This window comes from Cytobacillus sp. T106 (assembly GCF_040492155.1).
GTDB classification, from domain to species: domain Bacteria; phylum Bacillota; class Bacilli; order Bacillales; family Cytobacillaceae; genus Bacillus_AB; species Bacillus_AB infantis.
Genome location: NZ_JBEUMK010000007.1, coordinates 111,214 through 168,657 on the forward strand (window position 1 = coordinate 111,214; position 57,444 = coordinate 168,657).

57 protein-coding genes, 2 pseudogenes and 1 riboswitch (2 of these 60 cut by a window edge) are annotated in these 57,444 nt (G+C 45.1%); of the genes and pseudogenes, 31 read left to right on the top strand and 28 right to left on the bottom strand.

Features of this window, described 5'->3' with window-relative positions; all coding sequences use genetic code 11:
- The 9 genes from ABU165_RS14390 to ABU165_RS14430 form a co-directional block, all read right to left on the bottom strand.
- On the bottom strand, positions 1–44 hold the start of the coding sequence (locus ABU165_RS14390; protein WP_009793767.1) for a LamB/YcsF family protein. The gene continues 715 nt to the left of window position 1, outside the view; only the first 44 of its 759 coding nucleotides appear in the window; its start codon is at positions 42–44; its stop codon lies off the left edge, out of view.
- The gene (locus ABU165_RS14395; RefSeq protein ID WP_318060698.1) at positions 31–1,008 is read right to left on the bottom strand and encodes a 5-oxoprolinase subunit C family protein; all 978 of its coding nucleotides are present in this window, start codon (positions 1,006–1,008) and stop codon (positions 31–33) included. The genes ABU165_RS14390 and ABU165_RS14395 overlap by 14 nt, the downstream gene beginning before the upstream one ends.
- The gene (pxpB, locus tag ABU165_RS14400) at positions 999–1,700 is read right to left on the bottom strand and encodes a 5-oxoprolinase subunit PxpB (RefSeq protein ID WP_009793769.1); all 702 of its coding nucleotides are present in this window, start codon (positions 1,698–1,700) and stop codon (positions 999–1,001) included. The genes ABU165_RS14395 and pxpB overlap by 10 nt, the downstream gene beginning before the upstream one ends.
- Before the next feature lie 73 nt (positions 1,701–1,773).
- Complete coding sequence (locus ABU165_RS14405) at positions 1,774–2,277, bottom strand: CBO0543 family protein (RefSeq protein ID WP_129612176.1); 504 nt, start codon at positions 2,275–2,277, stop codon at positions 1,774–1,776.
- Positions 2,278–2,773: 496 nt separating this feature from the next.
- Positions 2,774–6,223 (bottom strand): methionine synthase, encoded by a 3,450-nt coding sequence (gene metH, locus ABU165_RS14410; protein WP_094768992.1) that lies wholly within the window; start codon positions 6,221–6,223, stop codon positions 2,774–2,776.
- Positions 6,201–8,066 carry a bifunctional homocysteine S-methyltransferase/methylenetetrahydrofolate reductase gene (locus ABU165_RS14415; RefSeq protein ID WP_009793772.1) on the bottom strand — a complete coding sequence of 622 codons (1,866 nt, stop codon included), beginning with the start codon at positions 8,064–8,066 and terminating at the stop codon, positions 6,201–6,203. The genes metH and ABU165_RS14415 overlap by 23 nt, the downstream gene beginning before the upstream one ends.
- Positions 8,063–9,250 carry a cystathionine beta-lyase gene (gene metC / locus ABU165_RS14420; protein ID WP_318060699.1) on the bottom strand — a complete coding sequence of 396 codons (1,188 nt, stop codon included), beginning with the start codon at positions 9,248–9,250 and terminating at the stop codon, positions 8,063–8,065. Before metC ends, ABU165_RS14415 begins: the two co-directional genes overlap by 4 nt.
- Positions 9,247–10,395: a methionine biosynthesis PLP-dependent protein gene (locus tag ABU165_RS14425; protein WP_050767301.1), complete on the bottom strand. Its 1,149-nt coding sequence runs from the start codon at positions 10,393–10,395 to the stop codon at positions 9,247–9,249. Before ABU165_RS14425 ends, metC begins: the two co-directional genes overlap by 4 nt.
- Before the next feature lie 66 nt (positions 10,396–10,461).
- Positions 10,462–10,575, bottom strand: a riboswitch (SAM riboswitch).
- A gap of 83 nt (positions 10,576–10,658) precedes the next feature.
- Entirely contained in the window at positions 10,659–10,838 is a 180-nt protein-coding gene (locus tag ABU165_RS14430; RefSeq protein WP_035402568.1) for an H-type small acid-soluble spore protein, read from the bottom strand.
- An 833-nt stretch (positions 10,839–11,671) separates the two neighbouring features.
- Here ABU165_RS14430 and sucA point away from each other — a divergent pair.
- From sucA to ABU165_RS14445, 3 genes are all read left to right on the top strand, one after another.
- Complete coding sequence (gene sucA, locus ABU165_RS14435) at positions 11,672–14,512, top strand: 2-oxoglutarate dehydrogenase E1 component (RefSeq protein ID WP_009793777.1); 2,841 nt, start codon at positions 11,672–11,674, stop codon at positions 14,510–14,512.
- 1 nt (position 14,513) lies between these two features.
- The gene (gene odhB, locus ABU165_RS14440) at positions 14,514–15,782 is read left to right on the top strand and encodes a 2-oxoglutarate dehydrogenase complex dihydrolipoyllysine-residue succinyltransferase (protein ID WP_094768995.1); all 1,269 of its coding nucleotides are present in this window, start codon (positions 14,514–14,516) and stop codon (positions 15,780–15,782) included.
- A 115-nt stretch (positions 15,783–15,897) separates the two neighbouring features.
- Positions 15,898–16,023 (top strand): hypothetical protein, encoded by a 126-nt coding sequence (locus tag ABU165_RS14445; protein ID WP_022543869.1) that lies wholly within the window; start codon positions 15,898–15,900, stop codon positions 16,021–16,023.
- An 87-nt stretch (positions 16,024–16,110) separates the two neighbouring features.
- Here the strand turns inward: ABU165_RS14445 and sda are convergent, their stop codons facing one another.
- Positions 16,111–16,242 carry a sporulation histidine kinase inhibitor Sda gene (sda, locus tag ABU165_RS14450; protein ID WP_022543868.1) on the bottom strand — a complete coding sequence of 44 codons (132 nt, stop codon included), beginning with the start codon at positions 16,240–16,242 and terminating at the stop codon, positions 16,111–16,113.
- A 267-nt stretch (positions 16,243–16,509) separates the two neighbouring features.
- On the opposite strand from sda, the gene ABU165_RS14455 reads away from it, so the two are divergent.
- The 9 genes from ABU165_RS14455 (at position 16,510) to ABU165_RS14495 (ending at position 23,689) form a co-directional block, all read left to right on the top strand.
- Positions 16,510–17,340 carry an AAC(3) family N-acetyltransferase gene (locus ABU165_RS14455; protein WP_009793781.1) on the top strand — a complete coding sequence of 277 codons (831 nt, stop codon included), beginning with the start codon at positions 16,510–16,512 and terminating at the stop codon, positions 17,338–17,340.
- Positions 17,324–18,103, top strand: coding sequence for a VOC family protein (locus ABU165_RS14460; RefSeq protein ID WP_009793782.1), 780 nt, complete (start codon positions 17,324–17,326; stop codon positions 18,101–18,103). The genes ABU165_RS14455 and ABU165_RS14460 overlap by 17 nt, the downstream gene beginning before the upstream one ends.
- Positions 18,104–18,121: 18 nt before the next feature.
- Positions 18,122–18,535 (top strand): secondary thiamine-phosphate synthase enzyme YjbQ, encoded by a 414-nt coding sequence (locus ABU165_RS14465; RefSeq protein ID WP_022543867.1) that lies wholly within the window; start codon positions 18,122–18,124, stop codon positions 18,533–18,535.
- 83 nt (positions 18,536–18,618) lie between these two features.
- Entirely contained in the window at positions 18,619–19,353 is a 735-nt protein-coding gene (locus ABU165_RS14470) for a class I SAM-dependent methyltransferase (RefSeq protein ID WP_022543866.1), read from the top strand.
- 127 nt (positions 19,354–19,480) lie between these two features.
- Positions 19,481–21,136 carry an AMP-binding protein gene (locus tag ABU165_RS14475; protein WP_035402570.1) on the top strand — a complete coding sequence of 552 codons (1,656 nt, stop codon included), beginning with the start codon at positions 19,481–19,483 and terminating at the stop codon, positions 21,134–21,136.
- A gap of 392 nt (positions 21,137–21,528) precedes the next feature.
- A complete protein-coding gene (locus ABU165_RS14480; protein WP_094768999.1) occupies positions 21,529–22,407 on the top strand; it encodes a gamma-glutamylcyclotransferase in 879 nt (292 codons plus the stop codon).
- Positions 22,408–22,467: 60 nt separating this feature from the next.
- Positions 22,468–22,725 carry a hypothetical protein gene (locus tag ABU165_RS14485; RefSeq protein ID WP_129612184.1) on the top strand — a complete coding sequence of 86 codons (258 nt, stop codon included), beginning with the start codon at positions 22,468–22,470 and terminating at the stop codon, positions 22,723–22,725.
- Between the two features lie 51 nt (positions 22,726–22,776).
- Complete coding sequence (locus tag ABU165_RS14490) at positions 22,777–22,980, top strand: DUF6501 family protein (RefSeq protein ID WP_009793789.1); 204 nt, start codon at positions 22,777–22,779, stop codon at positions 22,978–22,980.
- Between the two features lie 106 nt (positions 22,981–23,086).
- Positions 23,087–23,689, top strand: coding sequence for a GNAT family N-acetyltransferase (locus tag ABU165_RS14495; protein WP_009793790.1), 603 nt, complete (start codon positions 23,087–23,089; stop codon positions 23,687–23,689).
- Here the strand turns inward: ABU165_RS14495 and ABU165_RS14500 are convergent.
- The 3 genes from ABU165_RS14500 to ABU165_RS14510 all read right to left on the bottom strand — a co-directional run bounded on the left by ABU165_RS14500 (position 23,682) and on the right by ABU165_RS14510 (position 25,435).
- A complete protein-coding gene (locus tag ABU165_RS14500) occupies positions 23,682–24,224 on the bottom strand; it encodes a YhcN/YlaJ family sporulation lipoprotein (RefSeq protein WP_009793791.1) in 543 nt (180 codons plus the stop codon). The two genes, ABU165_RS14495 and ABU165_RS14500, sit on opposite strands and share 8 nt — an antisense overlap.
- Before the next feature lie 94 nt (positions 24,225–24,318).
- Entirely contained in the window at positions 24,319–25,107 is a 789-nt protein-coding gene (gene yidC, locus ABU165_RS14505; RefSeq protein WP_318060700.1) for a membrane protein insertase YidC, read from the bottom strand.
- Between the two features lie 25 nt (positions 25,108–25,132).
- Complete coding sequence (locus ABU165_RS14510) at positions 25,133–25,435, bottom strand: hypothetical protein (RefSeq protein WP_148949459.1); 303 nt, start codon at positions 25,433–25,435, stop codon at positions 25,133–25,135.
- A gap of 168 nt (positions 25,436–25,603) precedes the next feature.
- Here ABU165_RS14510 and ABU165_RS14515 point away from each other — a divergent pair, with 168 nt between their 5' ends.
- Positions 25,604–26,500 carry a lysylphosphatidylglycerol synthase domain-containing protein gene (locus tag ABU165_RS14515; RefSeq protein WP_022543862.1) on the top strand — a complete coding sequence of 299 codons (897 nt, stop codon included), beginning with the start codon at positions 25,604–25,606 and terminating at the stop codon, positions 26,498–26,500.
- A gap of 42 nt (positions 26,501–26,542) precedes the next feature.
- Here ABU165_RS14515 and ABU165_RS14520 read toward each other — a convergent pair whose 3' ends face one another.
- Together ABU165_RS14520 and ABU165_RS14525 are read right to left on the bottom strand one after the other, a co-directional pair.
- On the bottom strand, positions 26,543–27,121 hold the full coding sequence (locus tag ABU165_RS14520; protein ID WP_022543861.1) for a biotin transporter BioY: 579 nt from the start codon (positions 27,119–27,121) through the stop codon (positions 26,543–26,545).
- 141 nt (positions 27,122–27,262) lie between these two features.
- Positions 27,263–28,039: a glycoside hydrolase domain-containing protein gene (locus ABU165_RS14525; RefSeq protein WP_009793796.1), complete on the bottom strand. Its 777-nt coding sequence runs from the start codon at positions 28,037–28,039 to the stop codon at positions 27,263–27,265.
- A 221-nt stretch (positions 28,040–28,260) separates the two neighbouring features.
- Here ABU165_RS14525 and ABU165_RS14530 point away from each other — a divergent pair, with 221 nt between their 5' ends.
- From ABU165_RS14530 to nadE, 3 genes are read left to right on the top strand one after another with little or no spacing between them, the layout of a single operon-like run.
- Positions 28,261–28,806 (top strand): cysteine hydrolase family protein, encoded by a 546-nt coding sequence (locus ABU165_RS14530; RefSeq protein WP_318060701.1) that lies wholly within the window; start codon positions 28,261–28,263, stop codon positions 28,804–28,806.
- 16 nt (positions 28,807–28,822) lie between these two features.
- Positions 28,823–30,286, top strand: a complete 1,464-nt coding sequence (locus ABU165_RS14535; protein ID WP_009793799.1) for a nicotinate phosphoribosyltransferase — start codon at positions 28,823–28,825, stop codon at positions 30,284–30,286.
- A gap of 15 nt (positions 30,287–30,301) precedes the next feature.
- Complete coding sequence (gene nadE / locus ABU165_RS14540) at positions 30,302–31,126, top strand: ammonia-dependent NAD(+) synthetase (RefSeq protein WP_318060702.1); 825 nt, start codon at positions 30,302–30,304, stop codon at positions 31,124–31,126.
- 78 nt (positions 31,127–31,204) lie between these two features.
- On the opposite strand, the gene ABU165_RS14545 is transcribed toward nadE, so the two are convergent.
- A complete protein-coding gene (locus ABU165_RS14545; RefSeq protein WP_248137534.1) occupies positions 31,205–32,254 on the bottom strand; it encodes a hypothetical protein in 1,050 nt (349 codons plus the stop codon).
- Between the two features lie 184 nt (positions 32,255–32,438).
- Between ABU165_RS14545 and safA the strand changes: the two genes are divergently transcribed.
- Entirely contained in the window at positions 32,439–33,062 is a 624-nt protein-coding gene (safA, locus tag ABU165_RS14550; protein ID WP_009793802.1) for a SafA/ExsA family spore coat assembly protein, read from the top strand.
- A gap of 815 nt (positions 33,063–33,877) precedes the next feature.
- On the opposite strand, the gene ABU165_RS14555 is transcribed toward safA, so the two are convergent.
- Positions 33,878–34,333, bottom strand: a complete 456-nt coding sequence (locus ABU165_RS14555) for a cupredoxin domain-containing protein (RefSeq protein ID WP_318060703.1) — start codon at positions 34,331–34,333, stop codon at positions 33,878–33,880.
- Between the two features lie 167 nt (positions 34,334–34,500).
- On the opposite strand from ABU165_RS14555, the gene ABU165_RS14560 reads away from it, so the two are divergent.
- The 3 genes from ABU165_RS14560 to ABU165_RS14570 all read left to right on the top strand — a co-directional run bounded on the left by ABU165_RS14560 (position 34,501) and on the right by ABU165_RS14570 (position 38,197).
- Positions 34,501–35,718, top strand: a complete 1,218-nt coding sequence (locus ABU165_RS14560) for a DHH family phosphoesterase (protein WP_318060704.1) — start codon at positions 34,501–34,503, stop codon at positions 35,716–35,718.
- Between the two features lie 76 nt (positions 35,719–35,794).
- Positions 35,795–36,781 carry a glycine-rich domain-containing protein gene (locus ABU165_RS14565; RefSeq protein ID WP_318060705.1) on the top strand — a complete coding sequence of 329 codons (987 nt, stop codon included), beginning with the start codon at positions 35,795–35,797 and terminating at the stop codon, positions 36,779–36,781.
- Positions 36,782–37,033: 252 nt separating this feature from the next.
- Positions 37,034–38,197, top strand: coding sequence for a D-alanyl-D-alanine carboxypeptidase family protein (locus ABU165_RS14570; RefSeq protein ID WP_009793807.1), 1,164 nt, complete (start codon positions 37,034–37,036; stop codon positions 38,195–38,197).
- A gap of 67 nt (positions 38,198–38,264) precedes the next feature.
- On the opposite strand, the pseudogene ABU165_RS14575 reads toward ABU165_RS14570, so the two are convergent.
- Positions 38,265–38,510 (bottom strand): annotated as a pseudogene (locus tag ABU165_RS14575) (YkuS family protein).
- A 104-nt stretch (positions 38,511–38,614) separates the two neighbouring features.
- Here ABU165_RS14575 and ABU165_RS14580 point away from each other — a divergent pair.
- Positions 38,615–38,752: a YuzL family protein gene (locus ABU165_RS14580; protein ID WP_009793809.1), complete on the top strand. Its 138-nt coding sequence runs from the start codon at positions 38,615–38,617 to the stop codon at positions 38,750–38,752.
- An 85-nt stretch (positions 38,753–38,837) separates the two neighbouring features.
- Here ABU165_RS14580 and ABU165_RS14585 read toward each other — a convergent pair whose 3' ends face one another.
- Entirely contained in the window at positions 38,838–40,457 is a 1,620-nt protein-coding gene (locus ABU165_RS14585) for an ABC-F family ATP-binding cassette domain-containing protein (protein ID WP_318060706.1), read from the bottom strand.
- A gap of 309 nt (positions 40,458–40,766) precedes the next feature.
- Here ABU165_RS14585 and ABU165_RS14590 point away from each other — a divergent pair, with 309 nt between their 5' ends.
- Positions 40,767–40,901: a hypothetical protein gene (locus tag ABU165_RS14590; protein ID WP_009793811.1), complete on the top strand. Its 135-nt coding sequence runs from the start codon at positions 40,767–40,769 to the stop codon at positions 40,899–40,901.
- Between the two features lie 168 nt (positions 40,902–41,069).
- Here ABU165_RS14590 and ABU165_RS14595 read toward each other — a convergent pair whose 3' ends face one another.
- Both ABU165_RS14595 and ABU165_RS14600 read right to left on the bottom strand, forming a co-directional pair.
- Positions 41,070–41,669 carry an SCO family protein gene (locus ABU165_RS14595; RefSeq protein ID WP_009793812.1) on the bottom strand — a complete coding sequence of 200 codons (600 nt, stop codon included), beginning with the start codon at positions 41,667–41,669 and terminating at the stop codon, positions 41,070–41,072.
- Positions 41,670–41,869: 200 nt separating this feature from the next.
- Positions 41,870–43,354: an aldehyde dehydrogenase family protein gene (locus ABU165_RS14600; RefSeq protein ID WP_009793813.1), complete on the bottom strand. Its 1,485-nt coding sequence runs from the start codon at positions 43,352–43,354 to the stop codon at positions 41,870–41,872.
- Positions 43,355–43,888: 534 nt separating this feature from the next.
- Between ABU165_RS14600 and ABU165_RS14605 the strand changes: the two are divergent.
- Positions 43,889–45,816: pseudogene (locus ABU165_RS14605) on the top strand (endonuclease MutS2).
- A gap of 50 nt (positions 45,817–45,866) precedes the next feature.
- On the opposite strand, the gene ABU165_RS14610 reads toward ABU165_RS14605, so the two are convergent.
- Complete coding sequence (locus ABU165_RS14610) at positions 45,867–47,084, bottom strand: NupC/NupG family nucleoside CNT transporter (protein WP_009793816.1); 1,218 nt, start codon at positions 47,082–47,084, stop codon at positions 45,867–45,869.
- 276 nt (positions 47,085–47,360) lie between these two features.
- Between ABU165_RS14610 and ABU165_RS14615 the strand changes: the two genes are divergently transcribed.
- The 4 genes from ABU165_RS14615 (at position 47,361) to ABU165_RS14630 (ending at position 48,959) form a co-directional block, all read left to right on the top strand.
- Positions 47,361–48,014, top strand: a complete 654-nt coding sequence (locus ABU165_RS14615) for a hypothetical protein (protein WP_094769012.1) — start codon at positions 47,361–47,363, stop codon at positions 48,012–48,014.
- Between the two features lie 152 nt (positions 48,015–48,166).
- Positions 48,167–48,445, top strand: a complete 279-nt coding sequence (locus ABU165_RS14620; RefSeq protein ID WP_094769013.1) for a hypothetical protein — start codon at positions 48,167–48,169, stop codon at positions 48,443–48,445.
- A gap of 94 nt (positions 48,446–48,539) precedes the next feature.
- Positions 48,540–48,647 (top strand): YjcZ family sporulation protein, encoded by a 108-nt coding sequence (locus ABU165_RS14625; RefSeq protein ID WP_009793819.1) that lies wholly within the window; start codon positions 48,540–48,542, stop codon positions 48,645–48,647.
- Between the two features lie 153 nt (positions 48,648–48,800).
- On the top strand, positions 48,801–48,959 hold the full coding sequence (locus ABU165_RS14630; protein WP_009793820.1) for a hypothetical protein: 159 nt from the start codon (positions 48,801–48,803) through the stop codon (positions 48,957–48,959).
- A gap of 39 nt (positions 48,960–48,998) precedes the next feature.
- On the opposite strand, the gene ABU165_RS14635 is transcribed toward ABU165_RS14630, so the two are convergent.
- Together ABU165_RS14635 and ABU165_RS14640 are read right to left on the bottom strand one after the other, a co-directional pair.
- Entirely contained in the window at positions 48,999–50,030 is a 1,032-nt protein-coding gene (locus ABU165_RS14635; protein WP_009793821.1) for a class I SAM-dependent methyltransferase, read from the bottom strand.
- A gap of 257 nt (positions 50,031–50,287) precedes the next feature.
- Positions 50,288–51,514 (bottom strand): MFS transporter, encoded by a 1,227-nt coding sequence (locus ABU165_RS14640; protein ID WP_224950311.1) that lies wholly within the window; start codon positions 51,512–51,514, stop codon positions 50,288–50,290.
- A 295-nt stretch (positions 51,515–51,809) separates the two neighbouring features.
- Here ABU165_RS14640 and ABU165_RS14645 point away from each other — a divergent pair, with 295 nt between their 5' ends.
- On the top strand, positions 51,810–52,643 hold the full coding sequence (locus ABU165_RS14645; protein WP_129612199.1) for a manganese catalase: 834 nt from the start codon (positions 51,810–51,812) through the stop codon (positions 52,641–52,643).
- A gap of 84 nt (positions 52,644–52,727) precedes the next feature.
- Positions 52,728–53,456 carry a YqjF family protein gene (locus tag ABU165_RS14650; protein WP_022543858.1) on the top strand — a complete coding sequence of 243 codons (729 nt, stop codon included), beginning with the start codon at positions 52,728–52,730 and terminating at the stop codon, positions 53,454–53,456.
- Positions 53,457–53,482: 26 nt separating this feature from the next.
- Here ABU165_RS14650 and ABU165_RS14655 read toward each other — a convergent pair whose 3' ends face one another.
- Entirely contained in the window at positions 53,483–53,617 is a 135-nt protein-coding gene (locus ABU165_RS14655) for a hypothetical protein (protein WP_022543857.1), read from the bottom strand.
- Positions 53,618–53,698: 81 nt separating this feature from the next.
- Between ABU165_RS14655 and ABU165_RS14660 the strand changes: the two genes are divergently transcribed.
- Positions 53,699–53,884, top strand: coding sequence for a cold-inducible protein YdjO-related protein (locus ABU165_RS14660; RefSeq protein ID WP_083783107.1), 186 nt, complete (start codon positions 53,699–53,701; stop codon positions 53,882–53,884).
- 476 nt (positions 53,885–54,360) lie between these two features.
- On the opposite strand, the gene ABU165_RS14665 is transcribed toward ABU165_RS14660, so the two are convergent.
- Both ABU165_RS14665 and ABU165_RS14670 read right to left on the bottom strand, forming a co-directional pair.
- Entirely contained in the window at positions 54,361–54,597 is a 237-nt protein-coding gene (locus tag ABU165_RS14665; protein ID WP_009793826.1) for a transcriptional regulator SplA domain-containing protein, read from the bottom strand.
- A gap of 14 nt (positions 54,598–54,611) precedes the next feature.
- Positions 54,612–54,803, bottom strand: coding sequence for a hypothetical protein (locus ABU165_RS14670; protein WP_022543856.1), 192 nt, complete (start codon positions 54,801–54,803; stop codon positions 54,612–54,614).
- A gap of 146 nt (positions 54,804–54,949) precedes the next feature.
- Between ABU165_RS14670 and ABU165_RS14675 the strand changes: the two genes are divergently transcribed.
- The gene (locus tag ABU165_RS14675) at positions 54,950–56,200 is read left to right on the top strand and encodes an erythromycin esterase family protein (RefSeq protein WP_148949470.1); all 1,251 of its coding nucleotides are present in this window, start codon (positions 54,950–54,952) and stop codon (positions 56,198–56,200) included.
- A 37-nt stretch (positions 56,201–56,237) separates the two neighbouring features.
- On the opposite strand, the gene pepF is transcribed toward ABU165_RS14675, so the two are convergent.
- Positions 56,238–57,444 carry the 3' portion of an oligoendopeptidase F gene (gene pepF / locus ABU165_RS14680; protein WP_311224379.1) on the bottom strand. It continues 611 nt past the right edge of the window, so the window shows 1,207 of its 1,818 coding nt (coding positions 612–1,818); the start codon falls outside the window, past its right edge — the gene reads right to left on this strand; the stop codon is at positions 56,238–56,240.

Below are 57,444 nucleotides of genomic sequence, written 5' to 3' on the forward strand. Positions count from 1 at the left end.
CCAAAGCTTTCGCCAAGATCACAGTTCAAGTCAATTTTCTTCAACAATGTGCACCTCTTTCTGCCATTTTTCATTGACGGTTTTTGTAAGGGATCCTATTGTTTTTACCTGTTCCAAATATGCCAGTTGTGCCTCAGCCAAGGAGGCAGGCGCAAACCTGATCTTATCTCCCGGTTTTTTCTGTGCCAGGATAGGAAGGTCTGCCGACAGGACTTGAGCGATTTTCGGGTACCCGCCTGTTGTCTGCCTTTCAGCCATCAGAATGATCGGATTGCCGTCAGCAGGCACCTGAACTGTTCCAAATGATACTGGTTCAGTTATCATTTCAATTTCCCTTGCCTTTGCTAGTGAAGGTCCCTTCAGCCTGTATCCCATCCTGTCAGAATCTGGAGAAATCGTAAATTCCTGTTCTGAAAATTGGTTTATAGCATCAGAAGAAAACCATTCAGACTGCCTGCCGGGCATCACCCTGATCTGATCCTGATGAAGATAAGAGGCGAGCGAGGGGGAGAAGCTCCAGCTTCTGCTGAATCTGCAGGAGGTTTGTCTGATGGGGAGGACATCGTTCTTTTCTAATATCCTGCCATCCAGGCCGCCGAATCCTGCTTTCAGATATGTGCTCCTGCTTCCCATCTGGCGAGGCACCAAGATGCCGCCATGGAAGGCCAGATATGTACGGCACCCTGCCTTCATCCTGCCAAAAGAAAGAACATCTCCTTTTTTCGCGGCGATCGGCTTTCCGCCTTGAATATTGCTGCCGCTCAGCTTTGCTTCTGTTTCAGCGCCAAAGAAGCTGAAGATGATATCCTTTTCGAAAAGCAGCCGGGGGCCAATCAAGGTAATTTCAAGAGCTGCTTCATCATTGAAATTGCCTGCTGCCAGATTGGCAAGCGTGTAAGAGAAAAGATCCATCGCACCTGAAGGCGATACGCCGAGATTTTGGTATCCTTTCCTCCCTGCATCCTGGATAGTTGTCATCAGTCCCGGCTTCAGAACTTTTATTCCCATAGGCTGCCGCCCCCTGACTGAAATTCTGCTTCTTTGATCGGAATGAAACGCAAACGGTCTCCGGGCTTTAGATAGCTGGGTTCTTCCCTATTTGGATCGAATAACGCTATCGGTGTTCTTCCGATAATCTGCCAGCCTCCAGGGGTCTCCGAAGGATATATCCCTGTCTGCCCGCCGGCAATGCCCACCGAGCCGGAGGGAATCTTCAATCTTGGGGAAGTTTTGCGCGGAGCCGCTATGCGCGGATCCATCCCGCCCAGGAAAGGGAAGCCGGGTGAGAAGCCAAGAAAGTAAATCTCATAGTCTCTTTTACTATGTATCTCTATAACTTCTTTCTCTGATAATCCATTTGAACGGGCTACAAAAGCCAGGTCCGGGGCGTGGGCTCCTTCATAGCAGACGGGGATATCCAAGAGCCGCGGAGATTGGACATCCAATTGTATTTTCTCTGCAAGCATTTCAGCAATCAAGGATGAGGCTGCTTCAAAGGGAGATAAGGTTCCGACGGCATACGGATCATAATGAACAGCCAGTGTATGAAAGGCAGGAACGCATTCAATCATGCCCCTGAAAGGTTTTTTGGATAAAAGGGAAGCCGCTTTCCTGACCTTTTGATTGCTTCCCGGGTCGATGCTGCTGCCAAATTCAAGGATGATGCAGCTGTCGCCTGCAGCATATGTATGATAATGCATATTTGCACCAGCTTTCTCTAAGTAGTCAGAAACAAATGAGTATACTGACTATTGTACAAGATAGCCACCTGATTTAAAAGGCAAGCTGGACCGGCACTTTAAAAAGCCAGACCATCAAAAGGATGATCACAGCTGACAGGCCGTAGGACACTAATGGCCGAATATGATGAAGCCTGATCATGATGTACATCACCGGGTAAAAAAGAAGCTCCATCCAATATTGATAGCCATTCTCAAAAACAATCATCCCTGTTGCAGCAAAGGGGAATTCAGCTGCAAAGGAAAGAACACTCCAAAGGATAATATACCGAAGCCGGCCATGCTTCTCCGGATAGAATGTCAAGTATAATACTGTTATGGTCGGAAGTATGGCGAATGCATGAAACAGCTCGCCAGCAAAATGCGATTCTAATGGAATGCTTCTGTGCTTCCACAAAAGATGATCTTTGCAGATAAAATTATACAATAACACCAATACAGAGGTATAAAGCATGGTAGGGTGGAAGACACGCCAGTTTTTCCATGCTTTCAAATAGCCGGCGCAAACAGCCAGGATAATGGATAAAGTAATATTCATTTTCTGCACCTCAATAGAAGAAGTCATTATATAATTTACTTTTTTTGTAAAAAATACACCCCCGTTAGAGCTCTTTTCGTAAAGATTGTCTATTTTAATGATTGAGGGAACAGCAAACCATGAAATAAGCGGAGAAATTCCGTTCAAGAAGAGCAAAGTAGCCCATTTTCCTGTTTTTGGAGTCGTTAGTCGGAATTTCTCCCTCTTTTTAAACTGTTTTTAAAGGCTTTTCAAGCTCAGAGGGAATTTCTCCGCTTATATTTCAGCCTGTCACTCAATCTACCATTCAGGTCCGGGAAGGCTCCGTTCTTTAATGGATGGGCGGGGATTGATCTTAAATAACGATTGCGAAAAAGCAACAATCAATGCGAATAGAGCCTTACAAAAAATACAGCATCGCAGCTCCTGTATGTCAATCAAACATTAATTACACAAGATTAAAAATTTTAAATGCCTGCACAGCGAAAAAGCCTGCCGTTACTGGCAGGCCTCCATATCAGTTTTTCAATACATTAAAATAGCGTGCTTCCGGATGGGCAAAAACCATGGCTGAAACCGAAGCTTCCGGCTCCATCATAAATCCTTCTGTCAGGTCTATGCCAATTTCCTCCGGCTTGATCAGATCAAAAAGCTTCCGCTGATCTTCAAGCTCCGGGCAGGCGGGATAGCCGAATGAAAAGCGCTGTCCCTGATATTTTGCTGAAAACCTCTCTTTCATAGTAAAGTCTACAGGATCAGGGAAGCCCCAGCGGTCACGTATTTGCCTGTGGACAAGTTCAGCAAAACCTTCTGCCGTTTCAAGCGCCAAAGCCTGCAGGGCATGATTTTCAAGAAAGCGGCCTTCCTTTTTAAGTATTTCGGCAGTCTCCCTTACAGCATTGCCTGCAGTAACAGAGAAAAAGGCGACATAATCCATTTCCCCGCCACCAGCAGGCTTCAAATAATCGGCAAGGCACAAAAATGGCTCAGTCTGCTGTCTTGGAAAATCAAATACCTCTAATATCCTGCTGTGGTCGTCCTTATCATAGATGATGACCTTGTTCCCGTCAGATTGAGCAGGAAAAAATTGATAGACAGCACTAGGTATGATCCAGCCCTCAGTTTTCGCCTGCACGATAAGGGAATCTACAGTATCATTCAATTTCAATGCCTTCTCATCACCTGACTCAATGAGACGGCTGATATTGCCCTTAAGCCCCAAATGATGCCCTAAAAGCATCTGCCGGTTAATATAAGGCTCAATATGCCCAAGTGTATAGGATCTTAGGACATGCCGCTCCAAATCCTGCGGAACAAAAACCGGTACATCAGACCGGACTGAAGGCCTCACCTTAAGTGCAGCAAGAGCTCCTGTTTTTCTTTCTGTTAAAGCAGAAGGGAGGGGGAGGGACCGCTTTGCCTCTTGCTCGGCAAGGAGCCTGTTGTATTCCGGCTCATCACGGAGCTGATCGGCTATTGATAATCCATTCATCGCATCTTTGGCATACATCACGAGGCCATTGTATTCTCTCGATATTTTCGTATCTGTGAATTTCCTTGATAGTGCCGCACCGCCGACGAGAATAGGGATATCAATGCCTGCCTGTTTCATATCAGAAGCGGTGATGACCATCTGCTGTGCGGATTTAACAAGCAGGCCAGAGAGTCCGACCATATTGGGCTTTTCCTTTTTTACTGCTTCAACTAGCTCAGAAGGTGATACTTTGATGCCAAGGTCGATTACTTCGTACCCATTATTACTGAGAATGATATCAACAAGGTTTTTGCCTATATCATGAACATCTCCTTTTACAGTGGCAAGAATGATTTTCCCTTTGCCTGATGAAGTTCCTTTCTCCATAAATGGCTCAAGATAGGAAACCGAGGCCTTCATCACTTCTGCACTCTGCAGCACTTCGGCGACAATCAGCTGGTTGTCGTTGAACAGTCGGCCGACCTCTTTCATCCCATCCATCAAGGGTCCATTTATGATTTCAAGAGGGGAACTGTACTCCAGTAAGGCTGCTTTAAGGTCTTCCAAGAGGCCTTCTTTTGTACCTTCTTTTATATAATAGGCAAGGCGTTCAGCCAGGCTCATATCAGGAAGAAGGCTTTTTTCTTCCTTTTTCTTGCCCCGGTAAAATTCTGTGAACTGTGCGAGTGTTTCATCCGTAGTTTCAAATAACAGCTTTTCTGCCAAAGCAATTTCTTCACTTGCTATACTGGCAAACCGCTCAAGTTTTTCTGTATTCACAATTGCATAGTCCAATCCCGCCTGGGTACAGTGATAGAGGAAGACGGAATTAAGAATCTCCCTTCCAACCGGAGGCAGGCCAAAAGAAACATTGCTGATGCCAAGAATCGTTTGTGTCTTTGGAAAGCGTTCTTTTATCAGGCGGATACCCTCAACAGTCGCTTCTGCCGAACCGATGTATTGTTCATCACCTGTCCCAACCGGGAAGACGAGCGGGTCAAAAATGATGTCCTCAGGAGGAATCCCATATTTTTCAACCAGAAGGGTATAGGAGCGGGAAGCAATTTCAAGCTTTCTATCTGCACTCACTCCCATGCCTTTCTCATCTATGGTTCCGACTACCACTGCTGCCCCGTACAGGCGTATAAGAGGGGCAATAGCCTCAAATCTTTCTTCGCCATCCTCCAGATTGATAGAGTTGATCACGGATTTTCCCTGCAGGTAAATAAGGGCTTTTTCTATAACTTTCTCATCTGTAGAATCTATTACAATCGGTGCTTTTACTTTTTTAGTTACTTCTTTAATGAAATTTTCCATATCTTCCAGTTCATCCCGATCAGGGTCAGCAAGGCATATATCAATAACATGGGCGCCATTCTTGACCTGTGCCCTCGCGACTTCTGACGCTTCTTCAAACTTTCCCTCGGCAATCAGTCTTCTGAACTTCCTGGATCCTATGACATTTGTCCGCTCGCCGACCATGATGGGGCGGAGGGTTGGGTCATCATAGATGAGCGGCTCAATGCCTGATACTTTATGGGCAGATGCTGCAGAGATTTTCCGCGGTGCAAAATGTTCCATTTTATCTGCAATTGCCTTGATATGCTCCGGTGTAGTTCCGCAGCACCCGCCGACGATGTTCAGCCAGCCCTGTGAGGCAAACCCTGCAAGCTTTTCTGCGAGCGATTCAGGTGTTTCGTGGTAGCGCCCTTCTTCATCAGGCAGCCCGGCGTTTGGATAACAGCTGACAGCAGCATCTGCAAGCGAAGATAATGACCTGATATGCTCCTGCATAAATTCAGGTCCTGTAGCGCAATTAAGGCCGACAGCCAGCGGTTTCATATGCTCTAGGGAAATATAAAAAGCTTCAATTGACTGGCCCGCGAGTGTCGTCCCCATAGGTTCAATTGTACCTGAAACAATAAGGGGGAGAGTGATGCCGGTTTTTTTGAAGGCATTTTGTATCCCGATATATCCTGCTTTCACGTTGAGCATATCCTGGCTGGTCTCAAGAAGGAGGAGGTCCGCTTTGCCATCAATTAATCCGCAGGCTTGTTCCTCATATGACAATGCCAGCTCTTCAAATGTCGTTCCTCCTGTGACACTAAGTGTTTTTGTAGTAGGTCCCATAGATCCGGCAACAAAACGCGGCCATGAAGGAGTGCTGATCTGATCAGCCGCTTTCCTTGCAATCAAAGAAGCAGTTCTGTTGATTTCATAGGCTTTTTCTTTAAGGCTGTATTCATCAAGGACAATGCTTGTGGCCCCGAAAGTATTGGTTTCAATTATATCGGCACCGGCCTTAAGATAGGCAAGGTGGATTTCTTTAATAACCCCCGGTGCTGTAAGATTCAAGTATTCATTGCAGCCATCATACTGTTCGCCGCCAAAATCTTCAGCAGAAAGATCAGCTCTCTGCAGCATCGTTCCCATGGCGCCATCCATGATCAGGATTTTATTATTCATTCTTTCAGATAGAGAAATCTTTGGCATTCCTGCTCCTCCTGGCTGTCTTCAGCTTCTCGCTGCGCGCATATGCGGCAAGCTCCGCTGTCAGTTCATACTTCATAAACGGGGTGATTAAATAGATGCCATTGAACAGCTCTGCTGCTGCATCAATCAGCTCTTTGCTTATGCTGATCCCTTCGCGGACTGACTGGAGGGGGTCATCTTTCAGGCTGTTCATACGTTCCCTGATTTTGTCGGATATTTTGATGCCCGGCACCTCATTATGAAGGAAATCAGCATTCCTGCTGCTCGTCAGAGGCATGAGGCCGATATAGATCGGCTGTTCCATATGTTTGGTAGCCTCATATATTTCCATAAGCTTCTCTTCCGAAAATACAGGCTGGGTAATAAAATAATCCGCTCCGCACTCCGCCTTTTTTTCGAGCCTCTGAACTGCCTTCTCAAGAGAACGGACATTTGGGTTAAAGGCAGCAGCAACAGAAAATGCAGCTTTTTGTCCAAGATCCTTGCCTGAAATCGAGCGGCCTTCATTCAGCTGCTTGATCATCTGAATCAGCTCGAAGGAGGACATATCATATACGGAAGATGCGCCGGGAAAATCGCCGACCCTTGCAGGATCTCCGGTAATGGCAAGAATATCATGGAGTCCCAGTGTATGAAGGCCCATTAAATGGGATTGCAGCCCAATGATATTCCTGTCCCTGCACGTCAGGTGAATGAGCGGACGAAGCCCCAGCCTGTTCTTTGCCAAATAGCCGAGTGCTTCATTTGAGATCCGGGGGGATGCAAGCGAATTATCGGCAAGTGTAATTGCGTCAATGCCTGCGTCTTGAAGAGCCTTGGCCCCGGCAAAAAATTTATCCGTTTCCAATTTCCTTGGAGGATCCAATTCAACGATGACTGACTGTCTCTTTTTCACAAGATCCTGGAGCGGGGGAAGATCCCTTTGGGCCTCTTTTGGCATAATCCGAATTTTAGCCTTTGGTTCCCTGACTTCCTTTTTCTCTAAAGGAGGAGATCCTTTTAATTCATCTGAAAATGCACGGATGTGAGCAGGAGTGGTGCCGCAGCATCCTCCAAGCAGCCTTACCCCCTGGTTCCTGAAAGCTTTGGCAGACTGCCTGAAATATTCTGCATCGCCTTCGTAATGGAATTTTCCATCCGTGTATGCAGGCAGGCTGGCATTCGGATATGCGGACAGGTAAGCCTTCTGTGGCAGGGGCACCTCCTCAAGCGTCAGCAGCATATGATGGGGGCCAAGCCGGCAATTGAGCCCGACGATATCCGCGCCGAGCGCATCCAGCCTGGACAGCGCTTCGCTTATGGGAGTGTGATCCTGCATAATACCCGTCTCCTGCAGTGACACCTGGGCAATGAGAGGGAGGGCTGTTTCTTTCCTCGCGATCGAAAGGACAGTTTCCAGTTCTTTGAGATCATAATAGGTCTCAAGAAGGATCGCATCCACCCCTTCCATCAGCAAGCAGTAGAGCTGCTCCCTGAAGCTCCTTTTTATTTCTTCTATAGATATTGAGTGGGGTTTGATCCCGCGGTTTCCGCCAATCGTTCCGGCCACAAAGGCATGATTTCCCGCAGCCTTCCTCGCAACAGTGACAGCGGCACTGTTTATTTCCTTTACATGGTCCTCCAGTCCGTAGCGCTGCAGCTTGAGATAATTGGCTGCATAGGTGTTGGTCTGGATCAAAGTTGCACCTGCATCTATATAAGCTTGGTGGATATTTTGAATATGGCCTGGCTGTGATACATTAAGTTCTTCAAAGCAGAAATCTGTACCATAGGAATAGAGGAGAGTGCCCATCGCTCCATCTGCTATGATGATCTCTTTTTCCATTTTATCCAGCAGACTCATAGTTTTACCCTCGCTGTATGGCATGTTCTTTCTGCGGCAGAAAGTGCTCTGCTGAAATCGTGTATTAAATCATCCGGATTTTCGAGGCCTGCAGAAAGGCGGAGAAGGGAGTCAGATATTCCGCGCCTGCTTCTTTCGGGTGCAGGCATGGAGGCATGAGACATCCGGGCTGGCCAGGAGAGTATCGACTCGACAGCGCCCAGGCTTACTGCAAAAACCGGGATTTCCAGAGCATCAGAGAATTTCCGCAGCGCATCTTCGTCTTCAAGCTCAAAAGACAGCACAGCTCCCGGCCCGGCAGCCTGTTCTCTCTGCAGCTTAAACTGCGGATGGCTCTCAAGCCCAGGGTAATGCACTTTTTTCACAAGTGGGTGATTCTCAAGGAAAAGAGCAATTTTCTCTGCTGTTATCATGGACTGCTGCAGTCTGACATGAAGGGTTTTCAAACCCCTCAGCACCAGCCAGCAATCCTGCACACCAAGGACAGCACCAAAGGAATTCTGCAGAAAGGCCACTTTCTCAGCCAGCACTGGATCTTTTACTGCACAAAGGCCGGCAACGACATCACTGTGTCCGGAGATAAATTTCGTCGCACTGTGAAGGACAATATCTGCCCCAAGGTCCAGCGGCTTTTGCAGTTGGGGGGTCATGAAAGTATTGTCAACGAACGTATAAGCATCTTTTTCCCTGGCAATCTCAGCAATGCTTTTAATATCGGCAACCTTCAAGAGGGGATTGGAAGGTGTTTCAACATAGAATAGTTTTGTATGTAGAAGGGCAGCCTCTTTTACTTCTTCTAAATTAGTCATATCTGCGAAGGTGTAATCAATTCCGTAGCGCGAGAGGACCTCTGTGACCATCCTGTAGGTGCCTCCGTATACATCCTCTGAAATGACGACATGGTCTCCCTGGGAAAGAAGAAGAAAGCAAGTGGAGATGGCCGCCATACCGGAAGAAAACGCAAATCCTCTGGTTCCGCCTTCAAGTCCTGCAATTACTTCTTCAAGCGCCTCTCTTGTCGGGTTTAGGCTTCTTGAGTAGTCATATTTGCCAAAAGACTCAAGATCCTTTTGATGAAAGGTGGAGGCATGATGAATCGGGACGCTTACAGCCCCTGTAACCGGGTCTGTTTTATGTTTATTGTGCAATAGCTTTGTTTCGAATCTATAACAGTCTTCGTTCATTTTGCATTCTCCCCTTCCACACAGCCACTGAAGGCCTGTTCCAAATCTTTCATCAAATCTTCCGGATCTTCGATGCCAACAGAAAATCTAAGGAGCTTGCCGCAGATTCCATTGGCTAATCGGGTCTCTTCCGGGATGTCAGCATGTGTCTGTGTGGCAGGATAAGTAATAAAGCTTTCAGTTCCGCCAAGACTTTCGGCGAAAGTAATAAGGTTCAGCTTCTGCAGGAATAGATCTGCCCAATTTTCTTCAAGGATTCTGAAGGAGAGCATTCCGCCTTTTCCGGGATACAGCACTTCCTCTACATATTCATGGCTGTTCAAGTATTCAGCCAGTTTACGAGCATTGCTTTCATGCTTCTTCATCCGGAGGGCAAGGGTCTTCATCCCTCTCATCAGGAGCCAGGAATCAAATGGGCTTAACACTGCTCCTGCAGCATTATGGTGATGGGCAAGGGAGGCACATAACTTCTCTCCTCGTGCCGCAATAAGGCCTGCGAGCACATCGTTATGGCCGCCCAGATATTTTGTAGCACTGTGTATGACGATATCGGCCCCAAGTCTGATTGGCTGCTGAAGGACCGGCGTAAAAAAGGTATTATCGACGATCAGTAGAATTCCATGCTGGCGGGCGATTGCAGCCATAGCCTCAATATCAGCCTGCTGCATGAGCGGGTTGGTCGGCGTTTCCAGGAATATTGCTTTCGTATGAGGCGAGATTTGCCTGCTTACCGCATGGATATCAGAGGTATCTGCGTATTTTGTAACCAGCCCCCATTTGGCAAAACCCTGCTCAAGCAGCCTGTAGGTGCCTCCATAAAGATCCTTTGACACCACCAGCTCATCACCTGAACGGAATAGAGATAAAACAACGGAGATGGCGCTCATGCCCGAACTGCAGGCATAACCCTGATCAGCTCCTTCAAGGCTGGCAATTGCCTGCTCAAGTATTTCCCTAGTTGGATTTCCCGTCCGGACATAATCATAGCCGTTGGACTTGCCGATTCCTTCATGTCGGTAAGCTGTAGAAAAATAAACCGGAGGGTTGACGGTTCCTGTATGCTGATCGCTTCGATTGCCAAGCTGCGCCAATAATGTTTCTGTTTTCACCAATATGTTCACTCCTTTTTTGCACAATGCTTTCATGCTCCATGGAAAATAAAAAAAGTCTTCTATAAGAAGAAGACTTTTTGGATGCAGCACTTGTCATTCTTCTTATCTTTCAAGCCCATAAAGGACCTGCAGGAATTAGCACCTTTTCAATATTATCCATTGAAGGTTGCTGAGGCTTCACAGGGCCATACCCTCTGCCTCTCTTGATAAGAAATACAGTTATTGAATTTTCTATACTTTACAATATTAAACCAGTAAAAGTCAATGAACTTTCATAATATTTTAAAAATATGATCTCAACCCTCGATCAGATTCAGGACAGATACATCCAATTCCTTTTCAGGTTCAGCCCTGGAATATATCCTCGCTGTCCTTGTCCTTTCATCCACATGCTGTATGATTACAGATTCACCTTCATAGCTGACTTTAATAGGATCAGCAGACATAAGAATTTCTTTTGCCCTGCCAATATTCATTTTCATTCCTCCTTGGAAAGTATCGTTATATTTTTTGTACAGCCGGGAGAAATTTATGCGGAAGAAAAGAAAAAATGGGAATTTATTTTTGTGAAAATTCAGCTCTTTTGCTTTAGAATAGAAGCAAGAAAAGGAAAGTGAAGGTGAGTCCATGCAAAAACATATAAAAAATCGCTGCTTATTGTATGAATGCATTCAAGACGGAGAGCTGATCGAAGAGGCAGGCCATATTCCATTCCAGCATGCGGACACCCTGGTCAAGGGCCCTTATGACTTTCCTTTGGACAGAAGACAAGAATGTCTGCACAGCATAAAGAGCAGGAAAACAAAACAGCTGGGCATTAATATAGAAAGAATATAATGGGGGACTGCACATAAAAACGCCGGGTCAGGCATTGTATTAGATTACTAAGTTGAAACATAGGAAAAAAATAAAACCGGGAATCTTTCCCGGTTTTATTTTTTACTATTAGAATAATAATCGCTGTTTATTCACAAGAATCCCTTAATCCTTTACAGTCCTAAAGTTAGATATCTACCTATTATAACATTACTATATTCATAATGGAGCGAAAAAAAATAGAAAAATCATTTTTTTAATATAGATTTTAAGGTGATGAAAAAAAATTACATTTTTCTTCTAATTTTCAGTTTAAATCCTTTGTACGATAGGGATTTGCGTGGTAAAATGTCATTGAAAACGTTTTATCCTCTGAATAAAATTATTATTCATACAATTTTGCGTTACTATTTCATATATTAGGGTAAAAATTTACGGGATAAAATGCCGGAAACTAAATGTTTTCTTAAAAAAACACTCGGAGGTAATTTTCATGAAAACGCCATCCAACGGCGAGGGACCTTTACAGGGGTTTCATGGACCAAACCTTGGCTATGTTATTGAATTATATGAAAGATTCCTGGAGGACCCTCAATCAGTAGACGCTGAAATGAGAGAGTACTTTGAAAAGTGGGGATCTCCTGAACAAACTCAGATTGACACCTTTGAAAATGATAAGCCTGTCCAGGCTGCTGCTCCCGGACAGCTGGAAAAAACGCTGGCAGCTATCCGCCTTGCGGATAATATCAGGGCGTACGGCCATATCTCGGCTGATATCTACCCATTAAAAAACAATAAGCCGGAGAAAGACATCCTTGCGCTGGAGCAATATGGATTGACCCGGAATGATCTGGAGCAGGTGCCGGCATCGATCATTTGTTCAGATGCCCCTTCACATGTACGCAATGGATTTGAAGCAATAGAGCATCTTAAGAATGTATATACCCAAACAATAGCTTATGAGTTTCATCATGTATACGATGTGAACGAAAAGAATTGGCTTCGGAACAAGGTGGAAACAGGCACACTGCTTGCCGAACCTTCAAATGAAAAGAAGGTGGGAGTCCTGAAAAGGCTGATGGAGGTTGAGGAGTTTGAAAAATTCCTTCATCGCACATTTGTCGGGCAAAAACGCTTTTCAATCGAAGGGCTTGATACGCTTGTGCCGCTATTGGACGAGCTGGTTGCAGAATCTGTTGTCGACGGCGCGAAGACGATCAATATCGGAATGGCTCACCGGGGCCGCCTGAACGTGCTTGCCCATGTGCTTGGTAAGCCGTATGAAATGATCTTCGCTGAATTCCAGCATGCGCCGAATAAAGAGCTTGTGCCTTCTGAAGGTTCTATCGGCATTAACTACGGCTGGACAGGCGACGTAAAATATCACCTGGGATTGGACAGGCAGATCAAGAAGGAAAACACGACTAAAGCAAGGCTGACGCTTGCTAATAACCCGAGCCACCTTGAATTCGTCGGCGCGGTAGTTGAAGGCTTCACACGGGCAGCCCAGGATGACAGAAGCGCTTCCGGCTATCCGAAGGAAGATCCAAGCTCGGCTATGGCAATCCTTATTCATGGTGACGCAGCTTTCCCGGGACAGGGAACTGTGGCAGAAACATTGAATCTCAGCCAGCTTACTGGTTACCGTACTGGCGGAACCATTCATATCATTGCAAATAATACGATCGGATTTACAACAGAATCCCAGGATTCCAGATCTACCCGGTATGCAAGCGATCTTGCCAAGGGCTATGAAATTCCGATCCTGCATGTAAATGCTGACGATCCTGAAGCTGTGGTAGCTGCCGCCCAGCTCGCCTGTGAATACAGGGCGAAATTCAATAAAGATTTTCTGATTGATCTGATCGGCTACCGACGTTTCGGACACAACGAAATGGATGAGCCGATGACGACAAATCCGCTTATGTACAATGTTATACATAAGCGCCCAACCATTAAATCACTATACAGTGAACAGCTGGTTGCAAACGGCACTCTTTCCAGGGAAAGCCTGGAAGGAATGGATGCTGAGGTTCTTGATAAGCTGAAAGAGGCCTATAATAAAGTTCCAGATAAGAAAAAGGAAGTTGAGGAAACCAATCCGCCTGAAACGGTTGAAAAAGGTATTCCTGAATTAGCCACAGCTGTTGAACTGAAGACATTAAAGCAAATCAATGAAGAGCTTCTGACATGGCCTGAAGATTTCAAGGTCTTCAATAAACTGGACAAAATCCTGAAGCGCAGGACTGAAGCGCTCGAAGGCAACGGAAAAATTGACTGGGGCCTTGCAGAAACATTGGCATTCGCCTCCATCCTGAAGGATGGTACGCCAATCCGCCTGTCCGGGCAGGATTCAGAACGCGGAACCTTTGCCCAGAGAAATGTTGTCCTTCATGACAGCAGTTCAGGAAAAGCTTATTCACCATTGCATATGCTTTCTTCTTCTAAAGCTTCATTTGCAGTCCATAACAGCCCGCTGTCAGAAATGGCTGTTGTCGGCTTTGAATACGGCTACAATGTATTCGCACCTGAAACTTTAGTGCTGTGGGAAGCACAATACGGTGACTTCTCCAATGCTGCACAAGTCATGTTCGACCAATTCATATCCGCTGGAAGAGCGAAATGGGGACAGAAATCCGGTCTTGTCATGCTTCTGCCTCATGGTTATGAAGGCCAGGGGCCAGAGCACTCGAGCGGCAGGGTTGAAAGATTCCTGACTTTAGCAGCTGAAAACAACTGGACAGTTGCCAACCTGACTTCATCTGCACAGTACTTCCATATTCTGAGGAGACAGGCTGCCATCCTGAACAGGGAAGAAGTAAGGCCTCTTGTCCTCATGTCGCCTAAGAGCCTGCTGCGCAACCCGAATGTTGCTTCCAACGGGCTGGAGCTCAGCGAAGGAGCCTTCCAGCCGATCATTGAACAGCCTGGATTGGGACAGGCAAAAGATCAGGTGAAAAGGATTGTATTTGGTACAGGAAAGATCATGATCGACCTTCATGAGAATATTGAGGATGCAGCTAACCTTGACTGGCTTCATATTTTAAGGGTCGAAGAAATTTACCCGTTCCCGATGAAGAAAATCAGAAGCATCCTTGAACAGTATCCAAACGTTGAGGAAATCGTATGGGTTCAGGAAGAGCCGAAGAATATGGGAGCATGGAATTTTGTAGAACCGCGCCTTTCCGAATTGGCTCCAGCCGGTGCAAAAGTTTCCTATACCGGAAGACGCCGCCGTTCAAGCCCGGCAGAGGGTGACCCGAACGTCCACAAAAAAGAACAAGCGCGCATCATTAATGAAGTCTTAACACGTACGGAAGAGGGAGGATTTTAAAGTGGCAGAAATTAAAGTTCCAGAATTGGCGGAATCAATTACAGAAGGTACGGTGGCTCAATGGCTGAAACAGCCGGGCGACTTTGTCAATAAAGGGGATTATGTCGTAGAGCTGGAAACCGACAAGGTCAATGTTGAAATCATCTCTGAATACAGCGGAGTCATCAAGGATCTCGGCGCACAAGAAGGTGACACTGTCCAGGTTGGCGAAACGATTGCGACAGTTGATACGGAAGCGACAGAAGGCAGTGCTCCTGCTGAAGAAGCACCAGCTGAGAAAGCGCCTCAGGCTTCTGAGCCGCCGGCTGCTCCGAAAGAGCCTGTAACAAACGAAGCTAAGCCGCAAACAGAAGAAGAACAGGAAAAGAAGCAGCGTCCGATCGCATCTCCTGCAGCACGCAAGATGGCCCGGGAAAAAGGCATTGATCTCAGCCAGGTGCCGACAGCCGATCCTCTTGGCCGCGTAAGGGCACAGGATGTTTCCGGATACAATCCACAGGCAGCAAAGCAAGAATCAAAGCCAGCAGCTGCATCACCAGGACCTGCTGCACAGCCGGCACAGGACAGCAAGCCTGTCGAACGCGTCCGCATGTCCCGCCGCAGACAGACGATTGCCAATCGCCTTGTTGAGGTTCAGCAGAATGCTGCCATGCTGACAACGTTCAATGAAGTTGATATGACCAATGTAATGAACCTGCGCAAGCGCCGCAAAGACAAGTTCTTTGAAGAAAATGACGTTAAGCTGGGCTTTATGTCATTCTTCACAAAAGCAGTTGTTGCTGCCCTGAAGAAGAATCCTTTGTTGAATGCGGAAATACAGGGTGACGAGCTGGTACTCAAGAAATTCTATGATATCGGCATCGCTGTTTCTGCAAAAGAAGGCCTCGTCGTTCCTGTCGTACGGGACGCGGACCGGAAGAACTTTGCTGAAATAGAAGGCGACATCATGGATCTTGCTGACAAAGCAAGAAACAATAAACTCTCACTGAATGACCTGCAGGGAGGAACATTCACAATCACAAATGGCGGAGTATTCGGTTCACTGCTGTCAACACCGATCCTGAATGGCCCTCAGGTAGGCATCCTGGGAATGCACAGCATCCAGCTGCGCCCGGTTGCCATTGATGCCGAGAAGATGGAAAACCGCCCAATGATGTATATAGCATTATCATACGACCACCGCATCGTTGACGGAAAAGAAGCAGTTACCTTCCTAAAGCGCGTAAAAGAGCTGATCGAAGATCCGGAATCATTGCTTTTTGAAGCTTAATAGATAGGAAGCAGAGCCTTAACAGGCTCTGCTTTTTTGTGTGTCTAAAAAAGTTTCCCGAAGGAAACTTTTTATCGTTTTTGAATAAGCTATATAAAAAGCAGGAGTGAGAAAAGTGGGACGAATTCAGAAGAAAATATACTGCTATTCAGCTTTAATGAAAAAAGCGGGGATCATCAGTGAAGAAGAATATCAAAAGATAATTGAGGGTTGCTGCGGCGGAAAAAGAAGCAGCAGCTGAACATGAGTCCTTGCACAGTTAAAAAAATTCATTAGGGTTAATACTAAAAAACCCGTTTAGAATATTCTAAACGGGTAAAATGCTTCATTAATTTTTAAATGGCCTTAGTCCTCTTCGCTGAATTTCACCTTTAAGTATGTTGATCCATTCTTTTTCCATACCAGTTTTCAATGCATCACGATACGAGACGACAAGTTGTTCATTACTCATAATTTTCATTTTGCATTCCTCCCAGAAAAAGAATTGAATATTCTTACTATTAATTTATTGTAAATGATTGTGCTCATTTTGAAAAGCAATATGGTAAAAAAATTTACAATCGGTCCTAAAGTACCTATTTTAAGCAACCTTCCTCAAATCGATTATTTCTGTCGATTTAGGGTATGAATAGAAATTTACAGCTGGCGGAAGATAGACTCTGGTTATTAAAAAAAAGTAAAATAGACTGTGAGAGACATACAATGACAGGGAAGTAGTGAAAGCATAATGAGTGAAGAAAAAGCAGTAAGCAGAAGCACAAGCCTGATAACAGCAGAGACGCTCAGGAAAGATCTTGAAAGTCTCGGTGTGCGTGAAGGAATGACTTTAATTGTACATTCAAGCCTCAGTTCAATCGGCTGGGTATGCGGTGCAGAACAGGCAGTCATTCAGGCATTACTTAGCGCCGTCGGCGAACAAGGCACAATTGTGATGCCGTCTCAGTCACTGGGAAACAGTGATCCAAAATATTGGCAGAATCCTGCTGTACCTGAAGAATGGTGGGATGGTATCAGGAAAGGCATGCCGGCTTATGATCCCACGACTACTCCTACAAGAGGAATGGGCAGGGTCGCTGAGCTGTTCAGGACTTTTCCGGACGCTAGAAGGAGCGGACATCCTACCGTTTCATTTTCAGCCATCGGCCGCCTGGCAGAGGAAATGACACAGACTCATTCCACCGATTTACCATTCGGGGAAGAATCTCCGCTGGCTAAGCTTTATGATTCCGGCAGCATGGTACTCCTGATCGGAGTGGGTTACGACAACAGCACAAGCATGCATTTGGGAGAGTACAGAGCAGGCGGCCTGAAAACCTATAAGCAAAGTTCTGCCATGATGGAGGGCGGGAAAAGGATCTGGAAGACTTATACAGAGGCAGAGGTTGATTCAGACCGCTTCCCTGAAATCGGACGGGCTTTTGAAAAAGAGCATTCTGTCATGAAAGGGAAGCTGGGGCAGGCAGACTGTCTGATGATGAGTCAAAGGGATATTGTTGACTTTACAGTAAAATGGCTGCAAAAAGAAAAAGGAGGCCAAATAAATGAATTTGAAGCTTGATCATATTGTGCACTTTATTGACAGGCACCCCGCTGAAGCGATTGATAAATTGAACCAAGAGGGACTGAAGGGATATATGGGCGGCCGGCATCCGCTCTGGGGAACCTATAACAGTGTCATTTACTTCAATTCTTCATATATAGAATTCCTGGCAGTGGAGGAGGCGGAGATTGCTGCTTCTTCTGATAATCCATTGATTCAGCAGCTCATAAAAGGGGTAAAAAGAGGAGAAAGAATCGGCCAGCTTTGCTTCAGGACCGAACATATCGGCAAGCTGCAGGAGCAAATGGCCAGTAATGGCATCAAAACAGTCATCCATAAAGGAAGAAGAACAAGGAAAGATGGTAAATTGATTAAATGGAAAATGCTTTTTGCTGAAGGGGGAGGCCGCCTTCCATATCCTTTTTTCATCGAGTGGGAACAGAAGGATGAAGAAAGGTTTAATGATTTAAGAAATACGGGCATCTTATTGCCCAGCCAGGAGTCACATGCGGTTAAGACCATTAAGATATTGACTGAGAATAAGAGCGAAACAGCAGAATCCTGGGCGAAGCTTTTGGGAGGCACCTCCCCAGTTAAGCAAAAGACTGCGGGTGAATCGTTAATTGTTCAGGCAGGAGGGTGCCGGATTGATTTTAGTGAACCATACAGCGAAGAAACCGAAAACATCTTCTCAGAGTTTGGGGAAACGATTTGGCAAGTCACTTACAGCCCGTCCCTGAAAGAGAACCGGATCCATATTTATGGCGGTATCTATCAATAAAAACAAAGGAGGATGCTTGTGCTGAAAAAATACTCGATAACTACCTCGATGCGGGATGAATTAGCAGAAATTACTGATACTGTAAGGGAATTTGCCTTAGATCAGGAGCTCACTGAAGGAGCAATCCTTATATATTGCCCTCATACAACGGCAGGACTGACAATTAATGAAAATGCAGATCCAGATGTAAAAATTGATATGATCAACCGTCTCGATGAAACCTTTCCATGGAATCATTTAAAGGACCGGCATGAGGAAGGGAATACGGCCGCCCATCTGAAAGCTTCCTGCATGGGAGCTTCACAGCATGTCATCGTTACCGGCGGCAGTCTGCTGCTTGGTGTATGGCAGGGCATCTATTTCTGTGAATTCGATGGTCCCCGGGAAAGAACATTTTACCTTAAGGCCATTCATAATCGTGCAAAAGAGTAGGCAGGCGCTAAGGCGCCTTTTTTGTTTTGGTTTTTTGTGATAAAATTCAAAAGATTTGAATTTATGAAGAAAGAGGTGGAATGATGCCATTTAAGGGACCGGAAGCTTATGATGAGGAAGGGTTTTTCAGCAGCTATCTTTCCAGGAGATATCGGGCAGAGAGTCCGAATCATACAATGGAAGAGCCTGCCTTTTATTCTTTGGCCGGCAGCCCCTCAGGCAAGGAAATACTCGAAATTGGGTGCGGTGATGGCTCATATGCTGCCAGCCTGCTGGAAGCGGGATGTGCTTCTTATACTGGAATCGAAGGGTCGCAAAATATGGCCAGACTTGCACAAAAGCGGATGGGGAACTCCAATGGAACAGTGATTCATAGCAGGATAGAAGATTATGAGTGGGAGCAGGAAAAATATGATTTGGTCTTATCCAGGCTGGTCCTTCATTACATAGAAGACCTTGGCCCGGTTTTATCCCACATCCGCTCAGCCCTGAAGCCTGGGGGCAGGCTAGTCATCAGCCTGCAGCACCCCCTTTTGACTTCTTCTTTCAAAAGCACGGACAGTGATGGAAAAAGAAACGAATGGATCGTTGACGACTATTTTCTGACTGGAAAAAGGGAGGAGCCATGGATGGGGAGCTTAGTAGTAAAATACCACAGAACGGTTGAGAACTATTTTGGACTCCTCCAGCAGGCAGGACTGACTGTTGAAAGCTTGAAAGAAGCAGTTCCTCAGGAAGGATTATTTATGGATAAATCGGAGTATGAACGAAGAAGAAGGATACCATTATTCCTGCTGTTTTCCTGCAGCAAGCCATAATTATTGATAAGCCCTGCCGGGGATGCAGGGTTATTTCCCTCTCTCAATAATTGAATATTCTGTAAAATATGATAACATATTTGTAAGCCTTTTCAACACATTAGAAGGAGTGGGGAATATGCAGGGATTGCTTAATACAACAGTCGGAAAATTATTGGAAGAGAAATCACGGCTGCATCCGGGGCATGAAGCTGTCGTTTATCATACAGAAGGGCTGCGGATGACATACCATGAGTTTGACCAATATTGCCGGAAGGCTGCAAAAGGCTTAATGAAACTGGGCATTGAAAAAGGAGAAAACCTTGCTGTTTGGGCGGCAAATACACCAGAATGGCTTGCCTGCCAATTTGCCACAGGCAAGATGGGTGCTGTCCTTGTCACAGTGAACACGAATTACCAGGCTTCAGAGCTGGAGTATCTGCTTAAGCAGTCAGAGTCTTCCACTTTGATCCTTCAGGAGAATTACCGGGGTTCTTCTTACATAGACATGCTTTATGAAATTGTACCTGAGCTGAGGAAATCTGAGCCCGGCAAGCTGAAGAGCAAGAAGCTTCCCTTTTTGAAGAATATTATAGTCATGAGTAAAAACAGATATCCTGGAGCCTACTGCTGGGAAGATATCCTTCAATTATCAGAAGAAGTAAAAGACAGAGATCTCGACCGCCGGATGGAATTACTGGACCCAGATGATGTCATTAACATGCAATATACTTCAGGGACAACCGGTTTCCCTAAAGGCGTAATGCTGACACATGCTAACATCATCAATAACGCCTACCATATCGCAGGCTGCATGGAACTGGGAAAAGAGGACCGTCTATGCATTCCTGTCCCTTTTTTCCACTGCTTTGGATGTGTGCTTGGCACCCTCGCCTGTGTCTCTGTCGGAGCTACTATGCTCCCTGTCCGGGAATTCAGCCCGAAAGAGGTGCTGCTGACTGTCCAAAACGAAAAGTGCACCGGCCTTCATGGTGTACCGACGATGTTCATTGCCGAGCTTAACGACCCATCCTTTGGCGGATATGATCTTTCTTCACTGAGGACAGGGATCATGGCCGGCTCCAACTGCCCGATTGAGGTGATGAAAGCTGTCATTGAGAAAATGGGAGCGGCTGAAATTACGATTGCTTACGGACAGACAGAATCATCCCCAGTCATCACACAGACAAGGACAGACGACCCCATAGAGCTTCGTGTAGAGTCAGTTGGGAAGGCGCTGCCGCATGTCGAAGTCAAGATTGTAACTCCCGGGACTTCACATGAAGTTCCCCGGGGGACCCAAGGGGAACTATGTACAAGGGGCTATCATGTCATGAAAGGCTACTACAACAACCCTGATGCAACAAAAGAGGCCATTGACAGTGAAGGGTGGCTTCATACAGGGGACCTTGCTGTTATGGATGAGAACGGCTATTGCAGCATCACCGGCCGCCTGAAGGATATGGTGATCAGGGGAGGAGAAAATATATATCCCCGTGAAATTGAAGAATTCCTATATACCCATCCCAAGGTACTGGACGTGCAGGTCACCGGGGTTCCTGACCCGGTTTTCGGGGAAGAGCTGATGGCATGGATCATCCTGAAGGAAGGGGAAACCGCCGGGAAAGAGGAACTCAGGTCATTCTGCCGGGGAAAAATATCCAGGCACAAAATTCCCCGGTATTTTGAGTTTGTCAAAGAATATCCGATGACAGCCTCCGGGAAAATCCAAAAGTTTAAATTAAGGGAAAAAGCAAGAGAGATTGCAGAAAAAGAACAAGGAGCCCTGTTACGGCATAAATAAGATACTTCCTTTTTCAATCAAAAGTCTGAATACTGTTCCTCCTTCCCGCCAATGCTGCAGAATGCTCTGCAGATTATAATGAGAATATCAAAAAGCGGGAGGCGCAGCATGATGTATGAAGATACTTATGTAATTGAGAAGCTCAGTCAATACAGGGGAAAGGAATTGGCAAGTATAGTGTTTTTAGAAAAGGAAAAAAAGGAAAAATATCCTTTTTACTGCCACTTTTCACTATTTAAGAATAGGCCGGCATGCCATTGCAGCCAGCTTAATCTGTAGCCAGGTAAAGCAGGGTCTTCATTAGCCCCTGCTTTCTATATTCTGTATAATAGGCGTAAGGCAGGAATGACGGGAATCAACATTTCATTTTATATCAATATGGAGGTTTGACATTGTCTTACGTAAAGCTGTTTGTGTACGGTACATTGAGAAAGCATGAAGAGAATCACTATCTGCTGGAAACCGGCAGGTGCCTGGCAGAGCAGGCATGGGTTTACGGGGAACTGTATGACACAGGGCTGGGCTATCCTTCCATGAAGGCTTCAGCCAATCAGAAAGTATACGGGGAATTATATGAAGTGCACTTGGATCAATTCAAGGACCTTGATGAATTGGAGGATTATATTCCTGGCCGGAAGGATAATCTCTATGACAGGGTGGAGCAGGACATCCATACGGATGCCGGCTCCCTCAGCGGTTTTGTTTATATATCCAACAGAGATGATCTTTTGGCGAAACCTATCCTTCATGGCGATTGGAAACTTTACAGATTTATGGAAGAACGCCCTGCAGACGTATTATATTTTGCTTACGGCTCCTGTATGGACGATGAACGCTTCAGACTGGCAAAGGTGGATCATTTTTTTCAGCAGATTATTGGATCAGGCACCTTAGAAGGCTACTCAATGAAATATCTTCTGGAGAGGCCGGACGGGGGCAGGGGAGATATCATTGAGGATGGCGGATTGACTGAGGGGATCCTTTACCGATTGCCATATGATGCAGTCGAATACCTGTTCATCCGTGAAGGTTTTCATGGAGGACTGTACAGGCCCGTTTTCGTTGATATCAAATCAGAAGGCATTTTGCATAAAAATGTCCTTTCCTTTCATGTTTATAATAAACGGGATGAGCTTGCACCTCCTGACCATTATGCTGCAGAGATCCTTCGGGGTGCAAAGGGGAGGCTAAGCGGGGAATATTTCAAGAAGCTAGAAGGAAAGATCGCTGCGCTCCGTTCCCAAAGCCCTTTAGCTGGCCAAAAGGAATAAAAATTTCTGCTAAAGCCTATCCATAGGTTTAATACTGGCTCCCAAGGTGGTAAATAACCTTTGCCATCATCTCAGAAAGAGGGTCAGCATATGAATATGATTATGGATAATGGCTTGCTGATTGAAGTAATCTATAAGAAAAAGCTTTATCAATACTTAGAATTCATCCGGCTAGATAATATTTGCCAAAAAACATATGTAACATGCAAGAATATAGTGACAGGTGAAATGTACACTTTCGATGAAGAATATATTGATAACATCATTACTAATATCCAGCCAAAACCGGATGAAGAGGAAAATCCAGTTGCTATATAGGCTCCCGATTCTTTATACTAAAAGGTGAAAAAGCTGAAGGAGTGGCAAAAGATGATCCATTTAGACTGGCATGAACGGCCAACATTAAAAACAGTAAAATGCGTCCATACGAATGCAGCCAAGTATATTGTGAACAGGGCGCTTACTGAGGGCAAAGAGTATGAAGTAAAAAATGAGACAGAAGAGTTTTATTTTGTCGTAGACAATTCCGGAAAAGTGAGCGGTTTTTATAAAGATTACTTTCAGGAAGCTTAAGAAGAGAGCTCCGGGCATATGCCTGGGGCTTTTTATTTTTGAAAAAGGATTTTTCTCAACCATTGTCGAATATAGTTTTTCTTAGCAGAACAGGAGGAGAACTTTTATGGCATTATGGATAGAACCGCCCATCCTTGAAGGAAAGACCGTCAGGCTGAGCCCAATGCATGAAGAACAAAGCAGTTTGCTGTGGGAGGCTGCTGATTATAAGGAGATCTGGGAATATACGGCGTCAAAAATCTTTAGCCTTGATGAAATGGAGGCAGATATCCAGAAAGCGGCGGATTTGGAGAAGGAAGGGAAACACCTGGCTTTTTCGGTGGCCCTGAGGGAATCCGGCAGGCTTGTGGGCAGCACCAGGTTTCTGGACATCCTGCCGGAAAATAAAACGCTTGAAATCGGCTCAACATGGTATACGCCAGATGTCTGGAGGACATCTGTGAATACGGAATGCAAGTTTCTCCTTCTTAGGCACGCTTTTGAACAATGGGATATGAACAGGGTCCAGCTAAAAACGGACAGCAGGAATGTCAGATCCCAGAAGGCAATTGAAAGGCTCGGTGCAGTTAAAGAGGGCATTCTTCGGAAAGACAGGATCATAGCAAATGGATACGCCAGGAATACTGTATTTTACAGCATCTTAAAAGAAGAATGGCCGGAAGTAAAAGAAAGGCTCATACAGAAAATGGTGCATATCTATCCTATTTAAGACTTGGAAATGTTTTTTCTGCAAGCATTATAAACTCCTGGTATAGCTGATCAACCGGTTTTCCGGCAATGATTGCATCCTGATAGGATTTTACGTGCTTATAAAACTCTGCATCCTCTGTTAAATAAACCGTTCTTGCAGAGTTTTCTCCCTGCATTGCCTGTTTGATTTCCTGTCTGGAGTTTTCGGCAAGCTGGTAATCATTACCTGGCTTTACCGCAACAAACGTGCGGTTATTCGTTTTAATCACGACAGCATCATTAACCATGTCCATACTGCTGATCCTATTAGAAGCATTTTCATCCAGGATCAGCCTGGGCGCTTCATTTTTCCCTTCATAAGATGTCCTTGTTGGATCTGTCAGCTTTGTGTTTGTTTCACTGTCTTCCTTCGGGCTGCTGATGAGATTTTCAGTCTGCTTGCTTCCCATATCCCTGATAGCAGTATCATCATATGTATCTTTTTCATTAATTCCGCAGCCGGGGAGAACAGAGAGGGCTGCAAATCCCGTTAGAAATAGTCTTTTGCTGATCAAAATCCCACATCCTTTCTATTCTTCATTATTTCAGAGTTCCATGCCATTTATACAAAAAAGAAGCATGAAGGTTTCCCTCATGCTTCTTTCAATATTACTTAGATATTTCCGCTTCTTTGGCTGCAGGAGCCGTCTGATAAAGCCTGCGTCCGATAAGGGTCTGCACGATAAGGAATGTTCCTCCTACAGTCCAGTATAATGGCAGGGCTGCTGGAGCGCTGAAGGAGAAGACCACAATCATGACCGGCGAGAGCAGTCCCATGAACTTCATCTGGTTTTGCTGCTGGGCCGGCATATTGGCCTGAGTCACTTTAAACTGCAGATAGTAGACTATGCCTGCTGCAGCTGTTATGAGCAGATCAGGCTGTCCAAGGTTGAACCATAGAAAAGAATGGGTAGCAATTTCATGAGAACTTCTGATGGCATAGTAAAAGCCCATCAGAATAGGCATTTGAATCAGGATAGGAAGACAGCCCATATTGAGCGGGTTGACTCCATGCTTGCGGTAAAGGGCAAACATTTCCTGCTGCAGCTTTTGCTGTTCTTTTTGATCTTTCGTCTTTTTCAACTGGGCCTGGATCTTATCCATTTCCGGCTTCAGCACATCCATTTTTCCTTTCATATCCTGCTGCCTTTTGTACTGCTTAAGCATAAGCGGCATAAGGGCCAGGCGGATGATCAGCGTAATAAGGATGATGGATAAACCGAAATTGCCATTAAATAATTCAGCGACCATATGGATGGCACTTGCAAAAGGCTGGACCAGATAGGTGTTGAAAAAGCCATCACTCTGCTGGCCGGGCTGTGATGCCTGGCATGCGGAAAGAAGGATAGCTGTTAAAGATAGAACAAGAAATGCAGCAGGATTTTTTTTCAATTTCAATTTAATTCCTCCATTAGTTTAAATTTTAGATAGCAAATTTAAGCAAAATGGAGGAGTCTGCATCCTCGGAGTCGCTGCCCGATCCTTCCTTGGCGCGTATATATTTGGCAATCCAGCGGAGAAGCGGGCTGAAGGGCCTGCCGCATGCTTCGTAAAGCTTAAGGCTTCCAGAACCGGCGCCCAGCTCGGCTGGCTTGCAGGTAGATTCCATGAAAGAGTATTCAATATTCCATGCCCATAAGAACTTTACTGTAAGGCCAAGCATGAAGCTCGCATACAAAGTATATTCAGCCGGAATATTTGTAAAATCCATTAAAAGATCAAACATTCATTCACCCCATACATTAGTAGGCCAATACTGTCATTATATGCTATTTCAGCACTAAAGGCAATGTTGCCCGGCGGCGGCCCAACTGATTCAGCAGGCTGCAGATTCTTTTTAAACGAAAGAATGAATAGGATAAGTTATAGCAGATTAACAGAGAGGAGGAAAAGGGTGGCAATAAAAAATAAATATATCTTTCTACTGAAACTTGCCCTGCCAGCATTATTTTTCATTGTCTTAGGATATGAGGCTAAAGGCATGCTCTCCAAATTGGACTGGGATGCTTCTGCCGGATTGGCCCGCAGTCTTTCATTCCTGGATTTGCTCTATATATTTGCTCTTGGAATCGCCGCCCTTTCTCCAATGTACTTTTACGATGTTGTACTGCTTCAGATGTTTTCTGTCCATATACCGAAAACAAAATTATTCTTTTATTCACTTTCAGCTAACGCGTATTCCAATATCGTGGGTCTGGGAGGCATAGCAGGTGCCACCCTCAGGACATATTTCTATAAGAAATATCTGCCGAAGGACAGTCCGCTGGTATTGACGGCTGCCAAGCTCTCGTTCTTCTTTTTAACCGGTCTTTCTCTTTTTGCAATTGCTGTCCTAACCAATTCTGCAGGGCCGCTGGATGGCTGGGAGAGTGTGCCCTTATGGGCGATTGCACTTTATAACCCGCTTTTTTTGGCACTTTACTGGCACCGGAAGCCTTTTTGGGATATTCCCGGAAACCGGAAAGGCTTTGTATCTGAGCTGGTTGCCATTTCAATCTTTGAATGGCTGTTCATCGTCCTATGCATATGGGGGATATCCCATACAATCGGGGTGAACATATCCTTTTTTCAGCTGTTCCCAATCGTCATCATCGCGCTGTGTACTGGAATTATCAGCATGATTCCGGGCGGAGCAGGATCTTTTGATCTGATCTTCCTCTTAATGATGCAGAGGGAGGGGGTTGCAGGTGAAGCTGCCATGCTCATCCTGTTTTTGTACAGGCTCAGCTATTATCTATTCCCAGTCCTTCTAGGAACACCGTTTATTGTAAAGAAAATACTGGGAAAATAAAATGGCTGCCCTCATAATGGACAGCCCTCAATTTTTATTATATTATGCAGACTCTTTTACTGCGGGTCCTGACGTGAAGAGGAGCCTTGCACTCACAAGCCTTCGCCTTACAATGATCCCGGCCCAGGCTGCCAGGGCCGCTTTTATGACTCCTACAGCAAGGAAAGGCGTAAATCCTCCTGCTATTGCAGCACCCCATCCAAGCCCTGCTGCAATCTTAAGCCAGGCAGTTCCAAAAATGAGGGTAACGAACATCCCGATTATGTTGGCCACTAAAGCATGCTTGAAGGTAAAACCCGTTTTTTCAATATACAGCCCGGTGATAAAAGCGGCAGGAATAAAGCCGACAAGATACCCTCCCGTTGGACCGGCCAGCTTTGAAATGCCTCCTGAAAATTCAGCAAAAACAGGAACACCGGCAGCGCCGATAATCAGATAAAGAATAACCGATAAAGTTCCGTAACGGGAGCCAAGTATGGTAGCTGCCAGTCCGATTGCCAGCGTCTGGCCGGTAATTGGCACGAGAGGCAGCGGAACAGTAATCTGTGCCAGCACCCCGATGATCGCTGCAAATAATGCAGTCACAATCATTGACCTAAGTTTAAGTTGATCTTTCGTCATCATGATTCTCCTTTTCAGTAAACTATAATCTTATGTATGTTAACAATTAAAATGTAAACCTTTCAGAATTTAATGTCAACCAAAAAATATATAAGTTTACTTAAAAGTAAAGTCCGGCTTCCTTAAGCCGGACTGACGGTTCTACTTCCATATATATTCAATCATACGCCCCTTAAATAGATTGGTATCAATATTGCAGGCTTCGGCATCTAGTCCATATTGCCAGCCCAACACAGCTGACCCTTCCGGTGCTTCCGGACTGTAGGCAGGTGCCTCGCTTTCAGTGGAAATCCCAGCTTGAGGATAAGCTGTCCAAATAATTACATTCTCCTTCAATCCGGCTGAGTCTGCGGCAGCATTATTATAAGCGGCATACAGAGTGCTGTTGCTGGAAAAAACACCATAAATCCCTGCCTCATATGGAGATTCACTCATAGCGCCGTAATAGCCTCTAATAAAGTCAGAGTCAACCGGATAGTCAGGTTCTATATCAGCAAAAATGGCTGTACCTTCCGGAACCCCCAGCTCACTGGCAAGCTGAATCCCCAGATTCCCTATTTCTGTTCCATTTTCCATGCCTGTAGCATCTGTGAATTGGTTATTGATCAGCAGGATTCCGGCATTATTGGATTGCAGAAAGGCCGCTTCCTCTTTTGTCAGTCCTTGTGAAACTCCTTCTTTAGTTCCCAGATATCTTCCCCAGATCTGAGGGTTCCCAAAGTTATCTCTAACACAGGAAAATAGTTCCTCTGTCGTCAGGCTGGCGGAATCGACTCCCCACACCACCGATTCGGGATCGGTCTCATTTCCGCCGCTGTCATCTCCCTTTGAAGGACCCCAGTGGAAAATAATAAAAGGAATGGCCGCTATCAGAAGGACCGGGATCAATACAGCAAAGAACTGCTTCCAATTAATCATCTGTCACACTCCTTTCATCTTTACATGATATTCTCAGGCCCGGGAGTGTGCTTGGGCTGTCAAAGATTCTGAGCCGGTTGCAGGGCTTTATAAGAGTAAATAGCTTGAAGTTAGGGTATCATCGTAAAAGATGAACCATTTTGGAGAAAGCTCCGGGATGATTCCTTCCATGAATTGGCTTATAATAGATTTATTCTTAAAGAGCAAGGGAGGAATTCTGTATGAAAAAAGCATTAATCAATATTGATTACACTTATGATTTTGTAATCGGAGCCCTGCCGTGCGGCAAGCCTGCCCAGGAAATCGAAGAATACATAACAAACCTTACTGAGACTTTCATAAAGGAAGGGCATTATACCGTTTTTGCCATTGATCTCCACAAAGAAAATGATCCTTTTCATCCTGAAACAGAGCTTTATCCGCCCCATAACATAGAAGGTACTAAAGGGCGGGATTTATATGGCAGCCTGAAAAATGTGTTTATGCAGCACCAGAGTAAGGAAAATGTCCACTGGATGGACAAAACGCGCTATAGTGCCTTTGCAGGAACTGATCTTGAACTTAAGCTGAGGGAGCGGGGGATTGAAGAGCTCCATCTGGCAGGGGTCTGTACCGATATCTGTGTTCTTCATACAGCTGTGGATGCTTATAATAAAGGGTATAAAATCATCGTGCATGAGAAGGCGGTCGCAAGCTTTAACCAGGGAGGACACAGCTGGGCACTGGAGCATTTCAAAGGCAGCCTGAATGCTTTGGTAATAGAGTAATCATTGGAGGTAGGACATGAAAGGAAAGTATCTGGACGACAGTTTGACTCTTCATACTGACTTATATCAAATCAATATGGCCGAAACATACTGGGAGGATGGCGTTCATAACCGTAAAGCGGTGTTTGAGCTATTTTTCCGGAAGCTACCGTTTGGAAACGGCTATGGTATTTTTGCCGGCCTTGAACGGGTAATAGGCTATCTCGAAAATTTCCGTTTTACTGAAACAGATATCGATTATTTAAGGGATGAGCTTCACTATAAAGAAGATTTCCTTGAGTATCTGGCAGAATTGCGATTCACCGGATCTGTCCGTTCAATGGCGGAAGGTGAACTTGTTTTCGGAAACGAGCCGATCATGAGGATTGAAGCTCCGCTTGCCCAGGCGCAATTGGTCGAAACGGCGCTTTTGAATATTATTAATTACCAGACCCTTATTGCAACCAAGGCTTCCCGCATCAAGCAGGTGGTCGGCGAGGAAACTGCGATGGAATTCGGAACGAGAAGAGCACAGGAAATGGATGCTGCCATCTGGGGAACAAGAGCGGCCTATATCGGAGGCTTCAACGCAACCTCCAATGTGCGGGCCGGGAAGCTGTTCGGCATTCCTGTTTCCGGTACACATGCACATGCGCTTGTACAGGCTTACCGGGATGAATATACTGCATTTCACAAATATGCACGCCGGCATAAAGACTGTGTATTCCTGGTAGATACTTATGACACCCTGAAATCCGGGGTTCCAAACGCCATTAAGGTAGCGAAGGAACTTGGCGATAAAATCAACTTTATAGGGATAAGGCTGGACAGCGGCGACCTTGCCTATCTTTCAAAAGAAGCCAGAAGGATGCTGGATGAAGCCGGGTTCCCGAATGCAAAGATAGTAGCATCAAATGACCTTGATGAATACACCATCATGAACCTGAAAGCCCAGGGTGCAAAAATAGACACATGGGGCATCGGGACAAAGCTTATCACGGCTTATGAGCAGCCAGCCCTGGGTGCCGTTTATAAGCTTGTGTCCATTGAGGATGAAGAAGGTAACATGAAAGACACCATCAAAATCAGCGGCAACCCTGAAAAGGTCACAACCCCTGGCCTGAAAAAGGTTTACAGGATCATCAATACGGCTAATCAAAAATCAGAGGGCGACTATATTGCTATGGAGAATGAACGGCCCGAAGAAGAAGAAAGGCTGAAAATGTTCCATCCGGTCCATACCTTTATCAGCAAATTCATCACCAGCTTTAAGGCACAGGAGCTGCATCATGATATTTTCCGTGATGGGAAGCTTGTATATGAAACCCCTGAGCTCAACAAAATACAAGCTTTTGCAAAGAGCAATCTGCATGTGCTCTGGGATGAATACAAGCGCTCCCTCAATCCTGAGGAATATCCGGTTGATTTGAGCACATTATGCTGGGAAAACAAAATGCGCAATATTGAGCAAGTTAGAGAAAAGGTGAAACGGAATCAATAGAGGAGGAGAAACAAAATGAATCTGCAAAAAAGAATTATGGAAGAGTTAAATATAAAGCCAGAAATTAATCCTTCTGAAGAAATCAGAAATAGAGTCCAATTTTTGAAAGATTACCTGGTGGCCTCCCAGGCAAAAGGCTATGTGCTCGGAATCAGCGGCGGACAGGATTCAACCCTTGCCGGCAGGCTGGCCCAGATGGCAGTGGAGGAATTGAGGAGTGAAGGGCATGAAGTGCGCTTCATAGCCGTCCGCCTTCCGTATGGAGTGCAGCAGGATGAGGATGACGCACAGCTTGCTCTTTCATTCATCAAAGCCGACACTGAATACTCTTTTAATCTAAAAAATGCTGTAGATGCCGTTAAAGAAGAATTTGACACCATCACAAAAGGCGAGCCTTTGTCTGATTATCATAAGGGTAATGTAAAAGCCAGGATGCGCATGATTGCCCAGTATGCTATTGGCGGCCAGGAAGGACTTCTTGTCATCGGCACAGACCATGCAGCAGAGGCAGTTACCGGCTTCTTTACGAAATATGGCGACGGCGGAGCAGACATACTTCCTCTAACAGGTCTCACGAAACGCCAGGGTAAGGCGCTCCTGAAGGAAATGGGTGCAGAAGAACGCCTCTATCTCAAGACCCCTACCGCCGACCTTCTAGATAATAAGCCGGGACAGGCGGATGAGACTGAGCTGGGGATCAGCTATGATGAGCTGGATGATTACCTGGAAGGAAAAGAGGTTTCACCTGAATCTGCCGAAAAGATCGAAAAGAGATACCTGATCACCGAACATAAAAGACAGCTGCCTGCTTCCATGTTTGACAGCTGGTGGAAAAAATAAAAAACGGACCTATGGCAGAAATGCCGGACAGAGCCAGTAAATACTAAGAAAAGCCGTCCAATCAGTGGACGGCTTTTCTTACTTTGGAAGTCTGGATTTAAGTTCTTCAGCGAATGCCTGCGGTTCATCAGCGTCCAGAACAATCCGGTCAGCCTGCTGGACTATTCCGAAAGGCATCAGTACTTTTCCCGGCTCTTTAAGCCTGATTTCAATCTGAGGCTTTTCCTGCATAAAGTCGATGGCCCTTGCATCATAGAGAGTTTGCAGTTCTTTTTTTGTAAACTTTTCGGGACCTTCGTAGAAAGATATGCTTTCAATATTGCTGAGCTTCACTTCCATGCTTTTGGAAAGCCCTGTTTGCAGCAAAAGGACTTCTTGTGTCAATAGATAAGGGGTCAGCCGCATTGCATGCAGCTCTCCGATGAAATATAAAACTGCATACACATTCACTATAAGAAGAATATAAGAAATAACCGCATTCCATTGATGCAGAAAGAAGTGCAGTCCAACCGATTCAAGAACTGTTGCATGAATCAGCATGATGTAAACGGCCGTTGAGCTTTTCTTTTTATGATAGGTAAATACAGTGCCAGTGTCTGTCAGAGGCTTTCTTTTCCAAGAAAATAAGGAATAGTGGAAAAGGGCGATTTCAGACATTAAAAGCCTGAGAGCCGCTGAATCAGAAAAATACTTTCCGGCTGCTTTGTCCAAATTGTATTTCAGAAAAGAATCATGGGTGTTCCGCCTATTAAGTTCTTTATAAAATTGCCATATTTTTTGTTTGTTTCCCAGTATTGCAGCCGAGAAGATTAAGATTTCCCCGAGAATAAGCATAAACTGCAACATATTGGCTGATTGCAGGTGTCCGTCAGGGATAATCACTTGTGAGAGTACATAAGCGGCAAAAAGGACGGGGCTTAAATATAGAATAGAGTGTTTTCTCCTTAAAAGGAGAAAATAAACCAAAGCCGGCAGGACAATATACAAATCCGCCAAAGTGCCCCAATAAACTCCCTTAGGGACAGGAGCTAAATAAGATGTCCGATAAAGCAGGCAATTTGCTGCGATTACCATGCCTGCAAGTACTGCAAAAGTAGCTTTATCATACCTTTTAATGGACAACAACATAGTTCTCACCTCATTTCCATTATATAGGAATTGATGGAGTGCAAGAAGGCCTTTGAGTGCAGCTTTGTGAAACATTTATGAATATTTGACTCCACTTCCAGGTTTCATCAGAGAGGGCAAATCCCGCAAAAATGGCCAGGAATTACCGCTGGCTCTGAGACTATCTATCTGGTTAAATAGCAGTATGAAAACATTACTGAAATATTCTATCATTTTATTGCTTTCCGTCACCTTTGTCTTTGGAACGCGCTTAACAGCGGACGCTTCAACCGTACATACAGTACAAAAAGGGGATACGATGTGGAAAATAGCCCAGCAGTATCAGGCGGGCATTACAGAAATCATCAATCTGAATTCCCATATCACAAACCCTCATTTCATTTATCCGGGCCAGAGGATCACCATTCCTTCAGCAGCAGCCGAACAATCTGCCGAAGAACAGGTAGTCCAGCTGGTAAACAAAGAAAGGGCGAAATACGGCCTGAAGCCACTTAAGTCCAACTGGGAGCTCTCAAGGACTGCAAGGTACAAATCCCAGGATATGATCAACAAAAACTATTTTGATCACAACTCTCCAACCTATGGTACACCATTTGATATGATGAAGAGCTTTGGAATTTCCTACAGGACAGCAGGGGAAAATATCGCTGCCGGACAATCCACACCACAGGCTGCAGTCACCGCCTGGATGAACAGTGAAGGCCACCGCAAAAACATCCTCAGCAGCAGCTTCACCGAAATCGGCGTCGGATATGCCAAAGGAGGCAGCTACGGGCATTACTGGACACAGATGTTTATTGGGCGATAGGAAGGCATTGGCTATACTGAACAGCAAATGTATCTTGGAAAAAGAGGGTTCCAGCCTGATGCGCTGGAACCCTCTTTTTATTTAATCGGGGAACAGAACAGAGGTTTATTCATTGAGTTGAAATTTTGCTCGGGCAAACTGGACTGTATAGGGCGAGTGTCTCAGTCGGCTGATCAAAAGCCCTCTGAATTGTGGAGTGTTTGCGGGGGGTCTTAGTCGGGTGAACTAGTACCCTCTGATTTGAAAATTGCTAGCCTGAGGGTCTTAGTCGGCTGTACTAGTGCCCTCTGATTTGAGAATTGCTAGCCTGAGGGTCTTAGTCGGCTGAACTAGTAACCTCTGATTTGAGAATTGCTAGCCAGGGGGTCTTAGTCGGGTGAACTAGTACTCTCTGATTTGAAAAATGTTAGCCAGAGGGTCTTAGTCGGCTGTACTAGTGCCCTCTGATTTGAAAATTGCTAGCCAGAGGGTCTTAGTCGGCTGAACTAGTACCTTCTGATTTGAAAAATGCTTGCCAGGGGGTCTTAGTCGGCTGTACTGGATCTCGCTAATTTGTATAATACTTGCCAAAGTGTCTCATCTGGATGATATGAAGCACTCTGTAACGTAAAATGCTTGCCAGAAGGTCTCAGAAAGAATCCATGAAGCCCTCCGGTCTTAGATTCTTTATTCCACACTAGTCTCCTCAAAAAACGCCGTTTTGTTTAATCTAATAGGCACTTCTTTATTCTTCCTTTCAAGCAGAAAAAACACAATGCCGGCGTATTCTATTCCCGAATCTGTCCACCCGCCATCAAAAGGTGCGGTGGTTCCTTTCAATCCACAACAATATACCCGATCATCGGCCCGTTGCTGTCTCTATCAGGATGGGTAAGGCAGACCAGGCGGTAAATGCCTTCTTTATCAATCTTGACCGGCACTGATGTTTCACCGCCTTTTTTCACGATCCCTTTTATATCAGTTCCTTCAATGATGAACGGATGTTCCATGCCGTTGATGCCGGAAATCTTTAAAATGACTTCTTCGCCTTCCTTGATGAAAATCGTTCCAGGATCCCAGCGGTATGCTTCAAGTTCCTTTCCATCAGGCAGCGTCGCCTTGAATTCGCCTGTGACCATGTGTATTTCTCTTGGAGCCGCCGCTGCTTTATCCTGGCTGAATACACTTATGCTGTCCTTGCCCAGCAAAAACCAGCCTGTTGCCGACACGACAGCTGCCAGCAGAACCAGTGCGAAAATAACGGTACTTCTTTTTAAAACTAAAAATGGCATATACAGATCCCCCTTTGAATTGATCTATATTAAAGATATGCCAGGGGGGCGGGGGAACTTGTCTTATTCCACAAAATATTTTTAATTTTTGTTCCAGCTGGGTAAAAGGCATAAAACAGGAAAGTTTCACCACACTATTCAGGACAACATTTTTGGCGAGGTGTAGTATGTACCGATTATTTACACATAATGATCTTGATGGGATAGGCTGCGGAATATTAGCAAAGCTTGCATATGGTGACAAGGCAGAGGTCCGCTATAATTCGGTCTCCGGATTGGATATACAGATAAGCCGTCATTTGGACCGGCTGAAAAACAAAGAAAAGAAACAGGATATACTGCTGATCACAGATTTATCTGTTAATGAAGAAAATGAACAGCGGCTAAGCCAGCTGCAGAAGGAGGGAGGCTCCGTGCAGCTGATCGATCACCATAAATCCGCTCTGCATCTGAACAGCAGCAGCTGGGCGAGTGTAACCGTGGAATATGATGACGGACGGCTTGCTTCTGCAACGTCCCTGTTTTTCGATTATCTGATCAAGAAAGACCACATAACCCCAACAGAAGCACTTAAAGAATTTGTAGAGCTCGTCAGGCAATATGATACATGGGAATGGGACCAGAACGGGAACATGAAGGCAAAACAGCTGAATGATCTCTTTTTCCTTCTTTCCATTGAAGAATTTGAAGAGAAGATGCTCGACCGGCTGAAAGATAGCGCGTCATTCGAGTTTGATGAATTTGAGAAAAAACTTCTCGAAATGGAAGAAGACAAGATTGAACGTTATATGAGAAGAAAAAAGCGGGAAATCGTCCAGGCTTTTATAGGGGAGCATTGTGCGGGAATTGTCCACGCAGAGTCTTACCACTCCGAGCTTGGCAATGAGCTTGGAAAGGAATTCCCTCACCTGGACTATATTGCCCTGCTCAGCATAGGCGGAAAAAGGATAAGCTACAGGACCATCCATGATCATATCGATGTTTCAGCAATAGCAGGAAGGTTCGGAGGCGGCGGGCATGCCAAAGCATCAGGCAGCAGCATGACTGAAGAGGCATTTTCCCTTTTTGTGAAAGACGTTTTTTCAGAAGACCCCATTAAGGGTGACGCCTATAAAAATGAACATAATCACAAAGAATCCGGCTCAGGCTCTCTTTATGAGAACAGAAAGGGAGATCATTTCCTCATCTTCAAGGACAACGACTCATGGAAAATTGATGTGAATGGCCGAACAGCAGGGGAAGAATATGACAGCTTTACGGCTGCGGAACATGACCTCAAAAGGAACCATTCCGCCTGGCTGGCCAGAGACGAAAATTTCATCGATTATTTAAAAGATTTCTTCCTTGAAGCAAAACTGAATTCCAGCAAGGGAAACCGCCATTGATAATATGGCGGTTTTTTCCTGTAAAAAACATGCATGACAGAATATAATGGTAGTATCAGTCATAAGGAGGGGGAGAATGGCAGGTTTCATTGTATTTATCATCGTTTTCGTATTCATCTTTGGTATGGCGGTTTCTATCATCAGCGGCAATAAAGGAAAAAGGCGTCCGAGACTGTATGCGGATGAATTGCCTGAAGGGCTTGGCATCGAAAAAGATGCGGCCAAACCGCTTGCACAGCATTTAGAAAAAGCAATGTCTGACGGATTTCAGTCCAATATAAAAAATAGAATGCTGAAAGAGCATCCTTCCTGGTCGGAAAAGCATTTTGACTGGGTATTCTTTGAGCTTAAAAGATTCTTTGTGCTAAGCAGCATCTTAAAATCGGTGCCGATGTTCAGTGGGAAAGTGGATGCAGTCTGGCATGAGATGCTTATGTTCACAAGAGATTATGAAGATTTCTCGAAAAAGTTCTACAACAGCTTTTTGCACCACACACCCAATATGGAGATAGTTCCCATCCCAGGGGAAAGAGCCTTTTTCGACTGGGTCTACCTTCAGGTCTTTTCTCCGGCAAGAAACAGCCGCTTGATTTGGGGAGAATTTTTGAGAACACCGATTGAGCAGGGCATTTTGCATGATTTCAGAACCAAATCTGAAGGAGAGCTTCTAGCAAAGTATTTCAGGGATGGAGAAGCTGCAAGAGAAATTCAGCTTTATCTGATCCGGCAGCTCAAAAATGCTATCAGGGAAGCAGAAATGACTTTCAGCAAAAATGAAAAAAAGCCATTCACGCGGATTTCTTCTTCACATGATATGAGCATGCTTCTTCCGGCAGCCGTATTTTTCTCGATATATGAGCATGATGATTATTCATCACATATTGAAGAGGTGCTTCCTGTAGAAATGATGAAGAGCGGGTATGCGGGTGCGACCTCTTGTTCCGGTTTTGCCTGCAGCACTGATCATGATTCAGATTCCGGCAGCTGTTCAGGGGGGGCGAACTGTTCGGGCGGATCCAGCTGCTCAAGCTGCGGAGGAGGAGGCGGCTGCGGGGGAAGCTAGACCTTTGCAGCCCTGGATAAAAAGTGTTTTTAAACTAAATATGCAGCTTTTAAAAAAGCACACTGTTTGAAGCCATCTTAATAGATGGCTTTTCAATTTGGCCGGCTATATACCCAGCCTCAACATTCACCAAACCTGTTATTTTTCATTTTTGTAACAATTCATAAACAAGCCCATTTGCCGCAAAATATTTTGGTACAATCAAAATTAGGGAATTTAGCACTATCAAAATCAGCAAATGGAGATTGACAGATGAAGAAATTTTTATCCGCTTTAATGGTTTTCATGCTTACTGTACACGCCGGACAGAGCGCTGTCGCAAAAGAAGAAAAAGAACCTGCCATAGTGAGTGAGGCTGCGGTTTTAATTGATTCGCAATCAAATGCTATTTTATACAGCAAAAATGGATCTGACCGGATGTATCCAGCCAGCCTGACAAAGATTGCCACCGCTATTTATGCTATAAAAAAAGGAAATCTGGATGACATGGTGACTGTCAGCAGGAGTGCTGTTGAAACAGAAGGGACTAAGGTTTATTTAGAAGAAGGCGAAAAGACAACGCTCAGGCATCTGATCGAGGGGATGCTGATAAACTCAGGGAATGATGCTGCTGCAGCTATTGCCGAGCATATTGACGGAAATATAGAAGAGTATGAGAGAAATTTGAACACATTCCTGGAAAAAGAAGTGCATGTCCATAATACCCATTTTACAAATCCGCACGGCTTGTTTGATGAAAGGCATTATACGACAGCTGAAGACATGGCTCTTATTACCAGCTATGCCTTGAAAAACAATACCTTCAGAACGATTTACGGGACAAAAGAGCTCGCATGGGATGGAGAAAGCTGGGATACAACGATATTTACCCACCATCGGATGCTAAAAGGGGAAGTGCCATATACCGGGATAACCGGCGGAAAGACAGGGTTTGTGAACGAAAGCAAGCAGACGCTGGCCACTTCCGCAGAAAACGGAAAAATCCAGCTGACTGCCATCGTCATGAAAGCAGATTTCAAGAGGGATATCTATAATGATACAAAAACCTTATTTGACTACGGCTTCAGCCGTTTCAAGTCTTCTGTGATCAGCAAAGAAACTTCCTTTCAAAAAGGGGACCAGATTTATTTTAGCGGAAAAGACCGCTTTGTCACATTACCGCTGAATCATTTTGAAAAAATCGTCACAGAAGAAGGCCTTTTGAAAATCGTTGATGGAAGCGGAAAACTGATTCAAATCTTCCCCCTCGAGCCGGAGGCCGTAAAAGCTGCAGGTCCTTCTGAAGCGGTCCAGGCACAGGAAATTGAGGAGACACCGGTTAAGTCAGGGGTCTTTTACATGGTATTTGTGCTTTTACTGGCTTCTCTTTACATTATGTCACGGAAACTATACCGCAGAATCAAACAAAGGCATTGAATCAGCTGATTCAATGCCTTTTTATAAAAGAAAAGACTAAAGAGTAACCTTTAGTCTTCTGCGCCATTTATTGAAGCCTTGATTCAACCTGCTGGCAAACTTCATCTGCCGATAACCCGTTTGCCTCGATGACTGAAGATTGTGTGAAAGTATCCTGCATCCCCATAACATTGGAGTCCAGTCCTGTCACTACACATCAGGAGCAATTCTGGGCATCCTCCTGAGTTTTCATGTCAATTACATCATAACCTTTCGCACGGAGTGCCTCCTGGATATTGGTAAGAGATTGTTCTACCGCAATACGTTTCGCCATAACTTACACCTCCTCTGAATGTTATGATGCCTGAAAGAGCGTGGTCTTATTCCCATGAATGAGATGGGGCTTGGGAGTTAAAATAATAAACGGAGGTGTTTAAGATGGCCAAACATAAAAAAGATCCTTCCAAAACCGGCTTAAGCTCGCCTGAAGTTGAGGGACAGGGCACGACCAATAATGAAACAGGCAGGTTCAAAGCTGATTCAGCAAGAAAAAAGACAAAAAAACAAGATGTCTGACCCCTGAAAATCTTAGCCTGATACTAAACCGGAACTTGATCAGGAATAAGAAAAACCAGGAAAGCAGTGCTTTCCTGGTTCACTTTTATTTATACATTTCAGCTACCTGTTTTTGCAGGTCTGTGTTTTCCAAGTATTCATCATAAGTCATTTGCTTATCAACAGTGCCGTTCGGAGTGATTTCAATGATCCGGTTTGCAATGGTCTGGATGAACTGATGGTCATGAGAAGCGAAGATCATGGAACCTTTGTAGCTGGTCAATCCGTTATTCAATGCTGTGATAGATTCAAGATCCAAATGGTTTGTCGGCTCATCAAGAAGAAGCACATTCGCACCGCTCAGCATCATCTTTGAAAGCATGCAGCGGACTTTTTCTCCACCAGAAAGCACGCTGGCTTTTTTCAGCACTTCTTCGCCTGAGAACAGCATTCTGCCAAGGAATCCGCGCAGGAAGCTTTCACTCTCATCCTGAGGGGAGAATTGGCGCAGCCAGTCAACAAGGTTAAGTTCGCTGTTTTCAAAATACTGCGAGTTGTCTTTAGGGAAATACGCCTGTGAAGTCGTGATGCCCCATTTAAATGAACCGCTGTCCGGTTCCATTTCTCCGGTAAGGATTTTGAACAATGCCGTTTTTGCAATTTCATCTGTACCGACAAGTGCAATTTTATCGTCTTTATTCATAATGAAGCTGACATTGTCGAGCACCTTGACACCGTCCATCGTCTTGCTGATACTGTCTACCCTTAAAAGATCATTTCCGATCTCGCGCTCCGGCGTGAATCCAACATAAGGATAACGGCGGGAAGAAGGCTTGATATCATCAAGGGAGATCTTATCGAGCAGCTTTTTCCGGGAAGTTGCCTGCTTGGATTTTGATGCATTTGCACTAAAACGGGCAATAAAGCTTTGCAGCTCTTTGATTTTTTCTTCTTTTTTCTTATTTGCATCAGATGCCATCCTGGAAGCCAGCTGGCTTGATTCATACCAGAAATCATAGTTCCCGACATAAACCTGGATTTTTCCGAAATCAAGATCGGCAATATGCGTACAAACTTTATTAAGGAAGTGCCTGTCATGGGAAACGACAATGACTGTGTTTTCGAAGTTGATCAGGAACTCCTCAAGCCAGCGGATTGCTTTGATATCCAAGTGGTTTGTAGGCTCATCTAGCAGAAGGACATCAGGCTTGCCAAATAGAGCCTGTGCAAGCAGGACTTTTACTTTATCTGATCCTGTAAGATCTTCCATCTTTTTATTATGGAGCTCTTCGCCAATTCCAAGGCCTTTAAGCAGGATGGCCGCTTCAGATTCAGCTTCCCAGCCGTTCAGTTCAGCAAATTCACCTTCCAGCTCAGCTGCCTTCATTCCATCTTCATCAGAGAAATCAGCTTTCATATAGATGGCGTCTTTTTCCTGCATAACCTGGTATAGGCGGGCATGGCCCATGATGACCGTCGTAAGTACCTCATGCTCCTCATACTCATAGTGGTTCTGCTTTAATACTGCAAGACGTTCTCCTGGGCCAAGTGATACATTACCCGTCTGGGACTCGATTTCTCCAGAGAGGATTTTCAGGAATGTCGACTTCCCGGCACCATTGGCGCCGATAAGGCCATAGCAGTTACCGGGATTGAATTTAATATTAACATCTTCGAACAGCTTCCTGTCGCCATAACGAAGACCTACGTTGCTGACAGTTATCATATAGGTTTGATTCCTCCAAAAAAAACAATATCGTAAGAATTATAACACTTTCAGCGTCCAAGAGCGAATCTTTCCAACAGGTGCCTATGAAAAGAAAAAGGCAGAATAAGAAGAAAGGCAAGAGAAAAAGTTTCAGCTGAGAAGAAATGGGAAATAGATAGAGTAAATCAGCTGACTCAGAATGCGTGCCAATTTTTTATAAATAAAGTTATCAAAAATTATTCACATTTAATTTGCCGAATGTCATAGTTTTTTCATATTTTTCATGTAAAATGAAAACATACAGGCAAAACAAAGGAGTTTTTTGACATGGCTAAAAAGCAGCTCGTCGATTTAGTTAACCGTTTGAAAAAATCCGGCATAAAGATAAGCTTCACTAAGCCAAAATCTGACTACCTGCTGCACATTAACCAGGCCGGAAAGATATCTTCCTCCACGAACTGAGACTAGAGAGGTACAGGAGACAGGCACATATACAGCTGTCTCCTGTTGTGCAGCCTGAAGAACATAAGAAACATACGAATGAATATACATACAAAAGGCTGACCTGCCTCTCCGGCAGTCAGCCTTTTTCGTGCTTAAGAAAAAATCCAGGCCGTGGGAACCCTGGATTTACAGCTCCTTTAAAATCTTCTTATATACTTCTTTTCTATCAAAACTTTCACCCATTGGGAACTTTTTAATATATTTATTGTCTTTATCCAGGAGATAAACATAGGTGCTGTGCACATAGAAGCCATCCCCGGGATCACGGTACTGAAACTGGAAGGCATTGGCGAGCTCCTGTATTTCCTGCTGGTCTTCTTTCATGCTGTCTCGATCTCCAGTCAGGAACACCCAGTTCCCGTCTTTATTAATTTCAAAAGTGTCCATATACTTACTCAGCACTTCAGGTGTGTCGCGATAAGGGTCAATGGTTACTGTCATGAATTTTACTTTATTGCCAAAAACATGATCTTTCTCCAGATCGCTTCTGAGCATATTCATTTTTTGTGTTGTTGTGGGACAGATATCAGGACAATGGGTATAGATAAATTCAACTAATGTTAAGGTCTGTCCACGCTCGCTGAAATCATAGGTTTCACCATTTTCATTAATCAATGATAGATCTTCAGGAATTTCTGCTGAATGATCCCTGATGACAAAAAAAGCAATCCCTGCAGAAATCCCGGCAATAATAAGGATAGAGCTGATCCAATAAAGTTTCTTCATTTCGTTCCCTCCCACTTAAGAATAGGGAAGAGAAGGAAAAAATGACATGGATATTATGTGAAATTTTAAAAGCAGGAGCAAAAAAATATTCATCCGGCTCCGTGGCATATGGACAGCACTATCTGGGTGATTCGATAATTTCTCAAGTAGAGTTATAAAAGAAAAAAAGGAGCCCGCGGGCCCCTCTTTTAATGATTGGATCAGTTCATTCCGATCCAGACGCTCTTCACTTCTGTATAATTATTCAAAGCGTAGGATCCCATTTCCCGGCCCATGCCAGACTGTTTATAGCCGCCGAATGGGGAGGCTGCGTCAAAGGCATTATAGCAGTTGACCCAAACAGTTCCTGCCCTGAGCTGACTGGCGATATAATGGGCTTTGGAGACGTCCTTCGTCCAGACGCCCGCCGCCAGGCCGTATTCGCTGTTATTTGCCCTGGCAATCAGTTCATCAAGATCTTCATACGGCATCGCCGAGATGACAGGACCAAAGATTTCTTCTTTGGCAATCGTCATCTCATCACGTACATCGGCAAAGATAGTAGGGGAGACAAAATAACCTTCTTCATATGGCTTATTTCCGCCGACAAGCAGTTCCGCTCCTTCGCTGACGCCTTTTTCAATATATCCAAGGACCCTGTTCTGCTGTTCTGTTGAAACGAGAGGGCCTATCTGCGTATCAGCATGCAGGCCGGCACCCTGCTTGATCTTCTTGGCATGATCTACCATATCGGACACTACATTATCAAACTGCTTTTTCTGGATGAACACACGCGATCCTGCACAGCATACCTGGCCCTGGTTGAACATGACTCCGTTCAATGCGCCTGGGATGGCCTTTGTCATGTCGGCATCAGGAAGGATGATATTCGGCGACTTCCCGCCAAGTTCCAGCGTGACACGTTTCAGTGTCTTGGAAGCCCTTTGCATGATCATTTTTCCGACCTCTGTAGAACCGGTGAACGCGATCTTATCGACCAGAGGATGATCCACAAGCGGCTGGCCTGCTGTTTCACCAAAGCCGGGGACGATATTCACGACTCCTTCAGGGAAGCCCGCTTCCTGGATTAATTCTGCCAGATACAGAGCGGAGAGAGGTGTCTGCTCTGCCGGCTTGAGAACAACCGTACATCCTGTGGCGAGTGCCGCCCCAAGCTTCCACATTGCCATGAGGAGAGGGAAGTTCCAAGGGATGATCTGGCCGACCACTCCAACAGCCTCGTGGCGTGTATAGTTAAAGAATGGGCCGTTTACCGGAATTGTCTGTCCGACGATTTTTGTCGTCCAGCCCGCATAGTAGCGCATATGCTCAACAGCAAGCGGGATATCAGCTGCAGAGGTTTCCCTGATTGGCTTACCGTTGTCCAGGGTTTCAAGCTGTGCCAGCTCTTCTTTGTGTTCTTCCATTAAATCTGCGAGTTTATACATTAATCTGCTTCTTTTAGCGCTGCCCATCTTGGACCATTTTCCTTCATCAAATGCCTTCCTTGCAGCGAGCACGGCTCTATCAATGTCTTCAGGACCTGCTTCATACAGGGTCGCCAGAACTTCACCGGTAGCAGGGTTATAGCTTTCAAATGTTTTCTGAGAGGCGCTTTCCACGAATTCTCCATTAATGAAAAGCTTTTTCTTTCCGGCCAGGAACTTTTCTACTTTTTCCTTCAAATTAATTGTTAATTGGGTCATTGCAATTCCTCCCTGAAATTAATTTATGTAGCCAAAAGCCTATTTTGATAGCGCTTCCATAAACTATGTTAGCATTTACAGATTCTATTATTCAAATAAAAAGAGAACAAATTTTCAGATAGTTTTCGACAATATTCTTCTGCGCTTTTTGTCTATCCCTTCAAATTTCTGATAAAAAGAAAAATTCTATTTACTTCTGTGGCCTCCCTTGTATATGATTATATTGTATTAAATAATTTGTTCAGCAAAAGGGGTATGTTGTATGTTAGGTGCCGTTCTTAACTAAACCGTTAATCAAATACGGTCATTCCGGGGCTCTTTCTTAAAAGATTAAGGAAGGGAACTTTTATTTAAGTGTGCCCATGGAATAGAGTTAAGAACTCGGTCATAGCCTGCAGCATTTTCTATCAGTGGAAAGCTGTGTTCTTTGAGCACAGCTTTTTTGAATACTGATATATGCTGAATCCTATTTTTGGGAGCCGCAATGATATAGTTCATTGCGGCTTTTTGTATTGATAAAAAGGAGGAAAAAAATTGAATTCACACACTTATGAGTCTTTAGATTTCCATGTGGTAAAAGAAAATGCGGCTCAATTCGCTTTGACGGAAGGAGGAAGAAAAAAGATACTCAGCATGGAGCCATCCTTTCTAAAAGGCCAGATCGAAGCACTGGCAGACGAAACTGCTGAGGCAGCTGCAATTCTTAAAACCGGAAGCAGTGTTCCCATCGGCAGTATGAAAGGGGTTGAAGCCCTGCTGTCATCATTCCACAAAGGAATTGTGCTGCGGGTAGAACAGCTTAGCAGGCTATATGAATTTCTGCAATCCTGCAAGAAGCTTAAGAAGTATATGAAAGACAAGTCTAACCTTGCTCCAAGAATATCTTCCTATATACTCTCTGTTGACGAGCTGCCTTTCCTTGCAGAAGAACTAATGCGCTGCATCCGGAATGGGGGGATAGATGACCATGCCAGCAAGGACCTCCTGAAGATCCGCAAACAGATTGCTATCAAGGAAGAAAGGCTTAAGGAAAAATTGAACCAGATCCTGAAATCAGCTAAATATAAAGAGGTTTTGCAGGAGCGGGTAGTCAGCCAGAGGAATGGCCGGTATGTGGTGCCGGTAAAGAAGGAATACAGGTATAAGATCAAAGGGTCAGTGCTGGACAGAAGTGCTTCAGGTTCAACCCTTTTTATTGAACCTGAAGAAATCGGAGCACACCAGGACCAGCTGAATTGGCTGCATTCAGATGAAGAGTCGGAAATCCTTAACATTCTCTTGTACTTGACAGGGCTGGCGGAGGATAAGCATGAAGAAATCAAGCTGGCGGCCGAGACAATGATCCATTATGATATCGTTTTTGCAAAGGGAAAATACGGGCTGGCGATTGAGGGCATCCCAGTTTGTTTTCAGGATGATCAGTCTTTCCGCCTCCTTGATGCCAGACATCCTTCGCTGGGGAGCTTAGCAGTCCCTCTAACAATAGAGCTTGGACAGAGCGGAACTACAGCCCTTGTGATAACGGGACCGAATACAGGAGGCAAAACAGTTGCCATCAAAACGGTCGGCCTGCTCGCCCTGATGGCTCAATGCGGCCTGCTTCTCCCGGTTTCCCAGGGAAGCTCAATGGGCATATTCCAGAAGATCCTGGTTGATATAGGGGACGGCCAAAGCATTGAAGAAAACTTAAGCACCTTCAGCTCCCGGATAAAAAATATAGGCGAAATCTTAGAAGAATCCACTGCTGACTCCCTGGTGCTTCTGGATGAACTTGGCTCAGGCACTGACCCGGGGGAGGGAATGGGGCTGGCAGCAGCTATTCTGGAGCAGCTGCACAGGAAAGGAGCTGCTATCCTGGCAACAACGCACTATAAAGAGATCAAATCTTTTGCAGAGCATCATGAAGGCTTTATAAATGGAAGCATGGAATTTGATCTTGCCACCTTAAAGCCAACATACAGGCTGAAAATAGGAGAGTCAGGAGAAAGCCAGGCATTTGCCATCGCTTTAAAGCTTGGAATCCATCCGAAGCTGATTGAAAGGGCCCATTACTATTCATACGGGATAGAGAAGAGCTATCCACAGGAACTTTCAGATGATACAGCAAAGAAAAAGATGGAGAGGCAAATATTTGTTCAGAAGCACGAAAAGAAAAGAGAGAAGACAGCAAAAATAGAAAAGCCTGCCGCCTTTAAAACAGGTGACAATGTACTCTATACAAGTACAGGTGAACTGGGGATTATTTATAAAGGACCAGACAGCCGGGATCAATATATTGTGCAAATTAAAGGAGAGAAAAAGGAGATCAACTCTAAAAGACTCAAGCTGTATATTAAGGCAGAGGAGCTATATCGGAAGAATATGATTTTTCCATCATATTTGATACAAAAGAGAATCGGAAAGTTCTGAAGCAGATGGGTAAGAAGCATGTAAAAGGTTTAAGTGCAGATGCTGATGATTAACATATAAAAAGAAAGGAAAGAAGCGAAGTGCTTCTTTCCTTTTTGCATACTTACAAAAGCATTCCTGCAATTGCTGCGCTCAGCAATGAAGCCAGCGCACCTGCTACGACTGCTTTGAATCCGAGTTTAGCGATATCGCCTCTCCGGTCGGGAGCCAGGTTTCCAAGACCGCCAAGAAGGATGGCCATGGATGAAATATTGGCAAATCCGCATAGAGCGAAGCTGATGATGGCTGAAGTTTTTTCAGACAGATTCCCGATTTCAGGGGCAAAGGAAGAATAGGCCACAAATTCATTCAGAACAAGCTTTTGACCGATATATCCCCCAGCCTGAACCGCTTCTGACCACGGAACACCCACCGCAAATGCAATTGGCGAGAATACATAGCCGAGAATCATTTCAAGAGACAGATTGTCTGCACCGAATAGCCCGCCGGCAAAGCCGATCAATCCGTTAATCATAGCAACAAGCGCTATGAACGCCAAAAGCATGGCACCGATATTCAATGCAAGCTGAAGGCCGACACTGGCGCCTTTTGCGGCTGCATCTACTACATTGACAGATTCTGTATCTTTCTCAATAGTAATCTCTTTATCTGTCTGTGATTGTTCTGTTTCCGGAATCATGATCTTTGCTAATACCAGGCCTGCAGGAGCAGCCATGAAGCTGGCAGCAAGGAGATATTCCAGCGGCACCCCCAGCAGGGAGTAACCGATAAGGACTGAACCTGCAACTGAAGCAAGTCCGCCCGTCATGACAGCGAATAATTCCGACCGGGTCATCTTACTGATGAATGGACGGACGATGAGAGGAGCTTCTGTCTGGCCCACAAAAATATTTGCTGCTGCAGAAATGGATTCTGCCTTGCTTGTCCCCAGCAGTTTTGAAAGTCCTCCGCCGATAATCTTGATAACCCACTGCATGACACCAATGTAATAAAGAACAGAGATTAAAGATGAGAAGAATATGACAGTCGGCAGAACCTGAAAGGCAAATACCATCCCGATATTCGTTCCATCGGCAAACAGGCCGCCAAACAGGAAGTTGATTCCTTCGTTCGCATAGCCTACGATATTGTTCACCGTTTCAGTGAGCATCTCTAGTGCTTTTTTCCCCGCATTCCATTTTAAAACAGCAAAAGCAAAGATAAGCTGTATGGCAAGTCCGCCAGCTATCGTCCTTAGATTGATCGCTTTTCTGTTTGAAGAGAAGAGAAGTGCGATTCCAAGAACGACTGCAATCCCAAATAGTCCCCAAAGTAAATTCATCAGTTCCACCCCTTAACAACTAATAGTAATCTCTAGCTTATAAAAATATTCATAAACGTCTTCCAAATGTTGTATGAGAACAGACGTCAGACATCCAACTAATTTACCTGTTTCATTTTAACATGAATCCGTTTACAGTCCAGTATTTTGTTTAATAAAATTGTTTAGAAAATTAATACATGGATTCTATTTTCCATATTCGCTTTTGCGGAAAATTAAATATGGTTAGTCTGAGCAGGTTCAGGGAAACAGAAGAAAAAACAAAGGGGGGATTGGATGGATCCTTATTTTTTCGGTATTTATGCTATCATTTACACTCTGCTGCTGGTTTGGGGAATTTTTCTTTTATTTAAAAAGGGAAGGTCCACATACGGAGATGTGCTGCTAGTTGTGATTGCCGGCCTGATCTATGATAATAGCATCCTTGCAGCAGGACGGATAGCCGGAGAATCTGACATGCTTCTGTCTCTCAATAGAATGCGATTTATTTTACATGCCGCCGCAACACCTCTCCTCGTTCTCTTTGCCTGGTATGCTGCAAAAGAATCGGGTGCAAGGGTGCTTGATCAAAAGAAAAGCCTGGGGATTGCCTGGATCATAACCATTGTATTAATGTCTATAGAATTCTTTGCCATCAGGAATCTTCAGCTTGAGGCAGTAACTGAATACGGGGTGCTGAAATATGCACCATTGCATGCTCACGGTCCTCCAATAATGGTGATCGGTGTATCGGTCTTTCTCTTGATATCCGGAGTTATTGTCTGGAAAAAAACAGGCTGGTTCTGGATGTTTGCCGGAATTGCTATTATGGCTGCAGGAAGTGCTGTACCATTTGATCCAGGCAGTGCTGCAGTTACGAATCTGTTTGAGCTAATCTTAATTGCCAGCCTGCTTTTGACAAAAAAATATTTGGATAGGAATGCCGTATAAAAATGCGGGGCAGAAATTGCTCCGCACTTTTTTTCGCAACATATACTGGTCCAGCTTTAGGAATATCCGCACTTGTCCCCGGACGTTTGTCCATTAGCTGACAGGCCCTCCTGCATATGATGTTAGCGGACAACATATCGGAGGTGATTGAAATGTCAAGAAGCTATTACAATCAGTGCAGAGGCGGCATGGGCCGAATGGTGCGGATCCGGACTGTGCATGGAAGAGAGCATGTGGGAGTTATTGAACGTGTTACACCTTCAAAGGTTTTTATCAGACCTGCAGGCGGCAGGAATTACGGCGGCCACGGCTATGGAGAGTTTGATGGATTTGCGTATCCTTACGGCTGGGGCTGGGGTTGGGGAGGCTTTGGCATCGGCATTGCGTTCGGAGCAATTGCTGCTTTAGCTTTTGTCCCATTTCTATGGTAAGAGCTCAATTAAGCACAAAGATACTATTAGCCCATTCAAAACAGTCATCCTTCTCATACAATACCCTAGGTCGTGCATAAAGGGGGTGCAATGAATGAGCGGTGGAGCTGGATACGGCTACGGCGGCGGGTTTGCCCTTATCGTCGTGCTTTTCATCCTTTTGATTATTGTTGGCGCTGCTTATGTTGGGGGAGGCTTCTAATCCTTTCTGCATTTGAGCAAAAGGAATCTGTTTTCAGGCAGATTCCTTTTTGCGTTTTCCCCCTAAACCATTCTTGCTCGCATGGATGATCTCCCTGAATTAAAATCCTGAAAAAGAAAACAATATAATGACAGCCTCAAGGAGGGATTCATCATGCCAAAAGAAGCACAGGATGACATGTCACAATACAAAATGCCGGATGCGTTAAAGAAACAGCGCAATTCATCCTACCAAGTCGGCTATACCGCTACAACAGGCAATCAAACCGGCGGAGAACCTGAAGTGGGCAAAAGGGCAGACTATAAGAATTGACTTGAATCAAGCTGCGCTATGCAGCTTGATTCTGTCACTTTATCTTGCTCTTGCTACAATGCCATTGTGCACTTTTATAATTCCGTGCTGAAGAATTTCCAGTCCGTTTTCATACATATAAAGCCCCATCTGTTCGACTGTCATAAGCTCCCGGTACGTGTGGTTCATAACATCGGCCATTATTTCATAATAAAGCTTGGACCTGAGCTGTGCTCTTGGAGTCGTCATAATGATATACCCTGATGGTTTCACAAAACTTCTGTGCCAATCGACCACCTCGGGCTTTAATTTGTCAGGGAAATGCTCCAGCAGCCCCACGCTCAAGACAATATCAAATTCCTTCCCATAAGGCAGATTCCTGATATCCTCCACTACATAGTCAATTTGGAAATCATTTTTGTAAAAAGCTTTTCTGCCCCCTGTTTGTTTATTTTGGCCAAGGAAGGGATATGATTCCGGAAATTCTTCAAAGCGTGCATCCCTGCAAAACGGATCATAATCCACCAGTACTGCTTCTCCGCCTGGATACATGGCAGACAGCTGCATTGCTTCATATCCTTCTGCAGCACCTAAAAACAGGATACGGGGTTTTTCAAGGTCCAAGTTGGCAAATAGGCCTCTTTTTCCGCGCGGATCCCAAATCCCATCCTGAATCCTGTGAACATAATTCCATAGTGACAGCCTTACCAGCTCGCCCAAAGCTGATTTCGCTGCACGGGGCTTCATCATAGCTGCATTTTTCAAGAATTCCTTCTTAGACCTGTCCATTTCGGCTGGGACATCCTTAACAAACCACTGATGAAAGGAACGGTTGAACATTTCCCAGGATGTATGGACGGGAAGTTCCTTTTCATGCTCCCTTTCCCAGTCATGCTTTTCTTTTGCAAATGATGTCACTTCGTACGGCTTCCCGATGTCTTTCCACGAGAGCAAGGACCAATCCTTTACAGTGTTCATCTTAATGAATCTGCCGGCCTGCTTTTCCGTATACTCGCGCATATCCCTCCTGTAAGAGGGAAGGAGAGAGGTTTCCTCCTTAATCTCATCTGCTTTTATTTCGGTTTCAAGCAACAATACCACCCCCGTTTGTAAGCGTTATCAATATTTATTCAACACAGGAAATGTCAATCCCTTTAATAGGCGGAAATAAAACGACTTTCCTATGGCTTTACTGCTTCATATTGTGATGGGACCATTTAGCTGGATAATCCTCGTGACTAATAGTGTGTTTACAGGTCTGTAAAACTTGGTTTCACAAAAATGATCTAATCATTAGCAGCAATGACACAAAAACCGTCTAAAGATAAACAGAGCAGGATATCCTGCTCTTAAATCGCCGCAGCCATCTTTTTTCTTTCTAATGTTAGAGCCGCAAACAGGAAGGAAAGCGCTGCTGCAAAACGAACAGCAGAAGTTATGCTCATAGCCGATAACATACCGAAATGATCAAGCAGGAACACTCCGAATTGCGGGGCGATAAAACCGACAAGGGATAACAAAAAGTTATAGTTGGCTATATAGCTGGTCCGGTTTTTTTCCGGCGAAGCATTAAGAAGCTGATTGAACAGTAGCAGATTAGTCCCCGAAACAAAAAGGCCGATCCATAGATTGATTAGCGTCAGGTAAACAAGATTGGATGAAGCGACTGTAAGGAGCGGGGCCGTTGCCATGCCAGCTGCTGCAATGAATAGGATAAAGCTGTTGCCTTTCCTGTCCGCCGCTTTAGCCCACCATTTAATGCTGACAATCTGGGCCAGCTGGTTGGTTACAGAAAACAGGGAAAGCCACAGGGCAGTAGCTCCTGCTTCCTTTATTTGATATATGCTGAAAATGGACCATGCCATCTGGGCACCAAAATTAAATAAAAGTCCGCAGACAACAAATGTAAGGAATGGCTTGTGCCTGAAAACAGCTAATGATAGTTTCTTTGTCTTGATGCCCTCTTCCGGCTTTTCTTTTATCACCGGGCTTTCTTTATGCTTAAAAAGGTAATAAACTTCAAGCAGCGCAAAGAGGAAGCCGAGCACAAAGAGAAATTGATACGGAAAAGGGGAACCTTGGTCATACTGCTGCAGGAAAAATCCTGTCCCGAAAGTTATAAACATGGCAGCAATTGTATTAAGGCGGTTGCGTGTGCTAAAGAATTCACCGCGTCTTTTTTCAGGGACCAGATCTCCGATCATGGACTGCCAGGACAGTCCGGAAACAGCTCCCGGGAAATTGAGCAGACCAATAAGCCCAACAAGAAACCATGGCGCATATTCCTTTGGCAGGAAAGGTACAAATAAAATCAGCATAAAAAGAAATCTTGTCGCAAATGTAGAAGCAACAGCCACCCTTTTTTTGCTCCGTGAACGATTGATCCAAACTGCTCCAGGAATGATGGCCAGAAGGCCGATGATAGAAGGAAGGGAACTTATCAGTCCCATCTGCTGATTTGTTGCCTCAAGAACACTGATGGCCAGTAGGGGGATGTAGCCGTTGACCGCATTCGTAGAAATAGTAGAAGCCAGGCCATTATAGATGCTCAGCTTTTCATTTTGTGTATATTTCAATTCTTAATCTCCTTTTTCCTTTTTCGTTGCCGCAATGGATTGTATGCTTTCGCTTCTCAAAAAACAATACATTTGGCATAAAAAGGGTAAAAGGTGGGACCTTCTCGATTAAGAACATAGACCTATTGAAGGACTTATGTCACATAACAAAATCATTATTAATACTGGAATAATTTAACTTTACCGGTAAAATCTTTCCCTGTTTCCTCTATAGTTTACGTTTTTCCACCAGGGGTACTTATTCTAGGAAGGCTTATCCAGCCAGACTAAAAAACACCTGTCGAGGAGGAATTTTATGTTTTATCATGTAAAAGAACTGCAATTCGAAGCAAGGCCGGAACGTCCGGATCCCTTGTTTGCCAAGAAGCTGCAAGAGCTGATCGGCGGGCAGTATGGAGAAATGACCGTTGCCATGCAATATATGTTTCAGGGATGGGCTACACGCGGCAACGAAAAGTACCGGGACCTGCTTTTGGATATAGGTACAGAAGAAATCGGACATGTTGAAATGCTTGCTACCATGGTTGCCCGCCTGCTAGATAACGCACCTGTCAAGGACCAGGAAGATGCAGCAAAAGATCCTGTCATTGGTGCAGTCCTCGGCGGGATGAATCCGCAGCACGCGATTGTAAGCGGACTTGGTGCCCGCCCGAGCGACAGTGTCGGCAACCCTTGGATGGGCAGCTATACCATTGCAAGCGGCAACCTTCTGGCTGACTTCAGGGCCAACCTGAATGCAGAATCCCAGGGGCGCCTGCAGGCCGTACGCCTGTATGAAATGTCTGATGATGCTGGAGTTAAAGATTTGCTTTCTACCCTCATTGCCCGCGATTCTTACCATCAGAATCAATGGATGGCAGCAATCGCTGAACTTGAGGAAAAAGAAGGCATCATTACACCAAGCACATTCCCTCGCGAACTTGAGAAAAAGGATATTGCTTATAAACTATATAATCTTTCTGAAGGCCAGGAAAGCGGCGCAGGACGGTGGGCAAGCGGACCTGCACTTGATGGCCAGGGAGAATATGAATATGTTGCTGATCCTAAACCGAATGCCGAGAAGCCATTTCTGAACCCGGCTCCTAAAAGCCTTCATAATACGCTGCCGGAAGACTTAAAAAATCAATAAAGAAAGAGTCATGGCCCGGGGTATCCAGCTCCGGGTTTTTTCCTGCAGCCGGGAAAAATATGAAAAAGCAGCAGGAGGATCAAAATGAGCGTATTCAATGTAATCAGCCATAGACCCTACCCTCTTCCAAAGTTACCCTGGCTAATGACGCAGACTTGGACCGATGTGGTGTTTGTCCATTGGCCAGTGGAGGCTTCTTCCATCAGAAGCTCCGTGCCTGATGGTATGGAAATAGATATTTACGGAGGCCAGGCATGGATCAGTGTAGTTTTCTTTTCTCTGAAGGAAGCAGGCTTGATAATCACCCCGAGATTTTCGCTAAAAGAAAAAGTCCATGAAATGAACGTCCGTACCTATGTGAAGAGAAATGGAAAACAGGGAGTCTATTTTTTCAGCCTTGATACGAATTCCCTGCTCAATACAGTTGGTCCGAGACTTGCTTATTTCCTCCCATATTTTTGGGCTGATTTGAAAAAAGAAAGAAATAATGAAAGCTTAACCATAAAAGCTGCCAGGAAAAGCAGCCATCGTAAATACAAATGCAGCTTAAGCACCTGCGGACAAACATACACAGCTGAAAAAGGGTCACTTGATGAGTGGCTGACTGAGAGATATTGTTTATTCAATAGAATAGGGGGGCGATATTTAAGGACGGATATCCATCATAAAAAGTGGAGATTGATGCAGGCGGAGGGCAGGGCAGCAGAGAATTCCTTTTTACCGCCGGAGCTTGAAGGTGCAGCCGCAGAAACACCTATCTTCCATTATTCCAAGAGCCAGACCGCCTTCATATGGCCATGGATGCTGGATTAAAAAATAACAGCCGTCAAATGCGGCTGTTATTTTTTCCTGTTCTGATGCATTTCTGCCAGCTGCCTTTTGACTTCGTTGTACGACAGTCCCGAAGCTGCATTTTTTTTCTTTACTTCTTCAATATCAGTTCCTGCAGCAGTATACCTTTTATTAGACTCCAAGCATATTCCCTCCAGTTCTTTTTATTTAACAGGTTAAAAAGGCAGAACCTGCACATACTAGAAAAAAAGGAGGCGGTTCCTATTTTTTTCAACAAGAGAGCACAAGAAGAAAAGCCAGAAGATATCTTAATGGATACTGAAGTATACTCCTGCGCCGGTGAATCCTGCAATGGGTGGATGAGGAAAGATTTCGCATCCGATGACTTATTATGCCCCCTTTGCGGAACAGGTATGACTGCTGAAATAAGAGAGCTTCCAAAGATTTGATGCTGCACGATTAATGGGAAGAAGCCTGAACCTTTGTCAGGCTTCTTTTTGTTGGCATAACGCAGAGTATTTATGCCGTGTTCCTGGAACAAGGCTTTTCCGCTTTTCTATTGTCCAGCTCCGCCGGCTAGAGCCTCGAGTCATAAGCTACTTTGGAACCGAAGGCAAAGAACGCCTCCAATTCCAAAGCGTCTTATGCTGGGCCCGCAGGACGCGGGTCATGCAGGCGTTGCAACAGGACGTGGCGTCTTTAGCCTGCGTTCCTTAATCCGAACAGCCGCTTCCGCTTTTCTATTTGTCCAGCTCCGGCGGCTAGAGCCTCGAGTCATAAGCCACGCAAGGATTAAAGGCAAAGAACGCCTTTTATCCTTGCGCGTCTTATGCTGGGCCCGCAGGACGCGGGTCATGCAGGCGTTGCCACAGGACGTGGCGTCTTTAGCCTGCGTTCCTTAATCCGAACAGCCGCCTCCGCTTTTCTATTCATAATGTTCTTCAAATGCTTTTTCTGCGGCGGCTTGTGAGGTGAACAGGGCGTCGTCGTCCTCGATTACGTGAAAGGTTTCGTTTAGGAACAGGGCATACGCGTTGGGATCTTTGGGATGCTGGACGATTTCTGCTGCCCGGATATTTGAGACGGTAGGGGTATGGGGGTTGTTATATATAACAAATACCTCGTCCCCGGCTTTTACTTCTTTAGGATTGATCATATCCATATTGGCATTCTCCTTTATAAGTTCTCGTTTTGCTGTCCAATTTCGCCTGCAGCTATGATGCTATTGGCTGTTTCCAGTGATTCATGCTCATTGACAGAGTCTCCGGGCGTATTTCTTTCGTTTATCCCGCGAGCATCAGTGTCTATTGTCATTTCAGGCTCAGAAGGTGCAAAATTCTTAGGGTCTTCTGTTTCTTTCTCCTGCAAGTATATCCCCTCCTTTTTTCGAACCATCTATTTAAAAGTTTTTCCTGATGTATCTCCACTATGCATTAAGACCAAATTAAAGCAGAGGCTTTAGGATCTGAGCAGCCGGGAATACGCATAACAGATAGAAAAAAAGGAGGCAGGGAATGTTTAAAAATAATGCAGAAAGAATAATCTCAGATATCCAGAATCACAGCATTAGGATTGATGATTTTAATGACTTGGATGCAGCAGCAGAAGCTGCCGGCAGCTCCCAGTTCGTCCTCCTTGGGGAAGCGTCCCATGGAACATCTGAATTTTATACCTGGAGGGCAGAGCTGACGAAGAAGCTTATCGGACAATATGGCTTCAAGGCCGTCTGTGTTGAAGGGGACTGGCCCTCATGTTTTGAGGTTAACAGCTATATTAAGTCGTATAATCAGCGCCTGCCACAGGATGTACTGAAAGCAGCATTTAACAGATGGCCGGAGTGGATGTGGGCCAATCGTGAGATCCAGGACTTTATCGTATGGCTCAGGGATTATAATGAGCAGGCAAAAAAAGATATGATTGGCTTTTACGGTTTGGATGTCTACAGTTTATGGGAGTCCATGGAGGAAATCATCCAGCATCTTGAAAAAGACAGCTCCAATGATGCAGAAGCTGCCAAAAAAGCTTTTTCATGCTTTGAGCCTTATTACAGGAATCCTGAGGACTATGCGGTGTCATCGGGCTTTTATGGAGAATCGTGCGAGGAAGAAGTAATGGAGCTGCTGCTAAATATCCGGAGAGACTTGGCAAAATACCCTCCCCAAAATGAAACGGCGCTTAACCTTTCAGTCAACAGCCTTGTTGCCCTTCATGCAGAAAGTTATTACCGGTCAATGGTAAAAGGCGGCGCTGAGGACTGGAACATTAGGGACAGACATATGGTCAGCGCAATTGAGGAAATCATTAGATACTATGGTGAAGCTACAAAGATCGTCATCTGGGAGCATAATACGCATATCGGTGATGCAAGAGCAACTGATATGGAAATGCATGGGATGACGAATGTCGGCCAGATTCTCAGGGAGAGGTATGCCGGCAAAGTATTTGCGCTCGGTCTGGGAACATACGACGGGACTGTGATTGCCGGACGCAGCTGGGGAGAGAGAAGGGAAGTGATGCTTCTGCCTCCTGCAGCAGAAGGTAGCTGGGAGGATTTGCTGCACCGGGCTGGTGCACATAATAAGCTGATTCTCTTCAGCAGCGAAAATCGCAGCCTTTTTCAAGAAACGATTGGACACAGAGCGGTGGGAGTCGTATATAATCCGGAATTTGAACTCAATGGAAATTACGTTCCTTCACAGATTTCCGACCGGTACGATGGTTTTCTTTTCATTGACCGCACTTCTGCTTTAAGATCTCTTGACTAAAGAGGGTGAGCCTGAATCAGGCTCACCCTTTGTTACATTATTGATAGCTGTCCGCCAGTTCATCAACAAGAGAACCGACAAAAGAAACAGCTTTCCTGATCGAATCCGGCTTGCTCATATCAACGCCCGCGTCCTTGATAAGCTCCAGCGGCTTTTTCGTTCCTCCGGCTTTCAGTACATCGATCCACTGTTCAACGGCAGGCTGTCCTTCTTCCTTGATCCTTTGTGCAACAGCAGTTGATACAGTCAATCCCGCAGAGTAAGTATACGGGTACAGACCCATGTAGTAATGAGGCTGCCTCATCCATGTCAGGCTTGCCCCTTCATCGATTTCAACTGAACTGCCCCAGAAGTCTTCAAGCACCTGTTTCTTCTCCCTGGATAATAAAGCAGCCGTCAGGGGAACCCCTTGCTCCGCCAAAGCGTAGACTCTTCTCTGGTATCTGCCTTCCAGGAGATGTGTAACAAAGTTATGATAATAGGTTCCAAGTAGCTGAAGGATGACCCAGCGCTTCATCCGCGGATCTTCGGTGCCTTCCAGTAGATGCTGCCCCAGCAGAAGCTCATTGATCGTCGATGGCGCTTCTACAAAATAAGTGGAAGGACGGGTATTCATAATACGCTGATTTTTATTTGCCAGGTAGAAATGGCCGGCATGGCCCAATTCATGGGCAAGCACGAATGCACCGCGCATTGTATCTGTCCATGTGATCAGAATATACGGGTGCGAGCCGTACGGGCTTGAACAGAACGCACCTGTCGATTTGCCGATATTATCTGCAAGGTCCACCCATCTGTCTTCAAGGCCTTTTTTCATGATTTCTGTATATTCTGGCCCCATCACCTGAAGAGCTTCCAGGATGACTTCACTGGCAGACTCATAGGTGGTGGCCGGGTTGAATTCCGGGTCAAGCGGCGCCTTAAGGTCAGCAAATGTCATCCTATCAAATCCGAGTACCGTCTTCTTCAGTTCAGCATACTTGCGCATAATAGGGGCCAATTCTTCTCCGATGATATCAAGCTGATTGTGGTACATTTCCTCTGTAACCTGCTGAGGCTCCAGCAGCATTTCTGTTGCAGATTCATACTTTCTCGCCCGGGACAGAACGACCTGCCGTTTCACTTCTGCTGAATAAGCGGCAGCAAACGTGTTTTTATACTGCTTCAGTGTATCAGTGAAAGATTCATAAGCAGCTCTTCTTGTATGTGTATCAGGCGAAAATTCATAACGGTCTTCAAACAGG

Bases quoted from the DNA above. Each gene is read 5' to 3' on its own strand.
- ABU165_RS14395 (WP_318060698.1), bottom strand. From the start codon at position 1,008: ATGGGAATAAAAGTTCTGAAGCCGGGACTGATGACAACTATCCAGGAT.
- pxpB (WP_009793769.1), bottom strand. From the start codon at position 1,700: ATGCATTATCATACATATGCTGCAGGCGACAGCTGCATCATCCTTGAA.
- ABU165_RS14405 (WP_129612176.1), bottom strand. From the start codon at position 2,277: ATGAATATTACTTTATCCATTATCCTGGCTGTTTGCGCCGGCTATTTG.
- metH (WP_094768992.1), bottom strand. From the start codon at position 6,223: ATGCCAAAGATTTCTCTATCTGAAAGAATGAATAATAAAATCCTGATC.
- ABU165_RS14415 (WP_009793772.1), bottom strand. From the start codon at position 8,066: ATGAGTCTGCTGGATAAAATGGAAAAAGAGATCATCATAGCAGATGGA.
- metC (WP_318060699.1), bottom strand. From the start codon at position 9,250: ATGAACGAAGACTGTTATAGATTCGAAACAAAGCTATTGCACAATAAA.
- ABU165_RS14425 (WP_050767301.1), bottom strand. From the start codon at position 10,395: ATGAAAGCATTGTGCAAAAAAGGAGTGAACATATTGGTGAAAACAGAA.
- ABU165_RS14430 (WP_035402568.1), bottom strand. From the start codon at position 10,838: ATGAATATTGGCAGGGCAAAAGAAATTCTTATGTCTGCTGATCCTATT.
- sucA (WP_009793777.1), top strand. From the start codon at position 11,672: ATGAAAACGCCATCCAACGGCGAGGGACCTTTACAGGGGTTTCATGGA.
- sda (WP_022543868.1), bottom strand. From the start codon at position 16,242: ATGAAAATTATGAGTAATGAACAACTTGTCGTCTCGTATCGTGATGCA.
- ABU165_RS14455 (WP_009793781.1), top strand. From the start codon at position 16,510: ATGAGTGAAGAAAAAGCAGTAAGCAGAAGCACAAGCCTGATAACAGCA.
- ABU165_RS14460 (WP_009793782.1), top strand. From the start codon at position 17,324: ATGAATTTGAAGCTTGATCATATTGTGCACTTTATTGACAGGCACCCC.
- ABU165_RS14470 (WP_022543866.1), top strand. From the start codon at position 18,619: ATGCCATTTAAGGGACCGGAAGCTTATGATGAGGAAGGGTTTTTCAGC.
- ABU165_RS14490 (WP_009793789.1), top strand. From the start codon at position 22,777: ATGATCCATTTAGACTGGCATGAACGGCCAACATTAAAAACAGTAAAA.
- ABU165_RS14495 (WP_009793790.1), top strand. From the start codon at position 23,087: ATGGCATTATGGATAGAACCGCCCATCCTTGAAGGAAAGACCGTCAGG.
- ABU165_RS14510 (WP_148949459.1), bottom strand. From the start codon at position 25,435: ATGTTTGATCTTTTAATGGATTTTACAAATATTCCGGCTGAATATACT.
- ABU165_RS14520 (WP_022543861.1), bottom strand. From the start codon at position 27,121: ATGACGAAAGATCAACTTAAACTTAGGTCAATGATTGTGACTGCATTA.
- ABU165_RS14525 (WP_009793796.1), bottom strand. From the start codon at position 28,039: ATGATTAATTGGAAGCAGTTCTTTGCTGTATTGATCCCGGTCCTTCTG.
- ABU165_RS14530 (WP_318060701.1), top strand. From the start codon at position 28,261: ATGAAAAAAGCATTAATCAATATTGATTACACTTATGATTTTGTAATC.
- ABU165_RS14535 (WP_009793799.1), top strand. From the start codon at position 28,823: ATGAAAGGAAAGTATCTGGACGACAGTTTGACTCTTCATACTGACTTA.
- nadE (WP_318060702.1), top strand. From the start codon at position 30,302: ATGAATCTGCAAAAAAGAATTATGGAAGAGTTAAATATAAAGCCAGAA.
- ABU165_RS14545 (WP_248137534.1), bottom strand. From the start codon at position 32,254: ATGTTGTTGTCCATTAAAAGGTATGATAAAGCTACTTTTGCAGTACTT.
- safA (WP_009793802.1), top strand. From the start codon at position 32,439: ATGAAAACATTACTGAAATATTCTATCATTTTATTGCTTTCCGTCACC.
- ABU165_RS14555 (WP_318060703.1), bottom strand. From the start codon at position 34,333: ATGCCATTTTTAGTTTTAAAAAGAAGTACCGTTATTTTCGCACTGGTT.
- ABU165_RS14560 (WP_318060704.1), top strand. From the start codon at position 34,501: ATGTACCGATTATTTACACATAATGATCTTGATGGGATAGGCTGCGGA.
- ABU165_RS14565 (WP_318060705.1), top strand. From the start codon at position 35,795: ATGGCAGGTTTCATTGTATTTATCATCGTTTTCGTATTCATCTTTGGT.
- ABU165_RS14570 (WP_009793807.1), top strand. From the start codon at position 37,034: ATGAAGAAATTTTTATCCGCTTTAATGGTTTTCATGCTTACTGTACAC.
- ABU165_RS14580 (WP_009793809.1), top strand. From the start codon at position 38,615: ATGGCCAAACATAAAAAAGATCCTTCCAAAACCGGCTTAAGCTCGCCT.
- ABU165_RS14585 (WP_318060706.1), bottom strand. From the start codon at position 40,457: ATGATAACTGTCAGCAACGTAGGTCTTCGTTATGGCGACAGGAAGCTG.
- ABU165_RS14590 (WP_009793811.1), top strand. From the start codon at position 40,767: ATGGCTAAAAAGCAGCTCGTCGATTTAGTTAACCGTTTGAAAAAATCC.
- ABU165_RS14595 (WP_009793812.1), bottom strand. From the start codon at position 41,669: ATGAAGAAACTTTATTGGATCAGCTCTATCCTTATTATTGCCGGGATT.
- ABU165_RS14600 (WP_009793813.1), bottom strand. From the start codon at position 43,354: ATGACCCAATTAACAATTAATTTGAAGGAAAAAGTAGAAAAGTTCCTG.
- ABU165_RS14610 (WP_009793816.1), bottom strand. From the start codon at position 47,084: ATGAATTTACTTTGGGGACTATTTGGGATTGCAGTCGTTCTTGGAATC.
- ABU165_RS14615 (WP_094769012.1), top strand. From the start codon at position 47,361: ATGGATCCTTATTTTTTCGGTATTTATGCTATCATTTACACTCTGCTG.
- ABU165_RS14620 (WP_094769013.1), top strand. From the start codon at position 48,167: ATGTCAAGAAGCTATTACAATCAGTGCAGAGGCGGCATGGGCCGAATG.
- ABU165_RS14625 (WP_009793819.1), top strand. From the start codon at position 48,540: ATGAGCGGTGGAGCTGGATACGGCTACGGCGGCGGGTTTGCCCTTATC.
- ABU165_RS14630 (WP_009793820.1), top strand. From the start codon at position 48,801: ATGCCAAAAGAAGCACAGGATGACATGTCACAATACAAAATGCCGGAT.
- ABU165_RS14645 (WP_129612199.1), top strand. From the start codon at position 51,810: ATGTTTTATCATGTAAAAGAACTGCAATTCGAAGCAAGGCCGGAACGT.
- ABU165_RS14650 (WP_022543858.1), top strand. From the start codon at position 52,728: ATGAGCGTATTCAATGTAATCAGCCATAGACCCTACCCTCTTCCAAAG.
- ABU165_RS14665 (WP_009793826.1), bottom strand. From the start codon at position 54,597: ATGGATATGATCAATCCTAAAGAAGTAAAAGCCGGGGACGAGGTATTT.
- ABU165_RS14675 (WP_148949470.1), top strand. From the start codon at position 54,950: ATGTTTAAAAATAATGCAGAAAGAATAATCTCAGATATCCAGAATCAC.